This window comes from Weizmannia acidilactici (assembly GCF_008974185.1).
Classification (GTDB): domain Bacteria; phylum Bacillota; class Bacilli; order Bacillales; family Bacillaceae_C; genus Weizmannia; species Weizmannia acidilactici.
Map to the genome: position 1 here is coordinate 1 of NZ_BKZP01000029.1, position 42,866 is coordinate 42,866.

Consider the following 42,866-nt stretch of genomic DNA (forward strand, 5'->3'; position numbering starts at 1 on the left):
ATAATTAGATTATTTTTCAGTTAACGTTCTTACTTGAAGTAAAGTTAGCTTTAACTCTTTATTTTTCAATATAAGATAAGCTAAATAAAAAAATGAATAAATGATAAATCCAGTAATTGATGAGAAGAACCAGCCAGTTATGATAAATAAAGTAATTAAACTCGTTTCATAAAAGATCTCTTTTTTGATAGTAACATGGAGAAGCTTTGATAACAATATTTCAGCTAATGTATACCTAAAAGCAATTAAAACTACAATGGAAGTCACTGTTAATATCAAATTTCTCAATCCCAAAGCAACAATAGACGTGATAAGCAGGCTTGCTAATAGAGATATTACATTAATTAAAAGGATAAGCCTTTCCTTTCGCAAGGTTTTTAAAAAAGTATTTACTAATAGTTCCATTCTTCCAGCATAAACACATAACGAAAAAATAATCGCTAAATATTTTAGGCTTTCACTATACTTTGGAAGCCAAGCTAATAATATTACATTCAATGGATAATACAAAATTAAACAACCTAAAAGGACAAATGTTAAGACAGCACGGAAAGTTTTAAAAAGATTTGGCAATCTACTTTGTTCCGTTCTTCTAAGTAGAGGAAACATTATTACTCCAACTGCAGTAATAAATGTCATGGTCAGATTTGAAATCGATAATGAAAGGGATACTTTGCCGAATATTTTTACCCCCCATGTATGCTGAATCCCAAACCGTATTATACCGAGTATAAGCATGCTAGCAATATTTGAAAACATAAGTTTTATGCCAACATCAATATTAGTAAAAGTTTCTCTAAAATTAATTTGAAAATCTTTATAATGACGAAAAACAATATCTTTGCAGAAGTAGGCCGCATAGATTAACGATGCAAGCTTTCCAATTAAATCAGCCCATATCATAAACTCAAAATTTCTAAAACCTGAAACCAGCATAAGAATGATTAATACACAATATAGCACTTTTTCGAATAAAGTAATTGCAGCATATTCTTTAATCCTATTCGTACATTGAAGAGTATACAATAAAAAGTATCTTAAATTAACAAAGAGCATACAAATTGCCGTCGCTTCAAAAATAAATCCATTTTTAGTATGCTGATTGAATACACCATATAAAAAAATTAATGTCCCAAACACTAATTGAAAGGTGGCCAGCATCCAAAATTGGGAAAAAAAAGTTTTTTTATCTAGGTCCTTATATTTTTCCCCACCATATCTTAAATAAATCCCATCATTCCAACCAAAATGAAGAAAACCGACATAAGATGAATAAAAAATATAAAGTTGCCAATATCCATATTCTTCCACTCCAATAAGTTTAGGTAAAACTAAAATAACAATGGTGGAAATTATCATAGAGACCAAATTTGACGATAATGTATAAGATAAATTCTTAAAAAACACAAAGGCTTTGCTGTTCAAATTAATCCCTCTTAACTCTATATCAAAATAGCTAAATCAACTCTACCTATCCTTTAAGGTATTGGAAATTCCACACTATGTTTTTTAGAAAACGGCTTTTAGTTGAACCTGAATCCGTTACGAAAATCTAATTAACGTCTGTAGTAGGTAGGCTTTCGGAATAAGCATTCAAAAAATGTCTGATTGTTTCCGAAAATGTATTTTTACTTTTTCTGCATGGTAAACATATCTTTAAACACTCATTTAGGCACATATAAAATATAACTTGCGGTTTCCATATCTTTCAAGTTCTTTAGCAGGCTAAGATTCCATACTTATATTAAAAAATGGGTAAGATACTCGCTCGAAGGTTGGTCACCATTTGTTTTTCAAGCTAACTTTCAACTTCCATTACAAGCCATTATGAACCAACTTGCCGGTGGTCAATCCGATGTGTTTTCTTTTTGTACATTTCTGCCTGTTGGCGGTAAAGTTCATGAATCACGAGGAGTTGTCGGTATTCATCTTTACTCAAAAGAGACAGAGAGCTTTGGGTAATGAGATTTCCAATATCTCCAGATTCCGTTTCACATATCCAAGTTGTTTGCCGACAGCTTTCCGGATTTTCCAGGCACCAGCTTTGCGTTGCTTAGCGACAGAAAAATAGTCCTTACAGACCCCTTTTTCTGTAGGTCCATGGATTTTGTAACTTTCCTTTGTGTGGTTCATGTAGGACATCAATGAAATGTTCTAGCTTCTCACGAGTTTCGCTCAACAGTCCAAGGTCTATAGGGTAAGCAATATCAGCCGGTGCACAGGTTGCGTCCAGAATGAGCTTTCCTTTGTTCTTCGTTTTAGGAGAAGCCGATCCAGTTGAATTCTCTTCCGAAGCAGGACCGGAAGGTTGATGATCACCACTACTATGATCGTCATCATCATGGTGATCATCATCGTTGTCATTTTCCTTAGATGCTTCTTCCGATTGGCGTTCTTGTTCTTCCAGAACAATCCATTCATTCAGTTCATTGATGATGTTTGCACCCAAACGTTTTCTAAAACGAGTCATAGAGAATGATCGAATGGGGCTTTTTCCTGGAATTCAGGCAACCCGATAAAATACTGAAGATACGGGTTTTCCGTGATCTGTTCGACTGTTTCCCGGTCAGATAGCCCAAGCCGTTCTTTGATATAGAGAGCCCCAAGAGCAACTCTGACAGAATAAGCCTTTTCGCCTTTGAATTTTTTCTTGAAGGACTTGGTGGCATACTTTTCTTCAGCCTTCCACCAAGGGATTAATTCAGCAAGACGGACCCAGCGATTTTCTTTATTTAATTTTCCACCGAATGGTAGAAAAAAATCTTCTACAAAAGTTAATTGATGTTCGGTCTTTTTGTACATCGTAACGGCCTCCAAGTGCAAGGTTTTTAACATGTTTCCCATAAAATCCTTACACTTTATATTCGACAAAAGTGGCTGAAATTCTTGTCAAATCAGGAATTTTTGTTTATTCAGCAAACCCTAATTAACAAAAAACCACCTGAGTTTGGAATTTGTCAACCTGGATCTATGTCCATATTATACTAGATTTCATGCAAATCGTATTATGGAGAGTGGGAATTTCTTTGGTTTCAGGATTAATTGTTGAATTTAATTAGCCTCCTCAACAAGAATGGATTTAATGTTTTTGATCCCTGCCTTTTTCTTTAAATGCAACTTTGCAATTGATTCTATTCAATTTTGGATTTTTTACTACTCTATTTTATAGTATTTTACATACCAATCAGAAAATTTTTGTAACCCTTCCTCAATTGATGTTTTAGGCTTGAAACCTACCGCACTCTCTAATAACTCTGTTGATGCATATGTCGTTGGCACATCTCCTGGTTTAATTGGTTCAAATATCTTTTTAAACTTAACTTCTCTTCCCAATGTTTTACTTAACGATTTTTCTAAGGCTTCAACAAACGCCATTAATTTGACAGGCTTGTTATTACCAATATTAAAAACCCTATGAGGAGCAGCATCTCCAATAACAGGGGGATTAGAAATAACTCTCTCCATACCTTCAACAATATCATCAATATAAGTAAAATCTCTGGTTAAATCATGCTCAAAATCTGCATTATTAAAGATTCTAATTGGTTCTCCTAAAAAGTATTTATTGACAAATCCAAAATAGGCCATGTCTGGTCTTCCCATGGGACCGTAAACTGTGAAAAATCGCAACCCTGTCGCTGGAATTTTATAGAGGTGGCTATATGTATGAGCCATTAATTCATTTGATTTTTTAGTTGCAGCATATAAAGATACAGGATGATCAACAAAATCTTTTTCTTCAAAAGGAACTTTTTTATTTGACCCATATACAGAACTAGATGACGCATAAACCAAATGATCAACCGAATACTTACGACATGACTCTAGTATATTGTAAAAACCTATAATATTACTTTGAATATATACATCAGGATTTTCTATTGAATAGCGTACACCGGCTTGAGCAGCTAAATTTACTACTATTTCAGGTTTATATTCGTTGAATATTTCTTGGATCATTTTTTTATTGGATATATCAGTTTTGATAAAAGTAAATTTTTCATATAACTTTAACTTTTCCAGTCGAAAATACTTTAAATTTACATCATAGTAATCATTAATATTATCAATCCCAATAACTTTGCAATTCTGCTTTAAAAGTCTCTCACATAAATAAAAACCAATAAACCCTGCTGCTCCTGTTACAAGATATATCTTGTTATTGTTAAGTCGATTGCAACTCAAAATGTATCCTCTCCTTAATTTTCACTTGATAACTTGACTAATTTTATATTATTCAAACCACTCTATCTAATTTTATAAAATCAGATATAAATATAATCGTGTAAAATGTATTTCCTTGTAGATAGACTTGGTTTATCATTTTATAAAAACAATATATTAATAGTATTTAACCATAATACTGCAATTAACCCATTACATATAAGTAATAGTTAAGATGTGCACTATTCAACCAATAATTAATAGAACGGCAAAATTATAGTTGGGATCGTATTAAAATTTCGATAAAAGTATTAATAACTTTATTATTAGAGTACCTCTTATTGTACTTTTTCTTAGTTCTTTATTGAAAAACAATTTGAGCTTTAAATAAAAAGAATTTTTATAGTCTAACGTTTCCGTTAGTAGTTTTTGATCGTTTTTAGAAAGCATATCATAATACCCACTTAATATTTCTTTTATAAGATTCGAATAGAAACTCGACACTTTATACTTATTCAAACTAGCTTTTATTTTTTTAAAGAAGGATCTTCTACCACCAAATACGTTATTTTCATGCTGACGATATAAAATATAAGCATTCGAATCATATAAAATCTTACCTAAAAAAAGATGGAGTATAGGAATCCAATAATCATGTGCATATTCAATTTTAGGTGTGTATCTCAGCATTAAGTTTCGAGAATTTTTATTCATAACCATTGTACAACCATGAGCAAACCCCTGAACTAATGCTCTGTATTTACTATTAGGTAAAATATTTTTTTTATGCAAAATCCCTATTTCCGTCAACTCCTTATTTACAAGAATACAATTCGAACAATAGAGAATTGGTATATCACTAGATTCTGTAGATATTTTTTTAACTGCACTAATTAGTTTTCTTGGCATCCATATATCATCTTGATCTGAAAAAGCATAGTAATCATAGTTACCTGTCATTTGTAACAATATTTGAAAGCTCTTTTTATAACCTACATTTTCACCTTCTACATAATCAAAATTAGGATATTCTTTTTTATATTCTTTTAAAATTTGAACTGTATCATCAGTTGACCCATCATCCCTAACCAAACAATATACAACCACATCTTTTTGTTTCAAAATCGAGTCGATTTGTTCTCTTATGTATTTTTCTCCATTATAAGATGATAATAAGACTTGGACCTTTTTCATAAAATAACCTCTATTTTTTGTCTTTAGAATCTATCAATAAGAAACTTCTTGTAAACAGCCAAATCCAAAACAAGAACTGCAACCAAGTTGATAAAATTGTAAAATACTGATCAGAAAAGAACTGGTATATTAATGGGTAATAAGAAACTGATTGAAGGGCTATAAAAAAAACTTTTTTATCTTCTTTTAAAATTGATTCTTTATATAAATATCCATGGATAGCCCCCAAAACAAATAGAATGAAAAAAGCATATATTAATCCAAAATCACTAGAATAATACTGTAAAACCGTATATACATTTGAATAATCTCCGTATATCCAAGTAAATGGCTGAACAGTATTGGGAATAACAATATTGTAGCCTAATGAATTTAGGATCGCCGAGAAAAAGCGAAACGTATTTGCACCATAAGAATATTCATGAAATGAACCAATCCATTGAACAAATGCAAGTGGAGGTGTAGTAAAATATATCCTGAATTGGTTAATAATAAACTGTAATGAATTACTTTGATCTTGATAAACAAATTTTAAAAATGAAAAGACTATAAATACAGCTAATAAAATTAAACAAGTAGTAAGTAAAACTATTAAAGTTTTCATACTATCATAGTTTTTAATTATCAAAAAGGCAAAAAAAACGCTAAGTATCAGAAGAAAAATTATCCCTCTATTGTTTGCAGTAATTACAAAAATTGTTGCAAAAAAAATAGATATTAAAAAGTATAACTTATTTCCTCGTTTAGGATTGCTAAAATATATAATCGAGCTAACAATTGAAAAAGCAATTATTGCTATTCTAGCATACAATACAATGTTACCCTCTACAAATGTACCCGACCGCCTGCCTGCATTTAAAGTCTGCCAAAAGTTAAAATTGAAATTAGAAAATATATAACTACGAACCTTTACCAAATAAAATATAAATAAAACACTATTAATTGCTATTACTAATTTACCTAAAAAGGGATTGAATTTTTTTTTGATTCTATTCGGTTCAAAATTCGTTTTGTTTCTATTTCTCACTACCATAAAAAAACCAAGTATAAAGCAAAATAAACTAAAAACAAATGAAAGATAATAAAAATTATCAAAATTTATTTTGCTTTTTCTTAAAAGTAATGCTATATATATCAGTAGCCATATTGAGGAAAGGATAATTGGCGGTGCAATTATATCCTTTAATTTAATCCAAGAAAGGCCTAAAATTATGGCACATCCAATAATTCCTAAATAAACCATCTCATCCTCCTGCTCTTTTTCTCTTTCATGATCTCAAAATAAATACTTTTGTATTTTTCTGAAGTATTATTAATGTCGTAATTGTTCATAATATACCTAATGACTTCCTCATTATTAATATTTTTACTTTTATTTTCTTTGAGCGTTTTTATTTCTTCGCAAAGTATAGTTATTTGTTTCAATATTTGTTCTGGGTTTAATGGATCTACATATCTAACATAATTATTTTTTGGAACTAAATTATTTAACCCCTCAACATCAGAGAGAATACAATATGTATTGGACAAAATTGCTTCAAGAGCTGCTAAACCAAATCCTTCCCACAATGATACTAAAACGAATATATCTGTTATTTTTAATATTCTATCTACATCATCTCTATTTCCAAGAAGAGTAATTCTATCTTGTAAACCATTTGATAAAATTAATTGTTTAATCTCATCTCTTTTCTCTCCATTGCCTATTAAAAATAGGTGATAATTTTCTTTTAAACCGACTAAACTTTTAATTAATGTTACATGATTTTTTACTTTCGATAACCTTGCCGTACATGTTAGTATAATGCAGCTGTTGTCATTTATGCCTAACATTTCTTTATCTAGAGGTTTTGAACTCCAATACTTTTTAGTATTAATTCCATTATTGATTACTACCGACTTGCTACGAGTACTTTTAATCCAATTGTTTAAACTTACTTTGGTAGCGCTACTTATACATATTATTCTTTTGTACTTTTTATACATTAAATAATCTAAGGGTTTAAATAAAATGTTTTTTCTTCTATTGTTATTTGTGTTATGCTCAGTCGTAATCAATTTATTTTTGCTTATTAATATACTTGCATAAAATTGAGCATAAAATGTATGTGTGTGAACTATTTGACAATCTAAAGTTAATTTGTACAAATCCCAAGCGATACGTGGATTAAACTTATTTTTATAATTAAGCTCTACTATTTCAATCCTTTCCTTGTTAATAATATCATAAGGTATTCCTCTTCCTGGTAGTATAGATATTATCTTCACTTTTAAATTATTTTCAGACATTAGATTTGCTAATTCTGTGGTTATTTTCTCCGCCCCGCCTGTATTAAGCCAGCTAAGAATATGTGCTACTTTCATAATTTTTTCTCCTAACAAATAGCTAAATATAGGACAACATGACAACATACATTTCAATTCATACTTGAAACGACCGAAAAAACAAGATTATTTTATATTCTTTTATTTAATAGTTAATGTTTAACTATTTCTTCCATATATGCATTTATTACAATATTTCTATCAAAGTCTCTTTTTACTTTTTCTCTGGAATTAAGTCCCATTTGCTTTCTTTTTTTATATGGTAATTGAATATATTTCTCCAAAATACCTGTTAAATTCGTTGTGCTTTTAACTTTAAATGTAAAACCATTCACTCCTTGTTCAATCGTTTCTCTACATCCTGGAATATCTGATGCGATTAAGACTCTCCCCGTAGCTGCGGATTCTAGTAAGACGTTTGAAAGTCCTTCACTGTAAGAAGGTTGAATAATACATTCGGCATCTTCTATGAATGGTTTTACGTTTTTTTGATATCCAAAGTATTTTATATAACCTTTCTTCTCATATTCTTTAATTATTTTTTCATAAAAAGATTGAGTTGGTTCTACAAAACCCACTATGTGGAATATAACATTAGGATATTTACTTGTTATTATTTTTGAAGCCTCTAAAAAATGATCTATTCCCTTGTCTTTCATGATTCTTCCAATAAATATAAATACAATTTTTTCAGTTTCCTTTGGGAAATCCTTTAAAGTAAATTCAGATAAATTAACACCAGAACCAGGTATTAATTGATAATTTTTTTTAACAATTTTCTTTTCAATTAATAAATTCATATCCTGTTGATTTTGAAAAAAAACACATGAGGATCTTTTTAAACAAATACGATACATAAAAATCAAAAAAAATTTTAAAAAACCACCATTTCCAAATCCGCTTCCTAATCCAGTTATGTTATTTAGACACGGAATGTGTAAAATCCTACAAGCAAGACTTCCATACAAATTAGGCTTAATAGTAAAAGTTAAAACAACATTAGGTCTAATTTTTAGCAGTATTCCTAAATAAACAACCAGTAATTTAAAATCTTTAAATGGGTTTTTACCTCTCCTATCCACCTTGGTATCAATAAATTTACAACCCCACTTAACCATTTCAGGAACTTTATCATCATAAGGGAAAGACAAAAAGACTTCATAATTTTCACTTAACAATTTCTGAATTAATTCTTTCCTAAAATTATAAATTACAAAACCATGATTACCTAAAAATAATACCTTTTTTTTCATTTGTCACCAACCTACAATAAGCTCTTTTTTATAGATTCATTAAAATCAACAATGCAATAATCTTCCTTAGGGCTCAACCTTTTATCATATACTTTATTACCAAATACTTTATTTATTAGATTTAGCCTTCTAGATAAAAGACGAAGAAAAGGGTTGAAAAACGATACAAAGAATACTTTTTTACCCATATTTTTAGCCATTAAATCAATAATTTCCTTAGTTGATACATATTCTTTATTTTGAGGAAAAAAAATACCACTCATTTCAGAATTAATAGCGATTCTTAAAAACTCTGTTAGATTATCAATATAAATTATACTTCTTTGATTTGAAATGCTTGGAAATATCGGAAAAAATTTTGCTAATTTTATAAGTCTTGGAAAGTTTCCTTTACAATTTGGACCATAAACCATAGGTGTTCTTACAATTACAATTTTAAAATCTTTATCTTTTAATTTTTGAATTTCTAAATCAGCTTCTAATTTGCTTTGACCATAAAAATCAATTGGGCTTGGCTTAGTATTTTCTTTTATAATATTTTTTTCTCCAATTTTCCCATCTGCACCATAAACGATGATGCTGCTCATATAAATAAATTGTTTGGCACCATCATTTTTTGCTTTTTTAGCTACATTGATTGCTAAATCTCTATTTACTTTGAAGTACAGTTCTTTCAATTTAGGATCAGCTGAAACATGCGCAATTCCAGCAACATGCAATACAGTATCATACATAGAGAAATCGTGTGATTTCCAATCATCATTTCTTACTGAAATAGCTTCTGTTTCATATTTATCAGGCCATTGGGAAACCCATTTTATGAAGTTTGTACCAATATAACTGTTCTTTCCAGTGATTAATATTCGTTTCTTATCCATGAATCAGTTTACTCTCCTTTGATTCGGACGAGTAGAAGACATATTTGCGCCTTCTTTTACACCTTCTGATTTTAAGACACTAAATACGGTCTTAAAAAAGATCTTTATATCAAATAAAAAAGAAACTTTTTCTATATACTCTCCATCCAGCGCAGCTTTAACTGGTATTGGGAGTTCATCCCTTCCATTAATTTGTGCCCATCCAGTTAATCCTGGCAAAATATCATTCGCCATATATTTATCTCTTTCTTCAATAAGGTCAAATTGGTTCCACAATGCAGGCCGAGGTCCAATAATACTCATATCACCCTTTAAAATATTTATGATCTGCGGCAATTCGTCAAGACTAGTTTTCCTTAAAAGTCTGCCACTTTTTGTAATAAATGCATCAGGATTTTGCAGCAAATGTGTTGGCATATCTTTTGGCGTTTCCGTCCGCATCGTTCTAAACTTTAAAATAAAGAAGTGCTCCTTGTTTTTTCCTACTCTTTTTTGCTTAAAAAATACCGGCCCTCTTGAGTCCAGCTTAATTACTAAAGCAATAAGTAAAAAAAATGGCGATAAAAGAATCAGCGCCACTAAAGACAGTATAAAGTCTATTATTCTTTTGATTGTAGGATTATATTTCATTTGCCAGAACAGCTCCCTATCGATTTTACTGGCTTACCAGCGGCACGCCTTCACTGAATTTTGTATTTGCTATTTTTATTAATATTTCTTTAAGCTCTTGAGAATCTTTATTCAGCAATGAATCAATGACATGATATAGATCTTCCTTGTTCATCGGACTTGCTTTGCCAACATGAATCTTAGGATAGATTGACTTTTTCTGAACCTCATTTTCGTTTAACAGTTCTTCATACAACTTTTCTCCCGGTCGTTTCCCGGTGAATTTTATTCCAATCTCATCAATTGAAAAGCCGGATAACGTGATAAGATTTTTAGCCAAATCAACAATTTTGACTGGTTCTCCCATGTCTAACACAAATACTTCTCCTCCCCTTGCAAGCGCACCTGCTTGGATCACAAGCCGGGAAGCTTCTGGTATCGTCATAAAATATCTTGTCATATCAGGATGTGTAACCGTAACCGGCCCACCAGCCTGAATTTGCTTTTTAAATAATGGAATAACGCTCCCTCTACTTCCTAAAACATTACCAAACCGGACCGCAACAAAATTGGTCTTGCTTTCCTTGGCTAAGTTTTGAATAATCATCTCAGCAAATCGCTTTGTCGCCCCCATTACGTTTGGTGGGTTTACTGCCTTATCTGTTGAGATCATTACAAAACTCTTGACACCAAAAGTATCGGCTGCTTCTGCAACATTTCTTGTTCCAAAAATATTATTTTTTACGGCTTCTGTTGGATTATATTCCATTAATGGCACATGCTTATGGGCAGCAGCGTGGTAAACGACATCTGGTTTATATTCATTCATAATGTCAAAGATGCGAACGCGGTCTTGTACATCAGCTATAAGGGGGACAATTTCGATATCATTATCGTATTTATTTCTTAATTCCATATCAATCGTGTAAATACTATTTTCGCCATGCCCTAAAAGCAATAGTTTTTTAGGTGAGAATTGTGCTACCTGGCGGCAAATTTCTGATCCAATGGAACCGCCCGCACCGGTTACCAATACAGTCTTTCCCGTTAATTTCTCTGAAATCATGGACATGTCAAGTTCAATTGGTTCTCTTCCAAGTAAGTCTTCAACCTGTACATCCCGGATTTGGTTAACAGAGACTTTGCCGGTGATCAAATCTTCAAGCATTGGCAATACCTTTGTTTTTGCTTTTGTTTTTGCACATTCTTCATAAATACGCTGCATTTCCGTTCTTTTTAAGGAAGGAATGGCAATGACAATATGGTCAATATCGTATTGCTTAACTGCCCAAGGGATTTCACTAACCATTCCGACTACCGGCACTCCGTAAATTTCAAGTTTCCATTTGTTCGGGTCATCATCTATAAAAGCAACTGGTTCTAAATCTGCATCCTTGCTTTTTAATAATTGATGGGCGACCATTGTGCCAGCAGAACCAGCTCCGATGATTAGTGTCCTCTTTTTTTGAACCTTGCTAGCCATAAAGCGATCTCTGTACACCCTCCATGAAAACCGTGAGCTCCCGATTAACAAAATATGGATCATCCATGTAATGGTCAATACCCGCCAATAAACATTATGGATAGCAATGAATTGGACAACGGCTGTAATTACTGCTGCAAAAGTAACTGCTTTTATAATTGCAGTTAATTCACCTACGCTTGCATATTCCCAAGCCTTTTGATATAAACGATATCGAAAAGCAAAAATATGATAGCTGATTAATAATGTTAAAGAACTAACCCAAAGCATTGGGTGTGTATACACATTCATATAAGGATTTAAAATAAAATATCCAGCAAAGACAGCACAAAGTACAATCGCCGAGTCCAGCAGCATCAAGATCGGCAACCGTTTTTTTAATGACATCTATTGTCATCCCCCTGATTTAAACGTATAGTTCTACTTAACGAGCGATTCGGTCATGATTTCTTTTATAAATGTCTGCAGTTCATCTTTCATATTTTCATCTTGCAAAGCAAATTCAATCGTTGTTTTCACAAACCCCAATTTCTCCCCTACATCATACCGTTTGCCCTCAAACTGGTAAGCAAATACTCTTTGAATCTGATTCAGCTGCTGGATGGCATCTGTTAATTGGATTTCGCCGCCGGCGCCTTTTTCCTGTTTGTCCAGGAACATAAAGATTTCCGGTGTCAATAAGTAACGGCCGATAATGGCAAGATTGGATGGTGCGGTGCCTTGTTTTGGTTTTTCGACAAATTTGTCAACTTGATATCGGCGGCCTTCTTTGGAAGCGGGTGCGATAACGCCGTACCGGTGTGTTTCTTCTTCTGGGACTTGCTGGACGCCGATAATGGAAGAATGGGTTTCTTCGTACTGATCAATGAGTTGTTTTAAGCATGGCGGGTCGTTTTGGACAATATCATCACCAAGAAGGACTGCAAATGGTTCGTCGCCGATAAAGTTGCGCGCACACCAGACAGCATGCCCCAGACCGAGTGGTTCTTTCTGTCGGATATAGTGGATATTGGCTAAGTTGGATGAGTAGCGGACTTTATCTAAGAGGTCGAATTTTCCTTTTTCAGCAAGGTTTTGTTCAAGTTCCCAGGCGTTGTCAAAATGGTCTTCGATCGCGCGTTTTCCTTTTCCGGTTACAATGATGATGTCTTCGATACCGGATTCAACGGCTTCTTCGACTATGTATTGGATCGTAGGCTTGTCCACAATTGGCAACATTTCTTTCGGCATGGCTTTTGTTGCAGGCAAAAACCTTGTCCCTAAACCAGCGGCAGGAATAATCGCTTTTCTTACTTTTTTCATTGTCAGTACCCCCTTATGTTCATCAATTGTTAAGATTTCGTATGTATCCTATCCATTACAAATATCTTGAATTTCGAAATTTTACATTCTATACTTTTCAGGTGTAGAAATAGTGCAAATTAAAACCGGGCATCTAACCCGCCCTCACATCATACTTCCGACGACAAGCGTCTAAGGTGCTTAAAAACACCCACAGCATGACCGAGTGCCTCACGTGATAACGGATGGGAGACATGTCCGAAAAGCGCATCGCAAAACGATAAACCCACTAAAATACTTGGATTTTGTCCAGAAAAGAAAGCCGATTAAAACAGACCAAAAAGCTTCTTTTGTTTAATCGGCTGCGGGACTTCTCTGTAGATGTTTTGGCCGCTTACAAGCAGTTCGGCATTTTCCGTGAAGAAATAAAGCATATCCGCGCCGTATTTCTTTGTCACTTCGTCAACCGCTTCTTCCATTTTAAACGATCGGGTCGTCACATTGTGGGAATCTGAAGCAAGGAAATGGGTGAGGTTTGCTTCAATCAGCTGCTCGCTGAATTTTTTAATCTTTTTCCCGAACGCACCAATCAGGCTTGCCGCCGTAATTTGCGTCGCTGCGCCGTTATTCACCATTTCGAACAGGCGGTCCGGATGCTGCATCAGTTCGGCATTCCGTTCCGGATGGACAATGATCGGCACCAGACCCTTCACCTGGATATCGTATAAAAGCGTTTCGGCATAGCGCGGGACATGGCCGGACGGGAATTCAATAAAGAGGTATGAGGAACCGGCTAATGTTTGGATTTCCCCTTTTTCAAAATCCTCCAAAATTTCGCCGTATATGCGGTTTTCCTGCCCCGGCAGGATGGTTAAATCGATTTGTTCTTCTTTTAATCTCGCATTCAATTCGTCAACTTTTGAGACAATGTCCGTTTTGCGGTTTTCATATTTTCCATTCATATGGTGGGGGGTGGCGATGATCGTATCAATCCCCTGCGATACAGCCTGCTTCGCCATATCTAGGCTGTCATAAATCGTCTGTGCGCCGTCGTCAATTCCCGGCAAGATGTGGCAATGGATATCAATCATCGAAACCCCTCCAAATTTTCTTTCAAATGGAATTTCATTTCAATGTCGGCAATACTCTAAAAAAATTATAGTCCAATTTTACCATTTTTTCAACATTACTAGAAAGATTTTTGTGACAAAACCCTTCATTCTTTTCCATAATAGTAATAATAATGTGTATGCTGCGTTTTCTTGTTGTTCAGGACAACGCCGAGCAAATTGGCATTGGCTGCCTCAAGCAGTTCTTTCGCTTTTTTCACCGCATCCACTTCCGCTTTTCCGCTCGATACGACAAGAATCGTGCCGTCGCATTGGTTTGTCAGCACTTGCGCATCCGTTACCGCAAGAACCGGCGGTGTGTCCAGCAAAATGACATGGTATTCTTCTTTCGCTTCTTTTAAAAATTCCTTCATCGCCCGCGAGCTGAGGAGTTCTGCCGGGTTTGGCGGAATCGGGCCGCTCGGCAAGATATGCAGGTTTTCGACATCTGTTTTTGACACTGTCTCCCGCAGTGTACCCTGCTTTGTCAATACGGTTGTGAGTCCAAACGTATTCGTCATCCCGAATGTGTAATGAACGGTCGGGTGCCGCAAATCCGCATCGACAAGAAGCACCCTTTTCCCTTGCTGTGCAAAGACAACAGCGAGATTCGCGATAACTGTCGATTTTCCTTCTCCCGGGCCGCTTGATGTGACCATCAACAACTGCAAATCATTGTCGACGGATGAAAAACTGATGTTTGTCCGGATCGTCCGGAACTGTTCGGAAATCGGCGATGTCGGGTTTAGTTTTGCAATTAATTTCCTTCTTGTGTTCAACAGCTTTGTTTTCTTAGGCGCCAACAGTCTCAACCTTTCCCTTTGTTTTTTTTCCTGCACGCGTGGCGGTGTTTAACTCCTGGTCGTCAATCTGCCCGATCACCCCAAGGACAGGCAGTTCCAAAATCTGCTCAATGTCTTGTTCATCTTTAATGGTGTTATCCAAGTATTCAAGCAGGAAGGCGATCCCGATACCGATCATCAGGCCGACAACAAGCGCGATCGCAATGTTCAGGAGCGGTTTCGGCTGTACAGGTTTTTCTGCTACTTGTGCTTTGGAAATGATCGTGACGTTGTCCACTTTCATGATCTTTTTGATTTCGCTTTTAAACACATTCCCGATCTTATTGGCGATTTTTGCTGCCATATACGGGTTCGTGTCCCGGACTGTCAAGGTGAATACTTGTGAATTTTGCTCGCTGCTAACCGTAATTTTGCTGTTCAGCTCGTCGCTTGTCATTTTCAAGTTCAGTTCGTCAATCACTTTATCCAAAATGGCCGGGCTTTTGATAATGACATTATATGTGTTGACCAACTGCACATTTGTCTGTACGGCATTTGTTGTATACATCGATTGGTCATCGCTTGCTTTATTAACAAGGATCTGCGTAGAAGATTCATAGACAGGCGTTATGACAAAATAGGTGACAACGGCCGTTACGATCATGGCACCCAGTGTAACCAGCGCGATCATCGAGAGCCGCTTGCGCAAAACCTGCATGAGTTCTTTTAGACTGATTGTTTCTTCCATGTTTTCCTCCTTCAAAATATGCGGCATGATAGCGAAATTGATAGAAAACTACCGTACATTATACCATAATTTTCTTTAAAATTTGCTGTAAACTGGAATAATTTTAATGTTTTTGCTACAAGAAGTATTTAAGCATCAATCGGTGTCTATTCAAATCGTTTTCTGGCATTTCCTTCCTCAGGTTTTTGTTGTGCAAAATGGCGTTTTTTGTCATAATTTTTGTAGATTTGCAATGAAGTTTCATTTGCTGGAGGTTTTGTGCATGAAAATTTTGGCGACAATAATGTCGATCCTTGCCGCTGTTGTCGTGTTCGTGGCGGGGAATATGTACTGGGGATACAAGACAGATCCCAGCCGGTTTCAAGATTCGGCTGCGGAGGCAAAAGAAACGAAAACCACTTCGGAAACATCCGCGAAGATGGGAGCCGCGAAAACGTCGGAGAAGCCGAATACGGACTTCACCGCATACACCGCACACTGGCCGAAGCAGGCCCGCACGGATTTTAAAGCCGCGATTAGCAAGGGACGTGCTTACAAGATCGCGATTGTCGGATCGGATGCAATGGGCATCGATTCAAACGGCTGGGGGCCGCAACTGAAGCAGGCGTTAAGGAAAGCGTACGGCAGCCATGTCCATGTTTCCCTTTTCGCCTATGACATGAATTCAGACGAGTTTATCCGTGAAGGGAAGTACAAAGATGTGGCGGATTTTCAACCGGATCTTGTGCTGTTTGAGCCGTTCATTTTGAACAATAACGGGGCTGTTGCGATGGAAAATCAGCTGAATGATATTAAGACTGCCGCAGCTGCGTGGAAAGATGCGGTGCTCCTGATCCAGCCGTCGTTCCCGCTGTACCAGGCGACGAACTATCCTGACCAGGTCGACCAGCTCGAGATGTTTACAAAAGTGGAAGGTTATACTTATCTGAACCATTGGAAAAACTGGCCGGACCCAAACAGCGGGAAGTTTAAAGCGTATGTCAAGTTCGAAAACGGCGAACAAACCGCCCCGAGCGCAAAAGGCGTGAAAGTTTGGTACGAATATTTGCGTGATTATTTTATTGCGGATTGAATAAAGTGGCTATACCCAAAGCCCCTTTTAAGCAGAAATTTTTCAAGCATTGTCAGGACCGTTTTAGGCGTTTTTCCTCTAACGATCCTGACGTTGCTTCTCTGAATCATTTCTTTGGGGAATTTTTCCTCTAACAAGTCTTTTCCCACGGGGAAATTTTTGCTCTAACAGTTGTGAGATAACTTCTCTGAACCATTTCCTCGGGATGTTTTTACTCTAACGGTTGTAGCGGGGTTTCTAAAGTCCGTTCATGTGGAAATTTTTTACCCCAATGGTTCTTACACCGCTTCTAAAGTCCGTTCACGTGGAAAACTTTCACCCCAACGGTTCTTACACTGCTTCTAAAGAACATTCACGAGTGAAATTTTTACTCCAATGGTTCTTACACCGCTTCTAAAGTCCGTTCACGTGGAAAACTTTCACCCCAACGGTTCTTACACCACTTCTAAAGACCGTTCACGCAAGAAATTTTTACTCCAATGGTTCTTACACTGCTTCTAAAGAACATCCACGAAGGAATTGTTCACTCCAACGGTTCTTACACTACTTCTAAAGTCCGTTCACGCAAGAAATTTTTACTCCAATGGTTCTTACACCGCTTCTAAAGACCATTCACGAGTGAAATTTTTACTCCAATGGTTCTTACACTACTTCTAAAGTCCGTTCACGCAAGAAATTTTTACCCCAACGGTTCTTACACTGCTTCTAAAGTCCGTTCACGTGGAAAACTTTCACTCCAACGGTTCTTACACCGCTTCTAAAGACCATTCACGTGGGTTGATTTTACCCCAATGGTTCTTACACCGCTTCTAAAGTCCGTTCACGAGAGTTATTTTTACCCCAATGGTTCTTACAGGCCTTCTAAAGAACGTTCACGAGGGTTGATTTACCCCAACGGTAGTGACACAGCTTCTCTGAACCATTTTCTCGGGGAAATTTTACTCCAAAGGTCCCGCCGGCTCGCTTTTCCCGCAGGGGTCGCGTAAATTTTGCGCAACAATCTCGAATGATCACATTTACCTTACATAAAAAAGGGGTGCCCCGGGTCTTTTGGGACAGCCCCTTTTTGCTCAACTTTGTTGTATTTGTTTTTTGATCTTCTCAAGCGCCCCTTTCCGCCATTTTTTGATGGCGCTGATCGATTTGCCTTCAATGACGGCGATTTCACCTGGTTTCAGCTGCAGGTAAAAGGTGGCGACAACCCATTTTTTCTCGTTTTCCGTCAAGCCGTCGCAATAGCTGAGCAGCGTTTCGAGCTCAAGCGGCGGGCGCAGCGACATGTCCGTCTCCACGCTCCAAAATTCTTCCTTCGGGTAAACAACCGTCTCATCCTCTTTCCTGGCTTTCGCGAGCGCCGTCAGCATTTTCCCGCGGATTGTCGCATACGCATAGCCCGTAAATGACCCTTTGTCTTCCTGCATATTTTGATAAGCTTCCCAAAGGGCAATGAGGCCGATCTGCTCAAACTCATCCACATTTTTATAAATGCGGAGCCTGCGGATCATGTGGTAGATCATCGGCCGGTATTGCTCCAATACTTCTTCAAAACTTTCCATTTCGCTTCCCCTTTTGGAAAGCGCGCTTTCCTTGAATTCCCGGGTTGCCTATACAATACCAGGCATGCGCGGGGCTTTCGAACGGCCTTTTTTGAAACTTTCCGCCCGGATTTTTGAAATTTTCCCAGGGGAAATTTGAAATTTTACAGGGGAAAATATGAGATTTTAGTAGAATTTTGGATGGAAGAATATTACCTTTAATAAAAAAAATAACAAAATTGTAAATTAATACTTTTCAAATAGGAAATTTGGATTATAATATAGGTGTATCCTATTTGGGGAAGCATCGGAGAAATGAAAAATCCATTAGAAAATGCCCCTTTTTAAATATGGAGGTGGAGTTGGTATAGGTGTTTGGCCAAACACGTCTGTTGCACCACGAATATCACCTTGTTGTAAGATACATTCCTCCCCTGGGGGCAATCATTCAAGGGGGAACATATGCATGTACATTGAGAAAAACCATTATCTTATCAATCAAGGTACTTATGCACTGGTTGCATCCTATAACGAAATTTACCAAACCATCATTTATGATCAAAAAGGGACCTTTTATTCCCAAAAAAGAAAGATTGATATTTTAAATGAGGCTTGTATGCACTACAGGATGTGCAATTACGATGGGTCCGTAAAAGCCATGAGAAAGATTTTCGGTTATAACAAAACGCCAGTCATGATTGGAAAACATGGCATTATCGCCACGCCGACAAAATCCGCAAAATCCTATGATTGCCAGTTCATATTTCTTGCGAATGTCCTTTTCTATGAAAAGACACCGGACGGGCTTTTTGTTGAGTTCCCGAATCATACGAGGCTGAAACTGAACTGCTCCGAGTATACTTTCCTTGAGCAGTGCAAACGCACAACAAACTGTGCGAATTATTATTACTTCGGCCTAACATACATACCACCAAAACAGAATAAAAAGAACATTTAACGATTCCTCCGGCACGGGATGGGGATCCCTTTTCGTGCTTTTTTTGATTGTATATGTGAAGTTGCGCACAAAATGGTGGGAGATTTCATTTTGCGTTCACCGGCGCTCAGCCGGGGAATATGAATGGTGAACAAATGGGATAAAGACTCCATGGTGGACAGCTGAAAGGAAAAGGCAATCAATTGAAAGGGGAAGCGAAAGAGGCCCGGGGCGAAATGACAGGCGATGCGGAAAAGGAGAACCTGACAAAATGAAAAGCGAAGCACGGACACGCTCGGCGGCGCAAAAGACCGGACCTCCCGAAAACGGACATTAATGGCCCATGTCCCTGCCTTTCAGATAGATTCCAAGCCCGGAATCCGGTGCACTACCGGTTCTGGGCTTTTACATGCGTAGATATTTCCGCGGAAATATCCTGATTTTTGTCGAGATCCGGCTTACCGCGGCAGCCGGATGTTGAGAATTGATGAACCATCCCGGGTTCGAACGTGGGCATTTACGGGGGCGGCTGAAATAGCTGCGATTTTAAAACGTAATTTTTTGAATTTTTAAATCAATTAACCGGTATACTCATACTCTTCACTTCCAGGCCGCAATGTCAAGCTGCTGATCCTTATTAAACAACCGTGGGTAGATGAGAAACCCGAGAATAATGGCTGTCAGTGACGCAGCCGACAAGATCATGAATATGATCAAGAGTTGGAAGCGGACGGCCTGGATCGGGTCGGCGCCGGCAATGATTTGCCCGGTCATCATGCCCGGCAGCTGGACAAGCCCGATCGTCCGCTGGCTTTCCACCGTCGGGATCAGGCTCGCGCGGATCGACTGCTTCAGCACCGGGTAAATCGCCTGCTTGGGCGAGCCCCCGAGCGACAACACAAGCGCCACTTCGTCTTTCCGCATATTGATTTCACCTTTTAACCGGTTGAGAAATAGATTGGCAATCACCATTGAGTTTCCGATGATCATGCCGCTGATCGAAATGATGTACTGCGGCGTGGCCGGCACGATCTTTAGCCCGAGCAGAAAAGCTTGCGTAACGGCTTCGGAGATCGTGATCGCCAAAAAGATGTTCCAGAAAATATGCGGCAGCCCCTTCCCCCTTTTGGCGGCATTTCCTGTGGCAACCGCAATCATGATCAAGAGCATCAGCAGGATCACCCACACCCGGTCGAACCCGAACACCGCTTTTAAAATATAGCCGACAATGAGCAGCTGGATTGCCGCACGGATGCTCGTGACGAGCAGGTCACGCCCGAGCCCGAGCTTAAATCCGGCCGATAAAAACAGCGCGATCATGACAAAACTGAAACTGAGCAAAACGGTTATGAGATTCATTGGCTTTCCCTCTTTGCCGCTAAAAATTGTTTCGCCTCTTCGGTTTGCGGGCCTGCAAAAAATTCGCGCGCCGGACCGGATTCAATTAATTTCCCGTCAATGATGAGAAACACGCGGTCCCCGACCCGTTCCGCCTGCGCCAAATCGTGGGTGACCCACAAAATGGTCGTATGCCGCTCCCGGTTGATGCGCACAATCAGGTCCTCCACCCCGCGCGCGGCGTTGGCATCGAGCGCGGATGTAATTTCATCGAGCAGCAAAACATCCGGTTCGTTGACGAGCGTGCGGGCTAGCGACAATCTTTGCCGCTGCCCGCCGGAGAGCTCCTTCGCTTCCCTTGTCAGCAGATTTTTTGGCAATCCAACATATTCCATATATTGTTCGGGGTTTTCGAGCTCCTTGCCGCGCAGTTTGGCAGGAAGCGACAAATTTTCAAATGCGGTCCCGGCAAGCATCGGCGGCGATTGGAACGCAATGCCGACGCGGCGCCTCAATTCCTGTGCATTCCATTCGCGCACCTCTTTCCCTTGGACGCGCACCTCGCCTTCATCCGGCGTGATCAGTAAATTGCACAAGGAAAGCAGCGTGCTTTTCCCTGATCCGGACGGGCCGATGATCGTAAGGATCTCCCCTTTTTGCACTTCCCCGGTGATGTTTTTTAAAACACGGACCGTTTCGTTGTGATGGACGAATGATTTGCTGACGTTCTGGAATGAGATTTCCGGCTGGTTCATCTTTGCTTCAACCCCGCATCGTCATTTTGTTTGCATAGTATCAGTATGCACCGAATTGTGTATTTTTTCCATGGGAATGTTTCGCGTGGAACAAGCAAAGCAGGGGGGCCGGAGATGGGCGCCTGTCCCCGGATATGAATATTTGGCGATTCGGCGGGAATTTTGTCTGTTCCCGAAAGAACTTGCTTGATCTTGGGGTGAATCTTCTCTGTTTTCGGGAGAATCCTGTTCCCAGGCGAGAATATTTGGCGGTTCGGCGGGAATTTTGTCTGTTCCCGGGAGAACTTTTTTGGTCTTAGGGTGAATCTTCTCTGTTCCCGGGTGTCCGGACATCCCCGAAAAAAATATGTAATGAGTGGGGCAGTAGCCCACTCGTTTTTAAAAGGGGAAATGGGAATGATGAAACTTGGACGCGTCGTGATCAAGGAAGAACTTGTTGCCTTAACAGGGGATTACAAGCTTGCGATTGTGTTGAACCAAATGCTCTATTGGTCGGAAAGGGTTGCCGATTTCGACAAATTTCTTCTGGAGGAAAAGAATCGCATGCGCATGGCGAACATGGATCCATCCTGTTTGGAGCTTCGCCACGGCTGGATTTACAAAAAAGCGGATGAACTGGCGAAAGAATGCATGATGACAAACTCCGAAGCTACCATGCGCCGGTATTTGGACAAGCTGTGTGAACACAACTGGCTGTCGAAACGGACCAACCCGAAATACCGCTGGGACAAAACGCTGCAATACCGGGTGAATGTTTCGGTGATTCAGCGCGATCTCGCAAAACTGGGTTATTTTTTGGAAGGTTACAAATTGCCGTCTTTTGAGAATGACGGCCCGGATTTTCAAATTGAAAGTCTGGACTTTCAATTTGAAAATTCGAATGGGCAAAATGAAAATACATACTTTCAAAATGACGATTCAGACTTTCACGATGAAAGTGCAATACCAGAGACTACTTCAGAGACTACTACAGAGATTACTCCAAAGATTACTTCTTTCGCAGATACAAAGAAAGCGATCTCGTTTTTTGAACAACACGGGTTTGGCACAGCTGGATCTTATGTAGCATCAAAGATTTATTGTTGGTGTGATGATTTATCGGTGGAGCTTGTTATTGAAGCAATGAAAATAGCGGTGGAACGCGGTGTGTCCAGCTGGAAATATTGCGAAACGATCTTAAGGGACTGGGCAGGGAAAAAGGTGAAAACAGTGGAGCAGGCGCGGGCATTGAAATATAAAAAACAGCGGCCCGTACATTCCGGAATACGGAGGAAAGAAGTGCTGCCTGACTGGTTTTCGGAATTCGAAAACAGTATTTCCCGCAGCGCTGCACCGCAGGAAAAAAGCCCTGCGGAAATCGAAGCCCTGCGGAAGCGCCTTGAAAAAGTGAGGGAGTGGTATCGGAAAGCGTGATTGGGCGGATCGGCTTGATGCACGAGGGTTATCACGGATTTAGTGTCTGTTGCGGGCAAAATTTGAAGCACATTGATCTTTAGCACCGATCTTAAGGGGCAAAAGCAACAATGCTTCGCGTTTCATTGCAAAATTTGCAGCGCTATGGGCTTTTTAGAGCGGCTATAAGGGCCAATTCATTGCAAAATTTGCAGCGCTATGGGCTTTTTAGAGCGGCTATAAGAGCCAATTCATTGCAAAATTTGCAGCGTTTTTGCAAAGATCTTATGACCATTTCGAACCGCAATATGTGCTTTTGGCATGCGTTCCGGTTCCGGACATGATTCATTGCTGATCTGGCATGACTTTTTTCCATAAGTGACATCAATTAACGTCTAAAAAATCCCAAAGCGGGCGCGCGTCCCGCTTTAGGATTTAAACAGCAAAGTATCTGGCTTCCGGGTGCGAGAAGACAAGGGCCGTAACGGCGGCTTCCGGTTCCATCATGTAGCCTTCGGTCAGGTGGAGGCCGATTTTTTCCGGTTCGAGCAGTCTGAACAGTTTGGCCTGGTCCTCGAGGTTCGGGCAGGCCGGGTAGCCGAATGAGTAGCGCTGGCCCTGGTATTTGGCGGCAAAGCGCTGCTGCATCGTGAAGCCGGCCGGGTCCGGGAAGCCCCATTGGTCACGCATCAGTTCGTGCAGGCGCTCGGCGAAGCCTTCTGCCGTTTCAAGGGCGAGCGCCTGAAGAGCATGGCTTTTGAAGTACTCGCCTGCTTCCTTCAAATACCTAGCAAAGTGGCGGATGTTTTTGCCGGCGACGACCGCGAACATGCCGACAAAATCGACCACACCGCTGTCGACGCTCTTTACATAATCGGCGAGGCACAAAAAAGGCGGCTTAATCTGACGCGGGAACGTGAACCGCTCCAATACGCAGAGTGATTTCGGATCCAGCGGTTCGCGCCGGTCGAACGGTTCTTGTGCTTCATAAATGATCAAATCGTCGCCGTCTGACTGCGCCGGGAAAAACTGATAGACGGCGGACAGCTGGAGCAACTTTTCTTCCTTGACCCATTCGCGCAGTTCGTCAACCTGCGTTTTTAGGCGGACGGCGCGTTCGTTGCCTTCTGCGAGCAGTTTTTCAACGCGCCCTTTCAAGCCCAAATGGTGGCCGAGGAGCATTTGCATATTGACATACGGCTCGATATGGGCGAGCGGATAGTTGCGCAGCACATGCCGTTTTAAATCGGGCGGCTGGTACACGGGGGCGTCTTTGGAAATCCCGGAACGGCGCGGGACCGCGTTAACGGCCGTACCCACCGGTTTTGCTGCTGTCCCCGGGCCGTCACTGCGCTGGGCGGTGAGCTCCGCTTCCAATACGCTGCGTTCGTTTTCGTCCTGCAGCCGGTTGGCGAGGGAGAGGCCTTCCATCGCATCTTTTGCATAAAGGACAAGGCCGTCGTATTGCGGCGCGATTTTATTGACGGTGAATTTTCGCGACAAGGCCGCGCCGCCGACCAAAATCGGCTGGCGGATCCCCGCTTCTTTCAGGTCCTGGGCTGTAACGACCATTTGCTGAGCGGATTTTACAAGGAGCCCTGATAGCCCGATTACATCCGGTTTTTCTTTTTGCACGGCCTGGATCAGATCTGCCGGTGCGACTTTGATGCCGAGATCGACAACCTTATAGCCATTATTCGACAAAATGATGTCGACAAGATTTTTGCCGATGTCATGGACGTCGCCTTTTACCGTAGCCAGGATCACTTTCCCTTTCGTGCTCGTTTCGCTTTTTTCCATAAAAGGTTCCAAAAAGGCGACTGATGCTTTCATCACTTCGGCACTCTGCAAAACTTCTGCGACAATGAGCTGGTTATCGTTAAACAGGCGACCTACTTCCGCCATTCCATCCATAAGCGGGCCGTTGATGATCGCAAGCGGGTCCGGGTACTCTTTGAGCGCCTGTTCAAGGTCCTGAATCAAGCCCTCTTTCGTGCCCTCGACGACATAATTGGCAAGCCGTTCGGCAAGCGTCATCGTTTCTACAGCAACTTTTTTCTCCAGCGTTTTGCCGCGGTAATGTTCCGTAAACGCGGCGAGCGCTTCGTCTGACGTTTCAAATAGCAGCTTCTCGGCCATCTTCACGTTTTCTTCCGGAATGGAGGCAAAGCGCTCGAGTTTTTCCGTATTCACGATTGCATAATCAAGCCCGGCTTTCGTGCAATGGTAAAGAAAAACCGAGTTCAGCACTTCGCGTCCGGCTGGCGGCAGACCGAAAGAAACATTGCTGATGCCGAGGATCGTCTGGCATTCCGGGAACGCTTCTTTAATGAGGCGGATGCCTTCGACCGTTTCTTTCGCGGCGCCGAAATACTGATGGTCGCCGGTGCCGGCCGGGAACACGAGCGGGTCGAAAATCAAATCATGCGGTTCAAGGCCGTATGTATGGACGAGCAGATCATAGGAGCGGCGCGCGATCTCAAGCTTCCGTTCGGCAGTGACCGCCATTCCCTTTTCATCGATCGTGCCGACGACAACGGCACCCCCGTACCGCTTCAGGAGCGGCACGACTTTTTCAAACCGTTCCGTCCCGTTCTCTAGGTTGATCGAGTTGACGATACTTTTCCCTTGGCAGTATGTAAAAGCTTTTTCGATCACTTTTTCGTCCGTCGAGTCAATCATGAACGGGACTTTCACTTTTTTGACAGCGATCGAGATAAAATGTTCCATATCCTCGATTTCGTCACGGTCCGGGTCGGCGAGGCAGATGTCGATGATCTGGGCGCCGTTTTTCACCTGCGTGCGTGCAATTTCGCTTGCTTCTTCAAACTTGCCTTCCGCGATCAGCCGCCTGAATTTGCGCGAGCCGATGACGTTTGTGCGTTCGCCGACAAAAATCGGGCGCATCGATGGGTCGTCGTAAATAAACGGCTCGATCCCTGAGACGGCGTGGTGCTTCACGTGGTTCGGCTTGCGCGGCGGGATACCGGCGAGCGCTTCGTTCAAGGCGGCGATGTGGGCAGGCGTTGTCCCGCAGCAGCCGCCCGCGATGTTGAGCCAGCCTTTTTCGGCGAAGTCTTTCATTTTGGCGGCAAGCGACTCCGGCGTTTCGTGGTAATGCCCTTCTTCATCTGGGAGGCCGGCGTTCGGGTAGCAGCTCACGGCAGTTTTGGCGAGCCCTGCGAGCGTGCGGATCGAATCAGCCATAAACTCGGGGCCGGTTGCGCAGTTGAGCCCGACCGAGACTGGGTGCATATGCTCGACAGAAATGTAAAAGGCTTCAATGTTTTGGCCGGCGAGCGTCGTCCCCATCGGTTCGATCGTCCCGGAGATGAGAAGCGGCAGTTTTTTTCCGGTTTCATGAAAAGCATCCGTGATCCCGAGGAAGGCGGCTTTTACATTTAAAAGGTCCTGCGACGTTTCGACAAGAAGCACATCGACCCCGCCTTTGATCAGCCCGCGGGCCTGTTCCTGGTAGGCAGCTTTGAGCGCAGCAAAAGTCGTACCGCCCGTGACAGATAACGTCTTTGTCGTCGGGCCCATCGCACCGGCGACAAAACGCGGCTGCTCCGGTGTGGAATATCTTTCGGCGGCCTGTTTCGCAAGGCGGGCCGCTTCGGTATTGATTTTTTCGGCGAGATGCCTGAGATTGTATTCGTCCAGGACGATCGAGGTCGCGCCGAATGTGTTCGTTTCGATGATGTCGGCCCCCGCTTCCAAATACGCTTCGTGGATGGACCGGATCACATCGGGCGCGGTCAATGTCAAGCATTCATTGCAACCCTCGTACGCTTCGCCGCCGAAATCTTTTGCGGAGAGGTGCTGCTGCTGAATCATCGTCCCCATCGCCCCGTCGAGAATGAGAATCCGTTTTTCGAGTTCCTGTTCAAACAATGTCTGCCCCATGGAAAAGTTCCCCCTTTGTTTTTGAATGTGCGTGCAAGTATGGGTAAGGCGGCGCGCGTATATTTTCAATCCCGGCGCTGTGGGTTTTTCTTTATCATTTCTAAAGACCGTTCAGGATGTATGTTTTGCCCGAACGTACTTTATAAGGGTGCTAAGGTTCATTCAGGCCGGATCTTTTTGTTCGAACGTACTTTATAAGGCTGCTATGGTTCATTCATTGAGCATTTCTTTGCCCGAACGTACCTTATAAGGCTGCTAACGTCCGTTCATTGGGCATTTCTTTGTCCGAATGTACCTTATAAGGCTGCTATGGTTCATTCATTGAGCATTTCTTTGCCCGAACGTACCTTATAAGGCTGCTAACGTCCGTTCATTGGGCATTTCTTTGTCCGAACGTACTTTATAAGGCTGCTATGGTTCATTCATTGGGCATTTCTTTGTCCGAACGTACCTTATAAGGCTGCTAACGTCCGTTCATTGGGCATTTCTTTGTCCGAACGTACCTTATAAGGCTGCTAAGGTCCGTTCATTGGGCATTTCTTTGTCCGAACGTACTTTATAAGGGTGCTAACGTCCGTTCATTGGGCATTTCTTTGTCCGAACGTACCTTATAAGGCTGCTATGGTTCATTCATTGAGCATTTCTTTGCCCGAACGTACCTTATAAGGCTGCTATGGTTCATTCATTGAGCATTTCTTTGCCCGAACGTACCTTATAAGGCTGCTAACGTCCGTTCATTGGGCATTTCTTTGTCCGAACGTACTTTATAAGGCTGCTAACGTCCGTTCATTGGGCATTTCTTTGTTCAAACGGTCTTTAAAATGCTTTGAGCGGGACAGTTCCAATAAACGACTATTGGGAAAGCACCTTTTTCTTTCATATGGATAAAAATCGCGCGCTCAAACAATCCCTGCGCCGCGGGCTTTTTCCTCCTTGGCGTGAATGTAGCGCGTGCATTCCACTGTCAAATCATAGCGGTCGAGCGGCGTAATCAAGTAAATGCCGTTGAAATACCCAAGCGCGGCGTCGATCAGGCTGCGGCTGATGGCGAGGCTTTCTTCACGCGCTTTGAGCGGGTCGCCCTGCGTTTTTTCCATCGCCGTTAAAATTTCATCCGTAAGCGTGATGCCCGGCACTTCGTTGTGCAGGAAGTTCGCGTTCCGGTAGCTCGTGAGCGGCATGATGCCAAGGTAGATCGGCGCGTCCAGATGCTTGGTCGCTTCATGCACCTGTAAAATTTTTTCCTCGCTAAAAACCGGCTGGGTGATAAAGTAATCGGCGCCGCTTCGGATTTTACGCTCGAGCCGGCCGACCGCTTTGTCGAGGTTACGGACATTCGGGTTAAACGCGGCCGCGACGGAGAAATTCGATTTCCTTTGCAGCGATTTGCCGGAGTAAGAGATGCCTTCGTTGAACTGCTTGATCATCGCGATCAGGTCCATCGACGATAAATCGTACACGCTTGTCGCCCCAGGGAAGTCACCGATTTTCGACGGGTCACCCGTGACGGCGAGCACTTGGTCAATCCCGAGCGCGGCAAGCCCCATCAAGTGCGACTGCAGGCCGATCAAGTTGCGGTCGCGGCACGTAATATGGACGAGCGGACGGATGCCGTGCTTTTCTTTTAAAATCGCGGCAATTGCGATGTTGCTGATGCGCGGGCTTGCAAGCGAGTTATCCGCCATCGTGAGTGCGTCAATGCCGGCATCGTGCAGTGCTTTTGCCCCTTCGAAAAAGCGTTCGGTGCGCAGAGTTTTCGGCGTATCGAATTCAACAATAATGGACCGCCGTTTTTTCGCGATTTCATGGAGCGGCGGTTCGCGGTGCTGCGCGGTCACGGCGATCTCGATTTTCGGCGGGCGTACCGTTTTTTCGGTGACCGGTGCGAGGCCTTTGATCCCTTCTGCAATCGCTTTAACATGTGCCGGGGTTGTGCCGCAGCAACCCCCGATCAAGCGGACGCACTGCTCGACAAGTTTTGCGGCGCATGTTTTAAAATAATCGGCGTTATTCGTGAACGTGACCCTGCCGTCCTCGTAATCTAAAAGGCTCGCATTCGGGTAAGCGGACAAATAGGCATGCTCCGGGAGCGGAATTTCCTCAAACGACTGGATCATATGGTGCGGACCAAGCCGGCAGTTCAGACCGATCACGTCGGCGCCGCGGTTTTCGAGTTCTTTGAAAGCTTGCGCGACCGGGGTGCCGTTTTGCAATACGCCCGGTTCGACAAGCGAAAACTGGGCGATGACCGGGACGTCTGCCTCTTTTTTGGCAATGTCCACGACCGTAAATAATTCTTCCGCGTCAAAATACGTTTCGAGCAAAAGCGCGTCCACCCCTTCGCTCAGGAGGTGGAAAATTTGCTCGCGGAATGTGCGCTTGATTTCCGGGAGTGTGGCTTCTGTTTTGCGGTGTCCGCGGATGCCGCCGACCGTTCCGAGGATAAACGTTGATGGATTTGCGGCCTGTTTGGCGATACGGACCGCTTCTTTGTTGATATCGCTCACTTTTTCCTCGAGACCGTACTGGGCGAGCTTGATGTAATTGGCGCTGTAAGTATTTGTTTGGATAACGTCCGCCCCCGCTTCGATGTAAAAGCGGTGGATCGCGTGGATATCATCGGGATGGGTTAGGTTGAATTCCTCGTAACACGTGTCGGCGCCATACGCATACAGCAGCGTCCCCATCGCCCCGTCCGCAACAAGTATGCGGTTTTGCAGCGTTTCAAGAAGTTCCAATGGTTTACACTCCTTTTTGATGGTATGAAAAAAGCCCCCTGGGAAAAGGAGGCGCGATTTTACAAAGTGTCTCCTTATCTATCAGGCATGCCTGTTGGATTTAGCACCGGGCCGGATGGCTGGTTGCTGAGGTTTCACTGGGCCAAGTCCCTCCACCTCTCTTGATAAGGGTATTCAGCTGAACGTGCGTAATATTTCGATTTATTTATACTTTACACTTATTCTGATGCAAGGACAAGGGGGAATTTTTATATCTGAAAAGCGTTTGGTGAATGGATTGTGGAACTTTCTGTGCGGCGGCCGTTTGGAATGGATTTCCTCTTTTTGACGTTTCTTGCGCTATCCAGTATAATGGATTGCGGCAATTTTTAATGATATCTCTTTCCTTAATATATTAGGGAAATATTGAGGACGGGAGTGATTGCGCATGATCCGGCAATTGGAGATGAAAAACAGTGCGGCGGCTTCTGCTGTGTGGGCGCTGCAAATTCCGGCCTATAAAAAAGAAGCCGGACTGATCGGTTTTGACGGGATCCCGCCGCTTAATGAGCGGGTGGAAGATTTAATGGCGAGTACGGAAAAGTTTTATGGGTATTTCGTTGGGGAAAAGCTTGCCGGTGTGGTTTCAGTTGAACGGACGGGCGATTGTGTCATGATCTGTCGGCTGTTTGTCGGGGAACATTTTACCCGCCGCGGGATCGCGCGCAAACTGCTGGAATTTGTGCTCAGCCTGCCCGGCGCCGGCCGGTTTGAAGTGAGTACCGGCGAAAAAAATATCCCGGCTGTCTCGCTGTACTTGAGCATGGGTTTTACGGAGACGGGGAGAACCGAAGTTGCGGACGGGGTTTGGTTGGTGCGGTTCAGGCTTTGATTTTGGTTTGTGAAAAATTTCTCGGATTATCAAAAAGGAGACATCTCTTCCCTGCTTTTTCTTCCTTTCGCTGATTCTTTGCATCTTTCCGCTGATTTTTTTGGCCTTACTGCCGATTTATTGGTCAAGTCCGCTGATTTCTCCCAAGGTTCCGCTGATTCTTCCTATGGTTGGATGGGAGACAGCCGGAGTTTTAGAGTTGTACACGGGATGTCCCCTTTTCCTTTGCTTTTTCTTTCACTGTTTTCTCTAATTCCGTAATCGGATAGGTCGAACGATATGTTCGCTTAGTATCTTTCACCGCTAAAGAATAAAAAATAAGGGGGACTTCCATAGCCCCCAATTATTCCTCATCCAAAAACTTCTTAATTTCTTCTGTATTTTTTGCTTTGTCCACTTCCAGGACGGCGCCGACTTCCGGATAGTAGGCATCGGTATAAGTGCCCGCAATTGGAACTGTCATGGTTTTCACCTTAAGGTTTTCGCCGAGCACCACGTCTTTCACCAACGCGAGAATGTCCATTTTACTCATATTTGTGGAAAGGTAAGGCTGAATCGTTCCAAGCAGTTTTGGTGCTTTGGCAAGGCCGTTTACGCTGAATACTTCTTTTTGAAGCGCTTTTAACACTTTTTGCTGGCGTGCAACCCGGCCGAAGTCGCCTTGTGCGTCTTTTCTGAAGCGTGCGTAGGCGAGCAGTTCTTTCCCATGCATGAGCTGTTTGCCCGGGTAAAGCGTCATGCCAATGTTTTTCGACATTTTATGTTCCACATTGATCTCGATGCCCTGTGGAGCCAAAGTGTCGACAATTTTCACGAAGCCTTGGAAATCCACAAGCGCGTAATACTGCACATCGATGTCAAAATTGGCTTTGATTGTTTTTCTCAGCAGTTCAACGCCGCTTTTCTGGTTGTCTAAATTGCCCAGATAATAGGCAGTATTGATTTTATAGTTTTTATAACCCGGGATTTCCGCATAGATATCCCGCATGATTGAAACGAGTTTGACCTGGTTCTTTTTCGGGTCATACTGGGCAATCATAATGGTGTCCGTTCTGGAATCTTCTTTGCCTCTCCTATCGATCCCGAGCAGCAAAATATTGGTTCGGCCATTGGCATCTTTTTTTCCATTAAACTCTAAATTATCCATATTCAAGGCATCGCCCGGTTTCGTTTGGTGGACGCCTGCGTAATATTGATAGGCTGTATATCCCGCTCCGGTTACGATCAGCAATAAAAAGAGCAAAAGAAAAACCCTGCGCCAACGGACTTTTGCCCGTCTCTTCTTCCTATTCGATACTCTTGATTCCATAGAATCCCTCTTGTTTTTATAGTCTGTCTTCATTATTATTATCTAAAAGCCGCGTTTTGTCACGAGTATTTTGCTGGAATTTTGTTTTTCTTGTCGAAGGGATTCTGTTTGTAAAAATTTACATAAACTTTATATAATGTTAAAAATCTTTTAACAGTGGCTTGGTATGATGCTTTTGTGCAGGGATAAGCCGCAGATAGGCGTCCACTTGAACGCGCCTTATCTCAGCTGTTTGAGCTTGTTTTTCTTAGAGCTAATCCCCCTTTTTTGCCGCCTGCTAGATGCCGGCGGTTTTTTATAGATTTTTTATCTTGATTTTAAGGATTTTTTAATTATCGGCAAGTATACTCAAAAATGTAAGGAGGCAGTGGTTAACCCCCCAGTGCCAGTGCCTCCCACTTTTCACAACTTTATACTAATCCCCTTTACCCCGCCGCCTGCCCTTGTGCGGCGGTTTTTTATTGTTTAAGAGGTGTTAAAAATTTTTTAATTTGCCCCTTGTATACTTATTCTCGTAATTAGGCAAGTGAGTAAACCTAGCCCTTACGCTTTTTCATAACTTGATACCCCCTTTTTGATCGTTGCTTTTCGCTGCGTTTTTTTATTTCGATCTTAAACAGCGTTAAAGTTTTTTAATTCAGCGCTTGTATACTTGTCTTATCACTAAGGTAGTGAATCACACTTTTTCTCAACTCCCCCTTTTCCGTCCTTCTGCTTGATGCAGGCGGTTTTTTTATGTATGTTAAGGATTTTTTTATCTGTGTGTTGTATACTTGTTTTGTAAAGGCAGTGAGCACAAACAGCCCTTTACTTTCTTAATCCCCTTTTAGCCGTCTGCTTCGTGCAGCGGTTTTTTTATGATTCCGTGGGGCATTAAGACTTTTTTAATACTGCGCTTGTATACTTGTCTTTGTAATAAGGCAAGTGAGCTTACTAAGCTTACACTTTTTCATAGCTAACCCCCCTTTTTTGGCCGTTGCTTTTCGCAGCGGTTTTTTTTATTTCGATCTTAAACAGCGTTAAGGTTTTTTTAATTCAGCGCTTGTATACTTGTCTCATCACCAAGGTAGTGAATCACACTTTTTCTCAACTCCCCCTTTTCCGTCCGTCTGCTTGATGCAGGCGGTTTTTTTGATAAATCCTGATCCCTGCCAAGTCCGCTCGGGTTGCAAGCAGGCCCGTTTCATGAAACATAAATATAAGCTCTCTTCTTTCTCATGTAAAAGGCCCCCTTTACATAAGAAACTTTGCTCGAACGGCCATGGGCAGCAAAAGCGGGGCATCTGAAAAATCCGTAAACTGCTATTGCGACAGGCGCTTCATTATTCATTCATTCTTCGGTTGTAAACAACTCTCGACCAAAAGAAAATTGCACAGCCGATTAATAAAATTGTCAATTGCCATCCAGAGTCATCTTTGGTAAAAAAATCATATAATGACCAAATTCAAAGTGCTACAGTATAAAATATAAATCCATATTTTGCAGATTGGTCGCTCTGATATTTTTCCATTTCATCAACTTTTCTGAATTTAATTATTGTTCCTCCCCATAATAAAATAATTTTTCAATTTGTGTGTTCAGATGAATTGATAACTTAAATGCCAAAGCCAGACTCGGGTCATATTTGTTATTTTCAATGGCATTTATGGTTTGTCTTGTCACTCCACATTTATTTGCAAGTTCCTCTTGTGATAGCTTTAAATGTTTTCGTATGTTCCTAATATTATTCTTCAATTCAACCACCTAAAAAGTAAAAAACTCTTTACATTTATGATTCTAATTTATTTCTCAAAAATGTCAAATGTATTTTACAATTTTTAAAATGCAAAAAGCAGGGGTATTCACTTCCCCTGCTTTTTGCACCAACCAGTAGTCAGGCTCTTTTTTTCTTCCGGTACATGGAAAAGGCGATATAGGCAATGATGACGATGACTGCGATGGCGCCGACCGGCTTGACGTAAGGCGCGGCAGCTTCATCGATTTGCGCCCAGTTCGATGCGAGGCGCTCGCCGAGAAAGATAAACAGCACCGACCACGGGATAGTGGCAAGCAGCGTGTAAAAAATAAATTTTGCATACGACATTTTCGCAATGCCGGCCGGGATCGAGATCGCTTGGCGGATGACCGGGATGAAGCGCCCTGTAAAAATCACGCCAGCCCCGTATTTATTGAACCACTTTTCGGCGACATCAATATGCCTTTCATGAATGAGCAGATATTTTCCGTATTTTAACAAAAACGGGCGGCCGCCGTATGCGCCGATCCAGTATAAAATCAGCTGGGCAATCAAAATGCCGAATGTACCTGCCGCAATGGCGCCGAAATAATTGATTTCCCCTTTTGAAATTAAATAACCGGCATATGCCAGGACGATTTCACTCGGAATGATTTCGATCGCCAGCCCGATGGCAACGCCGAAATAACCTAAATCTGCAAGTGTTGTCAACATCTGCGTGACAAAATCTGAGAACATTTTTCCCCTCCAAAATTTGCTTTTCAACCACTCTTCCATCATACCGATTTTTCATATGATGCGGAAGATCTCCAGCAGCAAAATATTCAATCCGAGCCAAACGCCGCCGAACACGTACCCGCCCGCGATGTTGCTCGGGACTTCAAGGCCGAAAAAGATATGGCTGACGGCCGCAAACAAAAGGACGGCAAGCAAAAGCACATCCATAAACGTATGGATCCAAAACACTTCGGCATGCCGGACGACCAAATACGTAAAATAGCCGTAAATGATCAAAATCATGATGGCCTGGTCACTCGGGAATGAGAAGACAAAATGGGAAAAGGTCGGGACCTCCGTTGCCGACATGCGGTGGAACACCTCATGCAGCACATTTTGGTACATTTCCCCGCCGATTGTCGCGATGAGCAGAATCAAAAACTCGTGTGTGCGGTCTTTTCCTTTCCAAATGATCCACAGCACTGTCATCACCATGACCAGGATCAAAGCCTTCCGGGAGCTGAGCACGAGCAGCCCTTTCATCACGCCTGTCCAATGGTTTTTAAATAACAGCGATACGATTAAGGAAATCACATCGTTAAAATCACTGAAATCTTCACTGAACAAATTTTGGATCATCGTAATCATTAACACGGTTAGGAGCAGGGTCGCCAGCGCCGTACCGAAAATGACGAACTCGGCGCGCACCCGGCTGCGGAAAATGAGCAGCATGCGCCGCAAGACTGCCATCGCGGTCCAGAAAATCTGTTTACGGTAATAACGGAACAGGTAATACGCCGCAATGACACAAGCGGTCGCAATGCCGCCGATGAACAAATATTTTTTTACCGCCTCGTGGAACTGTTCCCACTGCGGGCCGAGCAGCTTGCCGAGGGATATAAAGGTGGTTGTCCAAATAAAAGCGCCGGAATAGGCAAAGATGGCGAACGACCGGAAAGGCAGTTTCGTAATGCCGGAAAAATAGCCGGTGATATGGCGCACGCCTGGTATAAAATACGCGACAACGAGCAATTTATTCCCGTATTTATTAAACCATCGCGAAGTTTTTTCCAGCTGGTCCGGGCCCAAATGAATGAAGTAGCCGTATTTTTGCAAAAAAGGGCCACCGAGCCGCTGCCCGATAAAATAAGCGGTTGTCATGCCGACCGAGGTTCCGATATCGGCGATGAAGATGCTCAGGATCCAGTTCAGCTGGTGCATATGAACCATGTAGCCGGCATAGCTCATCAGCACTTCCCCGGGAACCGGAATGGCGATCATTTCCAATAAAAGTGCGAGCAGCAGCACAATATATCCATATTGGTCAACATATGATGTCACGGACATGCACATTCCCTCACTTAAACGACTTCACTAAAACGACCGCTTGATTCCGCAAAAAGTTCAACACTCTTACCGCCATTGTCGGCCATCAACAGGGGGTTTGTCAAAAGGCAATTGCTTTTTGGGTTTGACCATATGACATTGGAAGATAATAGCCGAAAATGAATATTGAAAACGGCACAGTATCAATTGCTGGATACCGGAGACAAGCAGAAACGCTGTTTTGAACTCTGGAAAAACGGAATTGATGCCTGATTTGCTTTTGAAAAGAGAATAACCCGGAATACATAGATAAAGGCTCAGGGGAAATCAAGTTAATCAGCAAAAGCGGCAGAAAAAGGGCTATCGTTTAGATCAATAGAAACCGATTATTACGACGTACGGGTACTGGAATACGGGGATCACTGTATTGAGGATCGGGGGCTGTTTTATGTCCATTATAAAATGGCGTTTTATCAAGATTTTCCCGCCAGTTTTTAAAAAAATTACACGTCGCCTTATAAAATAAACAGGGACCTTCCTAACAAGGGATTGCTAATTTCTGAAACGCCTGCCGGAAAAGAAGCATGAAGAGACCCCTTGTACGAGGGGACCCGCAACTCATAAGGAGCGAAGCGGATTTCGCGATCATCACTCATAAAAAAGGGGTGTCCCTTTCATCCGCTCCGGACCTCAGCCGAGGATTGGATTGACAGGTTATATTCTCTTCTTTTTCCCGCAAGTGATGCACCTGCCTGTATAGTAGTCATATTTATGGTAACCGCGTAAAAAACAAAGTATGGCTTTTAATTTTTTCATTGAAAAACACCTCTTATTAGAGCATTTTAGCAATGGATTTTGAACTACCCGCCACTTATGGTGATTTTCTCGTGAATTCTGGCAACTTTACGTTTTTGTTTTTGATAGCTTTGGGCTTCATCCAGTTTACAGTTGCGTTCTATTGCAAACTCTTTTCGCCTGGAAAGAATGCGTTGTTCTAGCCAGCTTCTTTTCCAATGTGCGAAACCATTTCGGATTGGCAAATATTTCACCTGTTGACAGGATGGCACAATCTTTTATTCCGATGCCCACACCGACAGCCGATCCGGTTTTCGGGAGTTCCTGGACTTCCGTTTCTGCAAGGATGGATACAAAATATTTTCCGCTTGGATTCTGCCGAATGGTGGCGTTCAAAATACGCCCTTCTACTTCCCTGCTTTTTGCAAACTTAACGTATCCGAGTTTGGGTAATTTGATTTTATTTCCAGAGATTGCAATGTTTCCGTTTGTGTACTTTGTTGTGTAGGATTGGACTTTGTTTCTTTTTGACTTAAACCGGGGTGCATTGTTTTGTTTTTTGAAGAACCGGATGTATGCGTCGGCCAGATTTCTGAGTGAGGATTGGATCGCGATGCTGTCAACTTCTTTCAGCCAGACGAATTCTTTCTTGAGTTGGGGCAGTTCAGCAGAACAGGCGCTGTATGTGAGTCCCTTGCCTGTTTCCTTGTATGTGTTATTCCATTTTGCTAAAAAATGATTGAACACAAAACGGGAACAACCGAATGTCTTCGTAATCAGGATTTCTTGTTCTTTGTTTGGATAGATCCGAAATTTGAAGGCTTTATGCACCATCGTCGCTTCTCACTTCATCCATACAGAACACTTGTTTCTATCTTAACATAAGAGGGGGAGTTTTGTCTACCGACAACCGGCATTCATCTCCCGCCTACGCATTGGGGTATCGCACTGCACATTCTTTGAGGCGGGAGTCTTCTGCCGGGAGATGATAAAAAGACCATTACAAATAAATGAAAAACTGAAGTGATAACGTTTCCTATTTCCGAAAAGCCCGCTGCGTTGGCAGGTTTATTGCTGAAGGTGTTCGTATTGGGCGACAGATTGCAGATTTTAACTGCGGCCCGATGTATTGGACTGCTGCAGTTTGCTGATCCAGGATTCCACACCCGCGTAAAACTTGTTCAAGGCATCCGTCGCTTTTTCGCGGTTTTCTTTCGATTTGAAGTATTGGTAGCCGGCCACGCCGATCACTGTGTACAAGAGCAACTTTTTCACCGTACACCCCCTCCTAGTTTTCTTCTATTTACCCTCATTATAAGTGAAAAATCGATGGATTTGGAATATTTTGATTTGGATAGGAAATGGGGGCGTTACTTTCCGGAGACTTTTCATTTCATTGAGGATGGGTTTGCGTTACGTTTTGTCGCTTTTCATTCCATTAGGGCCGGGGGCGTTACGTTCGGGAGGTATTTCGCCCCATTCAAGCCGGCTTTCATTCCATGCGGGCCGAACTTTTTTCGGTCAGGAAATTTTTTACAAACCCCTTTGTTACTTACTTACTTTTAGTAAGTTGATTTTTTGTGTATAATATACTAATAGATGTGAAGTCCCGAATGGGTAGAAAGGGGCGTTTCATGATGGGAAACCAAAGTTTATGTCCCCGTTTTGAGAGGGCATTTCAGTTATTAGGGAAACGCTGGGTCGGTGTGATTATCCGCGTCTTGTCCAATGGGCCGATGCGGTTTAATGAAATGGCGGAGCACATCCCGCATATCAGCCAAAAAGTGCTTTCGGAACGGCTCAAGGAACTGGAAGAACAGGGGATCCTTGTGCGGGAAGTGTACCCGGAAAGCCCTGTCCGGATTGAATACCACCTAACTGAAAAAGGCGAGGCCATCAAGCCCGTCCTCGATGAAGTGCAAAAATGGGCGGACAAATGGGTGGTGCTCGACTAATACAGAAAAGGGGCTGTCCCAAGCCATGAAAAGTAGAGATGATCGCGAACTTACGAAACCCCGGCGGGAAAAGCGAGACCCCTCGTGCTGAGGTATCGGGCGAGGAGACTCGCGACGTATACGAAATACGAGTAAATATCGCGATCATTAAAAATTTTGTTATTAAAGGGGTGTCCTTTGGCCAATTTGGGACTACCCCTTTTCGTTTAGCTTGAAAAGAAAATCGCGAGCAAAAGTGGAACGAGGATCATCAGCCCGATGACGATCCAGCCAAGCGGGTGCGCGAAGTTGATCGTCCATCCGCTGCCGAACCTTTTTTCCACCCAAACGGAAGGGTCGTTGCGATTAAAGTAGAAGACGCCGAGCTTCCAATACTGGTCGTCATCATAATGGGAGCTTCCCTGCACTGCCCCGTTCCCCATGCGGATGCGGCTGCCGCCCTGACCGGTGGTGATCGAAAGGATGACGGCACCGAACAAGATCAAAAGTGCTGCCCCCATGCCGCCGTATGAAAGCCAGCCAACCGGAATCGGGACAATAAAGGAAAGCTGGATCATGAAAAACATCAAAATCAAAATGAACGACGATACCATTGTAAAAGCTGACCATCTGCGCCGGAAACGGACATTTTGCCGGAGCGATTTTTCCGGATCGTTGGCATTGAGCTGCTGCTTGCTTTTTGCAATCACCGTATTCATCCAGATGAACAAAACGAGCATAAACAGCTGTACAGTTGGCAGTTCAAACACTGTCCGGTACGATTTTTCCGCCCAGTCCGTCGGAGTGCCGTTGAAATCGTAATGAATCACAATCCGGTCCGGGATGCGGTCGTAAAACAAATAGGTTATCAGAAAAGTTGCCGCTGTAATCGCCGCATGGATCAGGAACCATGCATTGGAAAAAATGAGTTTCTGCTGGCGGAATTTCGGGTCGACCATAACGGTTTGTTTTTTCTCGTGCAGCCAATTGTACGCCGCTTTCATTTTTTTCATCTTCTGGTGGAAAAAAAGATAGATGAGAAAATCTCCGATGATACAGCCGATGACGGCCAGACCAAAGCCTGCTTCAAGAAACCCGCCTGTCTGTGCGGTGATGAATACGGCGGCGACAATGATGCTGAATACAACGATGGAAGCGGCGTATTGCTTTCTCAGTTTTTTCAGCTCGGGATCCGGATATGCTTCTTCCGGGATGGTAACGCCGAAACTTTCTGTTTTTCTTGTTATATATGGGGTGACGGCCATCACGATTCCAACCAGCCCAAAAAAGATCAAATGGATCACGGTTTCCATTTTTCTCCCACCTTTATTTTTGAATATCGTTGTAAAGTTTTTCGCACATTTGTAAAAATTGTTTTTGGCCAAGTCCGCGGCAAATCGCTTCACTGACGAGCGGGCGCAGCTGCCCGGCGAGCCCTTCCAAATACGTTTCATCAGCCGGGGGCATCTGGTCCGGCTGGATGACGACGCCTTTTTGCCGGTGGATGAGGATAAAACCTTCCTGCTTTAACATTTGGTACGCTTTGTTGACTGTGTGCATATTGACACCCAAATCGGCGGCCATCGCACGCACGGAAGGAAGCGGATCCCCCGGCGCCAGTTCTTTTGACGCGATGCCTTCGATAATGCTGTTGCGCAGCTGTTGGTAAATCGGAACATCCAATTCCAAGTCTATTTTTATGAACATGGCGATCATCTCTTCCGTAAGTTATTTGTTATACATAATATATAACAGTTAGAATAAAAAAGCAATGGATATTCGTTTAAAAATATTATGTTTTTTCGACAGGAACTTTGGCCGGCTGCCCTGTTTTGTTTCGCGGAATCAGCGGACATTCCGGAGAAATCGGCGGGAAGACCCAATAAATCAGCAAAACTAACAAATTGAAACGTTAGAGGATCAGTCAAATTGCAGATAAACAGCTCTGGACTCAGAATTTTGACCCACCGCCCCACTCTGTACCGCGGAATCAGCGGTAATTGCGGGAAAATCGGCGGACTTCTCCTAGAAATCAGCGGGAATACTTAATATATCAGCGGGAAGACCCAAAGAATCAGCGAAGCTAACAAATTGAATGAAATTGAAACGTTAGAGGATCAGTCAAATTGCAGATAAACAGCTCTGGACTCAGAATTTTGACCCACCGCCCCACTCTGTACCGCGGAATCAGCGGTAATTGCGGGAAAATCGGCGGACTTCTCCTAAAAATCAGCGGGAATACTTAACATATCAGCGGGAAGACCCAAAGAATCAGCGAAGCTAACAAATTGAATGAAATTGAAACGTTAGAGGATCGGTCAAATTACAGATAAACAGCTCTGGACTCAGAAATTTTGACCCACCGCCCCACTCTGTACCGTGGAATCAGCGGAAACCGGGGAGAAATCGGCGGACTTCTCCTAGAAATCAGCGGGAATACTTAACATATCAGCAGGAAGACCCAAAGAATCAGCGTTGACATGAAAAACAGAGGAATAAGATGTGTACCCTTTGCTTAATTTCCAAATAATGGGTCCGAACTTAGAATTTTTGGAACCACCGCCCCACTCTGTACCGCGGAATCAGCGGAAACCGGGGAGAAATCGGCGGACTTCTCCTAGAAATCAGCGGGAATACTTAATATATCAGCGAAAAGGTCTAATAAATCAGTTTTGTATGGAACGCACTCCCGCGAAAAAATAATGCGGGGTTGCCTTTGACAACCCCGTTCTTTATACAACATGGCTGAGGACGATGCCGCCGTATGCAAATGCCGCGACAATTACAAGAGCGGGGTGGATTTTGCGGATTTGCATGGCCCAAAAGGCGACAGCGGCAATGCCGAGCGCCTGCCATATGCCGATTTGCGCAATGGAGTTTTTCGCCATCTGCCACGTCAGGACGGCCATCATGATGGCGATCACCGGCTGCACCAAAAGGGACATGCCTTTTACAACCGGAGACTGGCGGTACTTATGTAAAACTTTTAATAACAAGATGAGCGCAACGGCTGACGGGAGGATCGTGCCGGCCAAAGCAGCAAACAGGCCAACCCATCCGCCTGCACCGTAGCCGACAAAAGCTGCAATTTTTGTGGCGATCGGGCCCGGGAGTGCATTGCCGAGCGCCAGCATATTGGAAAATTCGCTGTCATTGAGCCAATGGTAATGAGAAACAATTTCATTATACATCAACGGAATCGATGACGGCCCCCCGCCGTATCCGAGCACATTTGCAATAAAAAAACCAACCATTAACTGAATCCATACCCTCATCCTGCGACATCCCTTTCTTTTTCACGATTTTCCCGCTTCCCAGCCAGCCGGAAGTGGACACTCCCATATGCCAAAAAAATCATAATGACAATCGCCGGATGGATATGGACGGTTTCCAGCAGGAGAAAAGAAACCGCAAACATCGCAATCCCAAATACAGTTCCCAAGCCTTTAACCGTTTTTTCTCCAAAATTGTAAGCCATCTCGCCCAGCATCACCGCAACGACGGGCATGACACCGGCGATCATCCCGATAACAACCTTGGAATGGCTTAAGACGGTGACAAGCGACAATAAAGCAATCATAGCGATACTACTTGGAAAAATATGAAATAAAACGGCCACCACCGCACCGCTTGTTTTTTTCAATTTATAGCCCAAGTATGCCGCCATTTTTGTGGCAATGGGCCCCGGCAAAGCGTTCGCAATCGCCAATATTTCCCCAAATTCTTCATCATCTGTCCATTTGTAGCGCGTAACCGCTTCATATCGGAACAGCGGCATAACGGACGGGCCGCCGCCGTATCCGAGAATGCCGGTACGGAGCATGGCCATCGCCAGCTGGACATACGCGTTTTGTTTCTTTTCCAAAACATAACCTCCTCGAAATTACAGTTTCATGCCGATCCTGCTTTTGTAGCGTTTGATTAAAATTTGGCAATCCACGCTCGTGATCCCCGGCAGCGGATACAGTTTTTCTTCCAAAAACGCCTCCATTTCCCGGTTGTCTTTGAACAAGCCGTGCATATGGAGCTTGCTTGGGCCTGTCATGTGATAAAGGCTTGAAACTGCCGGTTCTTCGGCCAAAATGGCGGCGACTTCCTGCAGATGTTTCGGTTCGACTTCGACATTAAAAAAGGCAGAAACGGTGATGCCCGTTTTCTCCGGGTTAATCACAGCGGTGAACCGTTCTATAACGCCGTTTTCAATAAGCGTATTGATGCGTGCCTGCACGGCAACCCGTGACAAATTCACTTCTTTCGCCAAATTCGTGTAAGAAATTCTCCCATTTTGGATCAAAATCTGGATAATTTGGCGGTCAATATCGTCCATACAATCCGACATCCGAATCCCCCATTTCCCATTACGATTTGCAATCAAAATGCAACTCCTGCTTTCTATATGACTAAATATATATAAATTTATTTGTACGTTCAACTAAAAAATAATAAAAATATTTTAATTACTTCAAAATTTATTGTGGTTTCGTTTTCATTTCTTTGTTAGATTACAGTTTGCAGCAAAAATGCCCTCTTTCTCTTACAAAAAGAAAGGAAAGTGTATGGTGAAGGAATCGTTTTAAAACAGGCATTCATTGACAATTTTTTGATGTGATATTACATTACGTGAAAAAAGGAAAAACGTTTCTTTTTGGATTTTATGTTACATAATTTTACACAAAAAA

Annotated in this window: 32 protein-coding genes, 3 pseudogenes and 1 riboswitch; of the genes and pseudogenes, 5 read left to right on the top strand and 30 right to left on the bottom strand. The window is 42.6% G+C overall.

The genetic code is table 11. The features are described 5' to 3' along the window. Positions 1–9: 9 nt before the first annotated feature. From BpJC4_RS12090 to BpJC4_RS12155, 14 genes and pseudogenes are all read right to left on the bottom strand, one after another. Positions 10–1,425 (bottom strand): MATE family efflux transporter, encoded by a 1,416-nt coding sequence (locus BpJC4_RS12090; RefSeq protein WP_151697960.1) that lies wholly within the window; start codon positions 1,423–1,425, stop codon positions 10–12. 409 nt (positions 1,426–1,834) lie between these two features. Continuing rightward, positions 1,835–2,802 (bottom strand): annotated as a pseudogene (locus BpJC4_RS12095) (transposase); the annotation flags it as partial. 351 nt (positions 2,803–3,153) lie between these two features. Beyond that, positions 3,154–4,185 carry a GDP-mannose 4,6-dehydratase gene (locus BpJC4_RS12100; protein ID WP_013858306.1) on the bottom strand — a complete coding sequence of 344 codons (1,032 nt, stop codon included), beginning with the start codon at positions 4,183–4,185 and terminating at the stop codon, positions 3,154–3,156. Between the two features lie 270 nt (positions 4,186–4,455). Further along, positions 4,456–5,358 (bottom strand): glycosyltransferase family 2 protein, encoded by a 903-nt coding sequence (locus tag BpJC4_RS12105; RefSeq protein ID WP_013858305.1) that lies wholly within the window; start codon positions 5,356–5,358, stop codon positions 4,456–4,458. Between the two features lie 10 nt (positions 5,359–5,368). Continuing rightward, complete coding sequence (locus tag BpJC4_RS12110; protein ID WP_013858304.1) at positions 5,369–6,601, bottom strand: O-antigen polymerase; 1,233 nt, start codon at positions 6,599–6,601, stop codon at positions 5,369–5,371. Beyond that, positions 6,589–7,722 carry a glycosyltransferase gene (locus BpJC4_RS12115; RefSeq protein ID WP_172968366.1) on the bottom strand — a complete coding sequence of 378 codons (1,134 nt, stop codon included), beginning with the start codon at positions 7,720–7,722 and terminating at the stop codon, positions 6,589–6,591. The genes BpJC4_RS12110 and BpJC4_RS12115 overlap by 13 nt, the downstream gene beginning before the upstream one ends. 113 nt (positions 7,723–7,835) lie before the next feature. Then, positions 7,836–8,936 carry a glycosyltransferase family 4 protein gene (locus BpJC4_RS12120; RefSeq protein ID WP_013858302.1) on the bottom strand — a complete coding sequence of 367 codons (1,101 nt, stop codon included), beginning with the start codon at positions 8,934–8,936 and terminating at the stop codon, positions 7,836–7,838. An 11-nt stretch (positions 8,937–8,947) separates the two neighbouring features. After that, the gene (locus BpJC4_RS12125; RefSeq protein ID WP_151697962.1) at positions 8,948–9,814 is read right to left on the bottom strand and encodes an NAD-dependent epimerase/dehydratase family protein; all 867 of its coding nucleotides are present in this window, start codon (positions 9,812–9,814) and stop codon (positions 8,948–8,950) included. Positions 9,815–9,817: 3 nt separating this feature from the next. Next, the gene (locus tag BpJC4_RS12130) at positions 9,818–10,444 is read right to left on the bottom strand and encodes a sugar transferase (RefSeq protein WP_041818686.1); all 627 of its coding nucleotides are present in this window, start codon (positions 10,442–10,444) and stop codon (positions 9,818–9,820) included. 25 nt (positions 10,445–10,469) lie between these two features. Next, a complete protein-coding gene (locus BpJC4_RS12135) occupies positions 10,470–12,293 on the bottom strand; it encodes a polysaccharide biosynthesis protein (RefSeq protein ID WP_151697963.1) in 1,824 nt (607 codons plus the stop codon). 33 nt (positions 12,294–12,326) lie between these two features. Further along, entirely contained in the window at positions 12,327–13,208 is an 882-nt protein-coding gene (galU, locus tag BpJC4_RS12140; RefSeq protein ID WP_151697964.1) for a UTP--glucose-1-phosphate uridylyltransferase GalU, read from the bottom strand. Positions 13,209–13,513: 305 nt separating this feature from the next. Continuing rightward, on the bottom strand, positions 13,514–14,278 hold the full coding sequence (locus BpJC4_RS12145) for a tyrosine-protein phosphatase (RefSeq protein ID WP_151681343.1): 765 nt from the start codon (positions 14,276–14,278) through the stop codon (positions 13,514–13,516). A 125-nt stretch (positions 14,279–14,403) separates the two neighbouring features. Next, positions 14,404–15,099 (bottom strand): CpsD/CapB family tyrosine-protein kinase, encoded by a 696-nt coding sequence (locus BpJC4_RS12150; RefSeq protein ID WP_151697971.1) that lies wholly within the window; start codon positions 15,097–15,099, stop codon positions 14,404–14,406. Beyond that, positions 15,089–15,826: a YveK family protein gene (locus BpJC4_RS12155; protein ID WP_151681345.1), complete on the bottom strand. Its 738-nt coding sequence runs from the start codon at positions 15,824–15,826 to the stop codon at positions 15,089–15,091. The genes BpJC4_RS12150 and BpJC4_RS12155 overlap by 11 nt, the downstream gene beginning before the upstream one ends. Positions 15,827–16,088: 262 nt before the next feature. Between BpJC4_RS12155 and BpJC4_RS12160 the strand changes: the two genes are divergently transcribed. After that, entirely contained in the window at positions 16,089–16,898 is an 810-nt protein-coding gene (locus tag BpJC4_RS12160) for a hypothetical protein (protein ID WP_151697965.1), read from the top strand. A 1,070-nt stretch (positions 16,899–17,968) separates the two neighbouring features. Here the strand turns inward: BpJC4_RS12160 and BpJC4_RS12165 are convergent. Next, complete coding sequence (locus BpJC4_RS12165) at positions 17,969–18,454, bottom strand: sigma-70 family RNA polymerase sigma factor (protein ID WP_151681346.1); 486 nt, start codon at positions 18,452–18,454, stop codon at positions 17,969–17,971. A 445-nt stretch (positions 18,455–18,899) separates the two neighbouring features. On the opposite strand from BpJC4_RS12165, the gene BpJC4_RS12170 reads away from it, so the two are divergent. Then, positions 18,900–19,391, top strand: a complete 492-nt coding sequence (locus tag BpJC4_RS12170; RefSeq protein ID WP_253693864.1) for a competence protein ComK — start codon at positions 18,900–18,902, stop codon at positions 19,389–19,391. A 579-nt stretch (positions 19,392–19,970) separates the two neighbouring features. On the opposite strand, the gene BpJC4_RS12180 is transcribed toward BpJC4_RS12170, so the two are convergent. Together BpJC4_RS12180 and BpJC4_RS12185 are read right to left on the bottom strand one after the other, a co-directional pair. Further along, positions 19,971–20,729, bottom strand: coding sequence for an ABC transporter permease (locus BpJC4_RS12180; protein WP_151681347.1), 759 nt, complete (start codon positions 20,727–20,729; stop codon positions 19,971–19,973). After that, on the bottom strand, positions 20,726–21,463 hold the full coding sequence (locus BpJC4_RS12185; RefSeq protein ID WP_151681348.1) for an ABC transporter ATP-binding protein: 738 nt from the start codon (positions 21,461–21,463) through the stop codon (positions 20,726–20,728). Before BpJC4_RS12185 ends, BpJC4_RS12180 begins: the two co-directional genes overlap by 4 nt. Before the next feature lie 396 nt (positions 21,464–21,859). Here BpJC4_RS12185 and BpJC4_RS12190 point away from each other — a divergent pair, with 396 nt between their 5' ends. Next, positions 21,860–22,876 (top strand): DnaD domain-containing protein, encoded by a 1,017-nt coding sequence (locus BpJC4_RS12190; RefSeq protein WP_172967505.1) that lies wholly within the window; start codon positions 21,860–21,862, stop codon positions 22,874–22,876. Positions 22,877–23,290: 414 nt separating this feature from the next. Here the strand turns inward: BpJC4_RS12190 and metH are convergent, their stop codons facing one another. Continuing rightward, the gene (gene metH / locus BpJC4_RS12195) at positions 23,291–26,761 is read right to left on the bottom strand and encodes a methionine synthase (protein ID WP_151697966.1); all 3,471 of its coding nucleotides are present in this window, start codon (positions 26,759–26,761) and stop codon (positions 23,291–23,293) included. 899 nt (positions 26,762–27,660) lie between these two features. Next, the gene (locus tag BpJC4_RS12200) at positions 27,661–29,499 is read right to left on the bottom strand and encodes a bifunctional homocysteine S-methyltransferase/methylenetetrahydrofolate reductase (protein WP_151697967.1); all 1,839 of its coding nucleotides are present in this window, start codon (positions 29,497–29,499) and stop codon (positions 27,661–27,663) included. Positions 29,500–29,570: 71 nt separating this feature from the next. After that, a riboswitch (SAM riboswitch) is annotated at positions 29,571–29,670 on the bottom strand. A gap of 256 nt (positions 29,671–29,926) precedes the next feature. Between BpJC4_RS12200 and BpJC4_RS12205 the strand changes: the two genes are divergently transcribed. Then, positions 29,927–30,370 (top strand): GNAT family N-acetyltransferase, encoded by a 444-nt coding sequence (locus tag BpJC4_RS12205; protein ID WP_151681352.1) that lies wholly within the window; start codon positions 29,927–29,929, stop codon positions 30,368–30,370. 343 nt (positions 30,371–30,713) lie between these two features. Here the strand turns inward: BpJC4_RS12205 and BpJC4_RS12210 are convergent, their stop codons facing one another. The 6 genes and pseudogenes from BpJC4_RS12210 to BpJC4_RS16185 all read right to left on the bottom strand — a co-directional run bounded on the left by BpJC4_RS12210 (position 30,714) and on the right by BpJC4_RS16185 (position 37,528). Beyond that, on the bottom strand, positions 30,714–31,679 hold the full coding sequence (locus BpJC4_RS12210) for an LCP family protein (RefSeq protein ID WP_151697968.1): 966 nt from the start codon (positions 31,677–31,679) through the stop codon (positions 30,714–30,716). 1,534 nt (positions 31,680–33,213) lie between these two features. Beyond that, the gene (locus tag BpJC4_RS12220) at positions 33,214–33,414 is read right to left on the bottom strand and encodes a helix-turn-helix transcriptional regulator (RefSeq protein WP_151681354.1); all 201 of its coding nucleotides are present in this window, start codon (positions 33,412–33,414) and stop codon (positions 33,214–33,216) included. A 139-nt stretch (positions 33,415–33,553) separates the two neighbouring features. Further along, the gene (gene uptA / locus BpJC4_RS12225; RefSeq protein ID WP_151697969.1) at positions 33,554–34,153 is read right to left on the bottom strand and encodes an undecaprenyl phosphate transporter UptA; all 600 of its coding nucleotides are present in this window, start codon (positions 34,151–34,153) and stop codon (positions 33,554–33,556) included. Between the two features lie 51 nt (positions 34,154–34,204). After that, entirely contained in the window at positions 34,205–35,479 is a 1,275-nt protein-coding gene (locus tag BpJC4_RS12230; protein ID WP_151697970.1) for a VTT domain-containing protein, read from the bottom strand. An 854-nt stretch (positions 35,480–36,333) separates the two neighbouring features. After that, positions 36,334–37,087: pseudogene (locus BpJC4_RS12235) on the bottom strand (RNA-guided endonuclease TnpB family protein); the annotation flags it as partial. A 276-nt stretch (positions 37,088–37,363) separates the two neighbouring features. After that, positions 37,364–37,528, bottom strand: a complete 165-nt coding sequence (locus BpJC4_RS16185) for a hypothetical protein (protein ID WP_172967576.1) — start codon at positions 37,526–37,528, stop codon at positions 37,364–37,366. A 362-nt stretch (positions 37,529–37,890) separates the two neighbouring features. On the opposite strand from BpJC4_RS16185, the gene BpJC4_RS12240 reads away from it, so the two are divergent. After that, positions 37,891–38,208 carry a winged helix-turn-helix transcriptional regulator gene (locus tag BpJC4_RS12240; RefSeq protein ID WP_151681989.1) on the top strand — a complete coding sequence of 106 codons (318 nt, stop codon included), beginning with the start codon at positions 37,891–37,893 and terminating at the stop codon, positions 38,206–38,208. Between the two features lie 206 nt (positions 38,209–38,414). Here BpJC4_RS12240 and BpJC4_RS12245 read toward each other — a convergent pair whose 3' ends face one another. The 5 genes and pseudogenes from BpJC4_RS12245 to chrS all read right to left on the bottom strand — a co-directional run bounded on the left by BpJC4_RS12245 (position 38,415) and on the right by chrS (position 42,526). After that, positions 38,415–39,500, bottom strand: a complete 1,086-nt coding sequence (locus tag BpJC4_RS12245) for a DUF1648 domain-containing protein (RefSeq protein ID WP_151681990.1) — start codon at positions 39,498–39,500, stop codon at positions 38,415–38,417. After that, positions 39,488–39,894 (bottom strand): annotated as a pseudogene (locus BpJC4_RS12250) (GntR family transcriptional regulator). Before BpJC4_RS12250 ends, BpJC4_RS12245 begins: the two are co-directional and overlap by 13 nt. 1,025 nt (positions 39,895–40,919) lie before the next feature. Continuing rightward, entirely contained in the window at positions 40,920–41,462 is a 543-nt protein-coding gene (gene chrA, locus BpJC4_RS12255) for a chromate efflux transporter ChrA (protein ID WP_151679957.1), read from the bottom strand. Next, positions 41,459–42,052 carry a chromate efflux transporter ChrB gene (chrB, locus tag BpJC4_RS12260; RefSeq protein WP_151679956.1) on the bottom strand — a complete coding sequence of 198 codons (594 nt, stop codon included), beginning with the start codon at positions 42,050–42,052 and terminating at the stop codon, positions 41,459–41,461. The genes chrA and chrB overlap by 4 nt, the downstream gene beginning before the upstream one ends. Positions 42,053–42,070: 18 nt before the next feature. Next, positions 42,071–42,526, bottom strand: a complete 456-nt coding sequence (gene chrS, locus BpJC4_RS12265; RefSeq protein ID WP_151679962.1) for a chromate efflux transcriptional regulator ChrS — start codon at positions 42,524–42,526, stop codon at positions 42,071–42,073. Positions 42,527–42,866 lie beyond the last annotated feature (340 nt).

Coding starts and splice junctions, on each gene's coding strand:
- BpJC4_RS12105 (WP_013858305.1), bottom strand. CDS start 5,358: ATGAAAAAGGTCCAAGTCTTATTATCATCTTATAATGGAGAAAAATAC.
- BpJC4_RS12110 (WP_013858304.1), bottom strand. CDS start 6,601: ATGGTTTATTTAGGAATTATTGGATGTGCCATAATTTTAGGCCTTTCT.
- BpJC4_RS12115 (WP_172968366.1), bottom strand. CDS start 7,722: ATGAAAGTAGCACATATTCTTAGCTGGCTTAATACAGGCGGGGCGGAG.
- BpJC4_RS12120 (WP_013858302.1), bottom strand. CDS start 8,936: ATGAAAAAAAAGGTATTATTTTTAGGTAATCATGGTTTTGTAATTTAT.
- BpJC4_RS12125 (WP_151697962.1), bottom strand. CDS start 9,814: ATGGATAAGAAACGAATATTAATCACTGGAAAGAACAGTTATATTGGT.
- BpJC4_RS12130 (WP_041818686.1), bottom strand. CDS start 10,444: ATGAAATATAATCCTACAATCAAAAGAATAATAGACTTTATACTGTCT.
- BpJC4_RS12135 (WP_151697963.1), bottom strand. CDS start 12,293: ATGTCATTAAAAAAACGGTTGCCGATCTTGATGCTGCTGGACTCGGCG.
- galU (WP_151697964.1), bottom strand. CDS start 13,208: ATGAAAAAAGTAAGAAAAGCGATTATTCCTGCCGCTGGTTTAGGGACA.
- BpJC4_RS12145 (WP_151681343.1), bottom strand. CDS start 14,278: ATGATTGATATCCATTGCCACATCTTGCCGGGAATTGACGACGGCGCA.
- BpJC4_RS12155 (WP_151681345.1), bottom strand. CDS start 15,826: ATGGAAGAAACAATCAGTCTAAAAGAACTCATGCAGGTTTTGCGCAAG.
- BpJC4_RS12160 (WP_151697965.1), top strand. CDS start 16,089: ATGAAAATTTTGGCGACAATAATGTCGATCCTTGCCGCTGTTGTCGTG.
- BpJC4_RS12165 (WP_151681346.1), bottom strand. CDS start 18,454: ATGGAAAGTTTTGAAGAAGTATTGGAGCAATACCGGCCGATGATCTAC.
- BpJC4_RS12170 (WP_253693864.1), top strand. CDS start 18,900: ATGTACATTGAGAAAAACCATTATCTTATCAATCAAGGTACTTATGCA.
- BpJC4_RS12180 (WP_151681347.1), bottom strand. CDS start 20,729: ATGAATCTCATAACCGTTTTGCTCAGTTTCAGTTTTGTCATGATCGCG.
- BpJC4_RS12185 (WP_151681348.1), bottom strand. CDS start 21,463: ATGAACCAGCCGGAAATCTCATTCCAGAACGTCAGCAAATCATTCGTC.
- BpJC4_RS12190 (WP_172967505.1), top strand. CDS start 21,860: ATGATGAAACTTGGACGCGTCGTGATCAAGGAAGAACTTGTTGCCTTA.
- metH (WP_151697966.1), bottom strand. CDS start 26,761: ATGGGGCAGACATTGTTTGAACAGGAACTCGAAAAACGGATTCTCATT.
- BpJC4_RS12205 (WP_151681352.1), top strand. CDS start 29,927: ATGATCCGGCAATTGGAGATGAAAAACAGTGCGGCGGCTTCTGCTGTG.
- BpJC4_RS12210 (WP_151697968.1), bottom strand. CDS start 31,679: ATGGAATCAAGAGTATCGAATAGGAAGAAGAGACGGGCAAAAGTCCGT.
- uptA (WP_151697969.1), bottom strand. CDS start 34,153: ATGTTCTCAGATTTTGTCACGCAGATGTTGACAACACTTGCAGATTTA.
- BpJC4_RS12230 (WP_151697970.1), bottom strand. CDS start 35,479: ATGTCCGTGACATCATATGTTGACCAATATGGATATATTGTGCTGCTG.
- BpJC4_RS12240 (WP_151681989.1), top strand. CDS start 37,891: ATGGGAAACCAAAGTTTATGTCCCCGTTTTGAGAGGGCATTTCAGTTA.
- BpJC4_RS12245 (WP_151681990.1), bottom strand. CDS start 39,500: ATGGAAACCGTGATCCATTTGATCTTTTTTGGGCTGGTTGGAATCGTG.
- chrA (WP_151679957.1), bottom strand. CDS start 41,462: ATGAGGGTATGGATTCAGTTAATGGTTGGTTTTTTTATTGCAAATGTG.
- chrS (WP_151679962.1), bottom strand. CDS start 42,526: ATGTCGGATTGTATGGACGATATTGACCGCCAAATTATCCAGATTTTG.